The organism is Limnohabitans sp. (assembly GCF_017848645.1).
GTDB lineage: Bacteria > Pseudomonadota > Gammaproteobacteria > Burkholderiales > Burkholderiaceae_C > Limnohabitans_A.
Genome location: NZ_JAFEIF010000013.1, coordinates 1 through 43,474 on the forward strand (window position 1 = coordinate 1; position 43,474 = coordinate 43,474).

Sequence of the window (43,474 nt, forward strand, 5' to 3'; positions counted from 1 at the left end):
GCCCATGCCCTTGTCGGCCTCGAACGACGAAATGAGTTCGGTGGAAGAGGTCATCTTGCTGGCCCAAGGCATCCAGACCCTGCCGCCCGACGGCATCTCGCTCAAGCAGCACCTGATCGACATCGAGCGCAACCTGATCGAGCAAGCGCTCAGCCGCACGCAAGGCAATGTGTCTCAAACCGCCAAATTGCTGCAGCTGCAAAGAACCACGCTGATTGAAAAGATCAACAAGTACGAACTGCGTGGCGTGGCCTGAAGGCGCGCTGCAGGCGTCGCTTCAGGCTGCACGGCGGCCGACCCGCTGGGGTCGAACTCAGAAGGGTGGCTTGATCACTTTGGCGCAAGTGCCTTTGATCAATTTGACTGTGCGGCCGTCCTGCAGACTCAAGGACTGCACAAAACTGCCTGTTTTGCGGTCCACCACAAACTCCTCGCCCGTGATCATGACGCCAAAGCGCTGGAACATGGCGGGGCGGTAAATCTTCATGCGCGTGCCCATCAAGTTCAGGGTGCCCGCACGGCTTTCAGAGATGGCAATCTTGCCCTGGTACCAACCAGATTTCTTCTCGAAATCAATCTGAGCCATGGTGATCCTGGAGGGCTCGTTTTCCTTGATGCCCAAAGCCAGCTGACCGTCCAGGTCCAACTCCAATTCACAAATCAGATCCATCACACCCTTGCTGGCGCCGGGCACGCTCTCGGCCACCAAATCAGGCTCGGGGCGTTTGTCGTCCATCAGGTGCACCAGCCCCCAGATCCCACCCATGACCAAAAGACCAATGGCGATACCGATTGCCGTATTTTTCAACATGGGAGAACCTCAAGAAAGGGTGGGTGTGAACCAGGGCGAGCAGCCATCATCGTAGCGTGAAGCGCAGCCGCAGTTCACCCCGTTTCATTGGTTGAGCACCGTGATGCTGACACGCCGGTTGCGCGGGTCTGCAGGATTGCCCGGCACATTGGGGTTGGTGTCGGCCACCCCCTCGATGCGTGAGAACCGATTGGCACTGATGCCCTGCGACTGCATGAACTGGCGCGTGGCATCGGCCCGCTCGGTCGACAAAGTCCAATTGTTGCGCATGCTATCGGGTGCAAAACCTGTGCTGTCGGTGTGCCCACGAATGGACAATTTGTTCGGCAGCGGTTTGAGGGTTTTGGTCACCTCCGCCATCAAGGCGGCCGCTTTGCCGCCCATTTCTGCGCCGCCCGAGCTGTACATGGCGAAGTCGGCCTTGTCGATCACCTCAATGCGCAGGCCGTCCTTGTCGCGTGTGATGCTGACCTGATCCTTGATGTTGTCAAACTGCTTGCTTTCAGACAATTTTTGTTTGATCTCTTTTTCGATCTTGTCGAAATTTTCCTTGTCCTGTTTCTGGCCTGGCGATCCGGTGCCGCCACCCTCGCCTGGAGAGCCCGAACCCGTGGTTTTGCCAGGGTCCTGGTCAGAGGGGCCGTCCTTGTTGTTTTCTTCCTTGGACGAACCAAAGCTTTCGGCCGGGCCACCTTGGGCTTGCGGCGTCAAACGCTCAAGCATGGCGGTTTGCTTGGCGGTGAAAGGGAAACCATCGGTGTCGATGATGGACTTGCCACCAAACAAACCATTGGAGCCGGCCATCTCGCCAAACACGATCTGGCTGTGGGACGCGGGCCTGAAATAGTCGGCCACGCTTTTGCGCTTGTCCTCGTTGCTGGCACCCAAAAGCCACATCAGCAAGAAGAAAGCCATCATGGCCGTCATCATGTCGGCCAGAGCGATTTTCCAGGCACCACCGTGCGCGCCCGCATGACCATCTTCGACGATGATCTTGCGAATAATGGGGCGCATCGCCTCCGCTGCAGCGGCGGCTGCGGCGGCCTCGGCGGCAGCCACTTCCTCGGGCGTGCCGGGCGCTGCTTTGTCTGCTTCGGCCATCAGGATCCTCGCATGCCGTCAAAGACTTCGGAGAAGCTCGGTTGGTTGTGATGCGATATACAAGCACGCGCCGACTCGATGACCAGCGGTTGCGGGTGGCCCTTGAGGTTGCACACGATCATCTCGCGAATCACATCGAAGGCTTGCGCATCTTCGTTGATGATTTGGGTCAGTCGGCCCGAGAAGGGCTCAAACATGCCGTAGGCCAAAAACACACCCATCAGCGTACCCACCAGCGCAGAGCCGATCAGCGCACCCAGCACAGGCGGGGGTTGGTCAATCGCACCCATGGTCTTCACCACACCCAGCACGCAGGCCACGATGCCCAGAGCAGGCAAACCACCGGCAATGCCCGCCAGCGCGCCAGGGGCCAACAAGGCCTCGTGGTGGTGCACCTTGATGGCTTTCTTCATCAGATCGTCCAGCGCATCGGCATCCAGATTGCCCTGCGAGATCACCATCAGGCGCAAAGGATCACAAATCATCTGAACGATGGAATGGTCTTTGGCCAGCTTGGGGAATTCACCAAAAATCGGGCTGGAGTCCGGGTTTTCAACGTGCGATTCGAGTGCCACCACACCTTCTTTTTTCATCACAGTCTGCAGCTTGCCCACCAGCAGCATCAAAGCCAGGTAATCGGCTTGGTGAAAACTCGGTCCCTTGATGCACTTGCCAATACCACCCATGGCCGCCTTGAAGACCGGGAAACTGTTGGCCACCAAAGAAGCGCCGATGGCCGAACCACCGATGATCAAAAATTCGAAAGGCGCAGCCTTGATGATGGGCGCCATCTTGCCGCCCGCGATGACGTACCCGCCAAACACCGCACCAAACACAACCGCTAAACCGATAAAGAAAAACATGGTGGCCCTTAAAAGCTAGACAATGCACCAGACACCGATGCACCAACCCAGTGTCCATTGGAAAAAAAAGTCGATCAAATTGCCCAGCAAGATCACGGGCAAACCCAAATACAGCGCCCCCCAAGCCCAGCCCGCAACCGTCAGACGGGCTTTCGGGATGTCATGGCCCAGGATGGCGTGGTCTTTTGAGGATGACGAGTTCATTTTTTCCATTGACACCGGTACTAATCGGAAGCAAATACGGTATCTTGAGTCGAATTTGAAAAATTTGCTTATTATGACGATATGGATGTGAAATGGGAGCAATTACCGCAGGCCGATTGGGAAGAATTTCACTCGACCCATCACGGCGCTTTGCAGCAAGCTTGGGCTTACGGTGAAGCCCTGACTTCTTTGGGCGTGAACATGCGCCGCGCCATGGTCTGGGAAGATGGCCAACTGGTGGCCATCGCCCAATTCATGTGCAAACGCGTGCTGGGCTACATCTCCTTGGCCTCGTGCACGCGGGGCCCGATTTACCTGCCCGAACTCAGCCCCGCACAACGTGCGGCTGTTTACAAGCGCCTGCGCCAATCGATCCCGCTGCCGCGCCTGAAAGTGCCCCTGTTTTCACCCGACCGCAGCCACGAACAGCTCGACCCTGCCGAAACCCGGGGCATGTCACGCGTGATGACCGGCTACGCCACCGTGCTGCTCGATTTGACCCACCCGCTGCCCAGCTTGAAAGCCCAGCTCGAAGGCAAGTGGCGCAACCGCTTGAACAAGGTGCTCTCGAATGCGAAGCTCCGGGTGCATGTGCAGCCCAGTCTCAAGCGCTGTCAGTGGCTCTTGGGCCAAGAGCTGGCCCAGCGGGAGGCGAAAAAATTCCACGGCCTGCCCACGGACTTCGTGCAGGCCTACATCGGCGCGGCGGCCGAACCCCGTCAAGCCTTTGTGGTGGCCTATGCCGAGCTGGGCAAGAACACCGTGGGCGGTATGCTCTTTTTGATCCATGGCCGTGTGGCCAGTTACCATATGGGCTGGGCTGACGACGAAGGCCGACAGCTCAATGCCCACAACGCACTGCTCTGGCAGGCCATGGCCTATTTGCAGGACCAGGGCATCGAGGTGCTCGATCTGGGCGGCGTCAACACCCACGACTTGCCCGGCATCTCGCGCTTCAAACTGGGCACTGGCGGTCGCGCCATCACCCTAGCGGGAACATATTTTTGAGAACAAACATGACGATGCGAGCATTTTCAAGGCGTGCTGCGCTGCAGTGGAGCTTGTGCTGTGCGTGCTTGGCGGGCTGCCTGGCCCCTGTGACGGCTTGGGCCTGGACCCGCATCGGCGAAACCGAAGAAGTGACGCTGTACGTGAACCGCAACAGCATCGAGCGCGACGACAACATTCGCCGGGTCTGGGAAATGCAGGACCTCAAAACACCCGACGTCGAAGGCGTTCGCTCACGGCGCTACCTCAACGAGTACGACTGCACCTACAAGATGCACCGACTCGGTCAAATGACCAGTTTTGCTGGCCCCAAAATGACAGGCGAAAAAGTGGCCGAGGTCAAAGACATGGGCTACTGGCGAAAAATCCCCCCCAACGGCGTCTTTGTGCTCACCTACATTGCCATGTGCATCGAATAAGCCGCGGGCATCGCACAACCCCGCATCCACTGCTTCAATGACAGCCTCGGTGGATGCGCTGCGGCCATGACGTTAAACACTTGAGCTTGGCCGTTGTTACTTTTTCTGTGGGTCAGCGCGTTGCAGGGGATTGCGCGCTATTCGTGACGCTTGAGGTGGGACTGCTTGGCGTCGCCGCAGGGTTGGCGCGTGGAAATTGCACGGCGCGTTCGCGGTTGGTGTTGGCGCCGTTTTTCTGCAGGGTTTCGAGGTAGCGTTCTTTTTGCAGGACGACCAGGGCTTCGACGTCGCGGTTGAGTTTGTCGACGTTGCCGACAGCGCCTTTGAGGGCTTTGACTTCGTTGCCCAGGGATTGCACGGCGCCGGCTTGGCTTTGCAGGCGGCTGTTGATGCCTTGGACTTGTTTGAGCAGGTTGTCGCTGGTGGCGGCCACTTGTTTGGCAGTCTCCCCAGGCACAGTTTGGGCGATGGTTTCGGATTTTTTGAGGGCCTCGTTGATGCGTGTTTCGATCTGGCCCTGTGTTTTGGCTTGTTCGACTTGTTGCGCGGTCAGGCTTTCGATGCTGCGGTTGATGACGTCCAGCGATTCGAGTCCGGAGTTGAGGTCAACCACGCGTTTGCCAACCGCCATCATCATGGTGTCGAGTTGGTTGATACGGCTGTTCATGCGCACGCCCATGACGAGGAAGAAGATGAGACAAAACAGCATCAGGGCACCTGTGGCGCCGAGCAGGATCAGGGCCTTTTTGTGGCCGACTTCGGTCAGGGTTTTGAATTCGCTGGTGGCTCGGTGCATGTTGCTGCTGGCAGCGGCTGCGGCTTCGGCGGATTTGCTGGCGATGTCGGCCGAGTCGAGCACGACTTGGGCGAGCGATTGGTATTGCCGGTAGGCGCGCTCGTCAACCGTCAGGCCCATGTGGGGCGCAGGTGCCGCTGGCTCGGGCGTTGCCGGGGCCGCCGCTTTGTGTGCGGCATGTTGTGCGGCTGCGGTGCTTGGGGCGTGCGTGTCGCTGGCGCTGGCGGTGTCGCCCGCTGGCGCGGTGCTTTCATCGGTGCCGGGGGCGTCGATGAGGATGGGTTCTGCGGGGTTGAATTCTTTGTCGCTCATGGTCGTTTTCCTCGGGCTGTGGGCGTCTGCGGGAGTCGCTGCAGTTGTTCTGCCAATTGGGCGTTACGGGTTCTGAGTTGATCGATGCGGGTTTTGATGGGGTTGTCTTGTTCCCAGACGGGCTCGATCGGTGTGGGGTCTGGCTCTGGGGCTTTGGCTTTGCTGCTGGGGGCCTGGTTGTTGCGCAACTTGGGCATTGGCCGGGCAGCTTTGGCGGGCGCGGGCTTGGGTTTGACGATTTTGGGTGGGGCTTCGGGCGGGGCGGTCTTTGTGGCTTTGGCCCGCACGGTTTTGGCCACCGGGGGCGGCGCTGTGATGCGTTTGGCTTTGGGGGCTTTGACGGGGACCACTTTTTGTACGTTGGTGGGCGTCTCGTCAGCGGGTGCCGGTTCGGTGAATTTTTGGGTGGTTTTGCGCGCGGCCACGTTGGAGCCCGCTGGCATGTTGACGGCGTGGGGTTTGTCGCTGCGGATGAGGGTGGTTTTTTTCACGGCGTGTTCCGGGCTGGATTAGGGCAACTTGTCGGGCGCAACAGGGGCCACAGGTGCAGGTGTGAGGGCGGGCGCTGCCACTGGCGCTGGGGCAGTGCCTTTGCTGGGTTCGGGCCATTCGATGGGCATGGGCGCGGGCAGGGTGGCTTTGGCTTTGCCAATGCCGAAGGCTTCGGGTTGGAGCCAGAGCATGGTCACTGTGGACAGGGCGAGTGCGGCTGCAACCCAAAGCGCCAGACGTGTGTGGCTTTTGTCCCATTTGCGCAGCAGTTGGGTGCTTTTGGCGATGGCTTCCTGGCCTTTGTCGTGAAAGGCTTGCACTTGTTGCTTGACTTGCCTGGCGGTGGGTTTTTGCGCCGGGGTGGGCGGCTCTTCTTGGGCGAAGTGGGCTGCGTCTTCGGGTTCGGGGTTGGGCGCGTCTTCGGCCCAGGCTTGGCGTTTGATGCGTCGCAGCAGTTGTTGCACGGGCTGCAGGCGGCCTTCGGTGCGGGCGAGGTCGAGCGTGGCTTGGGCTTGTTCGGCGTTGGGGGCTTCGATTTCCCAGCGCAGAATTTTGCGGCCGAAGGCGGACAGGTTGTTGTGGCTGTCGGCAGGGCCTTTCATGAGCAAAATGGCCCGGATGTTGGCGCCCGGGAAGTTCTGGATCAGTCGGGCCAGCAGCTGGATTTCGGCCTCGGGCAGGGCTTGGGCGTCGTGCACGACCCAGATTTGCGCAGGGTCTGCGCCTGTGGGGGTGCGGGTGGCTTGTTGCACAGATTGGCGGGCCAGGGCTTCGTTGAAGCGGGCGAGCAGTGCGTCGGTGTTGGTGGGGAAGTACGCTTCGATGTGGTGTTCGGGGGCTTGTTGCCGCAGGCGTTTGAGCAGCAGGCTGCTGTAGTGGTCGAGCAGGGCTTCGTGTTCGCATTGCAGCGACAGGCTCAGGCCTTCGCGGGCGATGGCGTTGGTGCAGCCGTCGATGCGCATGCGGTCTGCCGCGCGGAAGACGAAGTCGTCCGCGTGGGGGGCGTTGGCTCTGATCGGGGTGTTCATGCGGTGGCTCCTTGGGCTTGCGCTTTCTTGCCGTCAGGACTGAATTGCATGCTGGGGGGCACTTTCACTTGGGGCTTGGGGCGAGGCGGGTTCATGGGTGAGGCCGCTTCGAGGCTGAAGACGTAGGCGATGACTTGGGCCACGGCGTGGTAGAGGTCTTCGGGCACTTGGTGTTCGACTTCGGTGGTGAAGTAGATGGCGCGAGCCAGTGGGGCTGCTTCAAAGATGTGGATGCCGTGGTTTTTGGCTTCGGCGCGAATGAGGGCGGCCATGTGGTCGGAGCCTTTGGCCACCATGATGGGGGCGCCGTCTCCGGTGGGGTCGTATTCGAGGGCGACGGCGAAGTGTTCGGGGTTGGTGATCACGACGTCGGCGTCTTTGATGCGGTCCATCATGCGCGAGTTGGCCATTTCGCGTTGACGGCGTCGGATCTGGGCCTTGACTTCGGGGCTGCCTTCCATTTGCTTGAATTCGTCTTTGACCTCTTGCTTGGTCATGCGCATGCGTTTGGTGAAGCTGTACTTTTGCCAAGGCACGTCAATCAGGGCAATGAGGGCCAGGCTCAGGGCCACCCACAGGCCCGATTGCAGGATCATCCTGCCCGCTGCGTCCAGGGCGGGCTCCAGCCCCATTTGGCCAATTTTGACGAGCGAGTCCATGTTGACCATGAGGGACCACCACAGCACGCCCGCGACGAGGATAAATTTGAGGACGGCTTTGCCCAGCTCGACCAGGGCGTGGGTGCCAAAGATGCGTTGGAGCCCGCTGATGGGGTTGAGCTTGGAGCCTTTGGGCATGATGGCGCTGAAGGAGAACAGGTAGCCTCCGGTGACGCCCGAGGCGACGATGGCAGCCACCATGGTGAAGAGGATGATGGGCAGCACGAGCACGAAGGCCGCGAGCATGTGCTCGCCAAAGTGGGCGGGCAGAAGCAGGGGTTTTTCGATGAGTTGGCGGTCGAACACGAAGCCTTGCGCAAACACGGTGGACAGCCGGCTCATGAGCCAGCTGCCTGTGAGCATGAGCATGGCGAAGGAGCCAATGACGATGACGGCCGCAGGCAGTTCGGTGGAGCGGGCGACTTGACCATCGTCGCGGGCTTTTTTGAGCTTTTGCGCCGTCGGGTCTTCGGTTTTGTCTTGTGCGCTTTCAGACACGGGGCGCTCCTATGACGTCGCGAATCAGCGAAAAGCCTTGTACCCAGAGCCATTCGATGCGCCCGCCAATGCTCTCCAGAGAGATGATCAGGATGATGAAGCCGGCCATGATCATGGCGGGAAAGCCGACGGCAAAAATGTTGAGGCTGGGCGCGGCGCGGGTGACGACGCCCAGGCCCACGTTGATGAAGAGCAGCGAGACCATGACAGGCAGGGCCATGAGCACGGCGCCCAAAAACATCATGGAGCTCCACTGCAGCACGCGGCCGTAGACGGCTTGGTTGAGGATGTTGGTGCCAATGGGCAGGCTGTTGAAGGATTCCAGAATCAAACCCAGCAAGATGGCATGGCCCCCGAAGCCGACAAAGATGAGGGTGGACATGACGATGAGCAGCTGCGAGATGACGGGGACGTTGCCCATGTTGGGGTCGAGCATGTTAGCCATAGACAGGCCCATGGCGGCGGCAATGCTTTGACCGGCCACGACCACAGCGGCGACCACGATTTGCAGGATCAGGCCCATGGTGGCCCCGATCATGATTTGGTTGAAGACTTCGATCAGGCCTTGTGCGCTGGTGGGGTCGACCACGGGCCAGTTGTGCAGCGGGTAGACGAGCCAGGTGAGCACCAAGGCCACCAGGATGCGCATGCGGGTGTTGAAGGCGCTGAGCGAGAAGATGGGCGCGGTGATCATGAGGGCCGAGATGCGCAGCATGGGCCACAAAAAGGTGTAGAACCTTTCAACGACATCGGCGGCCAGGAAGTTCATGAGGTGACCTGCAGGCTGTTCAGACGAACAGGGTCGGGATGCGCTCGAAGATGCTGCGCGTGAAGTCGACCAGGGTGACCAGCATCCAGCTGCCAAACAGCAGCAGGGCCAGTGCCATGGCAATCAGCTTGGGGATGAAGCTGAGTGTCATTTCGTTGATGGAGGTGGCGGCCTGGATGATGCCGATGAACAGGCCCACGGCCAGCGCAACCAGCAACAAGGGGGCGCTGACCAGGGCGATGGTCCAAAGGGCTTGGCGGCCCAGGTCGATGACGGTGGCGGTGTCCATGGGTCAGTTCCTTTAAGGCATGGCAAAGCTGCCGGCCAGCGAGCCCATGATCAGGCTCCAGCCGTCGACCAACACGAACAGCATGAGTTTGAACGGCATGGAGATCATCATGGGCGAGAGCATCATCATGCCCATGGACATGAGCACGCTGGCGACGATGAGGTCGATGACGACGAAGGGGATGTAGATCAGGAAGCCGATGGTGAAGGCGCTTTTGAGCTCGGAGGTGAGGAAGGCGGGCACCAGGGTGGTGAAGGGCACGTCTTGTGGGCTGCTGTAGTTGGTGTTGCGCGCGATTTCCATGAACATGGCGATGTCGTCTTCGCGGGTTTGCAGCAGCATGAAGGCGCGGATGGGTTTTTCGGCAGCGGCCAGGGCTTTGTCAAAACTCAGGCCCTGGTTCATGTAGGGCAGCAGTGCGTTTTGGTAGACCTCGGTGAGCACCGGGGTCATGACGAACAGGGCAAGGAACAGCGACAGCCCGACGATGACCATGTTGGGGGGGGTCTGGCCTGTGCCCAGGGCTTGGCGCAGCAGCGACATGACGATGACGATGCGCACGAAGGCGGTCATCATGAGCAAGAGCGAGGGCAGCACCGACAGCGTGGTCATGAGCGCCAGCAGCTGCAGGGTCAGGCTGTACTGGGTGCCTTTACCTGTGTTGGTGGCGGTGATGGCGGGCATGTCAGGCGCTGCTTGCGCCAACAGGGGCAAGAGGCTCAGGACGAGGGTCAGGATCAGCCCAAGGGTGAGGCGGCGCTTCATGGCTTGTGGGTTTCTGTGGGTTCGGCAGGCGCTGGCGTTTGCACGGGCCAGGGGGACAGGGCAGTCATTTGGTGGGCGGTCACGCCCACCAGCACGTCCTGTCCGTCAACTTGGATGAGGACGATTTTTTGTCTCGGGCCGATGGACAGGCTTTCAATGGTTTGCAGGCGTTGGGTGTTTTTGCGCAGGAAACTGTTGCCGTTTTGCATTTTGCGCAGGCCCCAGAGCACGGCCAGCAGCAAGCCGATGACCAGCGCGAAGCTGAGCATGTATTGCAGCCAGTCAGAGAAAGTCCACCCGGTGTTCATGGCTGGGCTTTACAGGTTGTCGAGCCGCTCGGAGGCGGGTACCACGCGGGTCAGGCGGATGCCGTAGCGGTCGTTGACGAGCACGACTTCGCCTTGTGCGACGACGGTGTTGTTGACCAGCAGGTCCAGGGGTTCGCCAGCGATGCGGTCGAGTTCGACCACGCTGCCTTGGGTCAGGCGCATGAGGTCACGGATCTTGATTTGGGCGCGGCCCACTTCAATGGAGAGCGTGACCGGGATGTTTTGCAACACGTCGGTGTGGATTTGGCCTTTGTCCGTGGCTTCGGTCGGGGCTTCGTTGGAGGTCAGTTCGCTCATGGGCGTTCCTAGGTGGGGGTTCAGGTGGGGGCGTTGGGGCTGATGGCGTTGACGATCTTGATCGCCACTTGGCCACCCATGGCACCGACTTCGACGTCGTAGACCGGCATGTCCTGGATCATGGCGCGGGCGTGTTCGGCTTTTTTGAAGGGCAGGATGTCGCCCGGTTGCATGGTTTGGAGCTGTTGCAAGGTCACGCTGAGTTTGCCCAGGTGGATTTGTAATTCCAGCTCGGCGTCGTGCACCGCATCGTTCAGTTGGGCGCGCCAGATTTTGTCGGAGTCTTCGTTGCCGTCGCCGGTTTGTACACGGCTGCGCAGCAGGTCGCGCACGGGCTTGAGCGCCACGTAGGGGATGACCATGTCGACATAACCGGAGCCTTGCGAGGTGGCTTCGGATTCGAAGCGGCTGAGGATGACGAGGTCGTTTTCGTCAACGATTTGGGCAAACTGGGGGTTGATTTCGGAGCTGATGTGCTCGAAGTCGACAGGGGTCAGTGGGGACCAGGCTTCCTTGAAGGATCGGAAGAAGACCTGGAGGATGATTTTGATGATGCGGGTTTCGGTGGGGGTGAACAGTCTGCCGGGGGGCAGTTGGCCCACGCCTCGGCCAAAGCCACCAAAGAAACTGTCGAGCGAGCTGAACACCACGGTGGGCTCGATGACGACCATGGCATAGCCGCGCAGGGGGCTCATGCGCACGATGTTGACCGACAGGGGCGATTTGAGGTCTTTGAGGTAGTCACCAAACCGGATGATTTGGGTGCGCGTGGGGTTCATGCGCGGGCTGGTACGCAGCACTTCGAGCATGCCCAGTCGGAACAGCCGGATGAAGCGCTCGTTGATCATGTCCAGCGAGGCGACGTTGACGCCCAGGCTGCTGTCTTCAGCGGCCAAGTCGTGTTTGCGCACTTGCACGTCCAGGTTGTAGCCCTGTGTTGTGCTGGCGCTGTCATCGCTGAAGCTGGCCGACAAAGCGGCCAGTTCTTCACTGGACAGGAGGGATTGGGATTCAGCCATGGTCAAGGGGTCCGATGCGCTTTACTGCACCACAAAGCTGGTGAAAAAGACTTCTTCAATGCCGCCGAAGTCTTCGTATTTTTCCAGCACGGCATTGAGTTCGAGGCGGATTTTTTCAGCCAGTTTTTTTCGGAAATCAGCTTGGTTCAAATCGGTATCGACCGTCAGGCGCATCACGTCGAGTGCGGTCGCACGCAGGGCAAATTCGTGTTTTTTGACATTTTTGAAGACCCGCTCATCGTAGTGGGTCATGATGGCCAGCTTGACCTGGATCACTTTGCGCGAGTTGGTGAGGTTGGCCACCAGGTCTTTTTCGAGTTCCATGTAGTGGTTTTCGAAGCGGGTCAGCTCTGGCGAGTCTTTGGTGACCTTTTTGGGGGCCGCATCACTGGCTGCGTTTTTGACACCCGCTGCTTCGTCTTCCAGCGCTTTGAGCTGGGCTTCGGCCGCTGAAGTGTCTTTTTTGTCGAAAAAGCCCGTGACAAACAGGGTGCCCACCACCGTGCCAACCAAAACCAGGATGGCCACAACGGCGATCAGGATGATCTTGACCAGAGGTGATTTCTTTTTGACTTCGACTTCGGATTCTTCATCTGCCATGGTACGTCCTCGTTGGTTGGCTATCAGACCAAAACGTCCAGACCATCATTGGGGTCCTTGACGCGCGGTGCTCGGGTTATTTCTGCGGTGCTTGCCGGGGCGCTTGTTTGGGCCTGAGCGGGCTTGCCCCTGGTAAACCCAGGTGTCGACTCTCCGCCACTTTGGCCGGTTTGACCGCCACCTACATGGATGTTAGCAACATCCATGCCCATTTGGCTCAGCGTTTCCCTGAGTTTGGACATGCCCTCTTGCAGCAGTTCTCGGGTGGTGCCGTTGGGGGCGGTGAACACGGCGTCAAATTCACCGCTGCGCATCCTCATTTCGACTTCGATATGGCCCAGGGTCGCGGGTCGAAGTTGCAGTTTAAGGTGCCATTGGCCTTTTTCCATTTCGGACAGGATGCGTTGCCCCACGGCCTGGCCCATTTTTTCGGCCAGGTTCTGGATATTTTCGCTGCGGGCGTTGGCGTCGGGCAGGTCTGGCGCTGGGCCGTTGGCGTTGTTCAGGTCGGTGCGGTTGTTGGCCTGTGCGTCCCAGCGGGAGGCGAAGTTGGCATAGGCCGCGCCATGGGTGCCGGTGTTGCTGGCACCGCCCTCGGCGCCAAGCAGTTGCTGGAGCGTTTCGCCGCCCCAGTCGGCGCCCAGGTCCAGTTCGCTGAGGCTGATGGCGGCTTCTTTTTGGGCGCTTACGCTGCTTTGCAGTACGTTGTTCATCTGGCTGCGTTGCATCCAGACCGCGGCCGGGGGGGGCATGCGCAGCATCTGGATGGGCAAGGCGTCTTCGGTGCTGGTGCTGTTGATGGCGTTGGTTTTTGGGGTCTGACCCGTGTCGTCGGCCATGGCCCAAAGGGCTTGCGCCCCGGCCAGGGCGCTGCCGAGCAGGCCTGTGGCTGGGCCAGTGGTGGGTCCGTTGTTGGCTGCGTTGGCTTGGCCTGTTGGTGTGCTGCCCTGAGCGCTGGTTTGCACGGCCATCGAGCCTTGCATGGCGCTGGTGGCGGCTGTTGAGCTGTTGGTTGTGGCGTTGTTGGTTGGGCTGGGCAGACCCGCTTCGCTGGTCTGTGCGTTGTCTGTCGCGGCGTTGGCGGCCAGGGCGCTGGCCTGCGCGCCGATCTGTGCCCCGGGCTGTGAGGCGGCCGGTGCTGCGATCTGTGTGCCGATCTGCGTGGCTGCCTGTGAGGCGACCTGTGCAGCGCTCACATTTCCGAGTGCACCGATGGCGCTGCCTGTTGTCAAGGCATTGGCCCCGCTGAGCTGGGGAGATGGTGCGGCTGGCATGGCACCTGCAAGGCCACCAAACAGCCAGTTGACAGCGGTGTCGTCCAGGCCTTGGGCGCGTGCGAAGGCTTCCAGGCTTTGTGAGTCCGGGGGAGCGGTTTCTGGGGTGATGACGCTCAGGTGGGGTCCCAAGGTCACGGCTTTGAGGGGCCAGGCTTGTGTGTCGAGCACGGCGGCGAGTTGGGCCATGGTCTGAGGGGCGGCAATTTCCTGCCCTTGAAGTAGGTCCAGTCCAGCTTCTTCTTGGGCGGTGGTGGCTGGGGTTTCGGCCTGCAGTTGAAACATTTCAGACATGAATTGCCCAAAGCTTTGGCCATCGGGAAGGGTATTGGGCTCAGATTTTAATTCTAAAGTTCCAATATTGGTGTTGGCGCTGGCCTGGCTGAGGTTGTCGCTGAGGGTGATGTTCATGGGTTTGGCTTCTCCAACGGTGTCTTTTCCTGATGCGGGGCCGCGACGCGTGGCGGTCAATCTTTGCCGTTCATCTTGGTTTGCAAGGTATTGAGCAATTTGCGCACCAGCTTGGCCTGGTGCGCTCAAAAGTTCGGGGTTGGCCGAAGTGGGGTGTCGGGATGGTTGGCACACAGCTTGCTTGATGGTGTTGAGAACCCGATAAAAACCGATTTTTCCCCCTAAAACAACGGCCTTTTGACCATGAACACCTTGACCCTGTCAACGATCCGACAGAACCTGTCGCGCTACGATCTGGCGGGTTTGGGTGTGCCTGCTTTGGTGCTCATGATCATGGCCATGCTGGTGGTGCCGATGCCGCCGCTGTTGCTGGACATTTTGTTCACCTTCAACATCGTGATTGGCTTGGTGATCATCATGATCGCCATCGGGACTCGAAAGCCACTGGAGTTTTCGTCTTTTCCATCGGTGTTGCTGTTTGCCACGATGCTGCGTCTGGCCCTGAACGTGGCCTCGACCCGTGTGGTGCTGGTCAATGGCCATGAAGGCCCCGAGGCGGCCGGCAAGGTGATTGCGGCTTTCGGTGAGTTTGTGATCGGTGGCAACTATGTGGTGGGTTTCATCATCTTCGTGATCTTGATGATCGTGAACTTTTTTGTGGTGACCAAGGGCGCTGGACGCGTCTCCGAGGTCAACGCCCGTTTCACGCTGGACGCGATGCCGGGCAAGCAGATGTCGATCGATGCCGACTTGAACGCCGGGGTGATCGACCAGGAAACGGCCAAGAAGCGCCGCGAAGAGCTGGCTCAGGAGTCTGACTTTTTCGGCTCCATGGACGGTGCCTCCAAGTTCGTCAGCGGTGATGCCATGGCGGGCTTGCTGATTTTGATCATCAACATTGTGGGCGGCTTGGCCATTGGCATTGGTCAGCACAACCTGTCGGTGGGCGATGCCAGCCGCATTTATGTGCTCTTGACCATTGGTGACGGCCTGGTGGCCCAGATCCCGTCCTTGTTCCTGTCGCTGGCCACCGCCATCATCGTGACCCGCGTGACGACTTCCGAGTCGATGACCGAGCAGGCTACCAGCCAGTTGGCCAATGTGCCGGCCTTGTTCATTGCTGCGGGTATTTTGACCTTGTTGGGTCTGGTGCCCGGCATGCCTCACTTGGTGTTTTTGACCTTGGCGGGTGCCACTGCCGGCATCGGTTTCATGGTCATGCGCAAAGAAATGGTTCTGGAGCAAAAGGCGGCAGCGCCTGCTGCTGCGGTCAGCGATGCGCCCAAAGAGCTGGACTGGGACGATGTCGAGCAGGTGGACCTGATTGGCCTGGAAATTGGTTATGGCTTGATTCCTTTGGTCAACCAGGAGTCGGGCGGTCAGTTGATGGCGCGCGTCAAGGGTGTGCGCAAGAAATTGTCGGCCGAGTTGGGCTTTTTGGTGCAGCCGGTTCGCATTCGCGATGCCCTGAATCTGGAGCCCGATACGTACCACATTGTCTTGAATGGCGTGGTGCGTGGCCGTGGTGAAGTCAAGGTGGGCCGCGAGTTGGCCATCAACCCCGGCAAGGTGTACGGCAAGGTCGAAGGCCAGCCGACCAAGGAGCCTGCTTTCGGTCTGGAAGCCGTCTGGATCGAGCCGGCCTGGCGCGATCAGGCCCGCGCCCTGGGCTACACGGTGGTGGACCCGAGCACGGCCATTGCCACCCACATGAACAAGGTGTTGCGTGACAGCGCCCATGAGTTGCTGAGCCACGACGAAGCCCAAAAACTGCTGGACAAGCTGGCGGCCAAGTCGCCCAAGCTGGTCGAAGAGTTGGTGCCCGGCAAGTTGTCTTTGGGTGTGGTGACCCGCACGCTGCAAAACTTGCTGCAGGAGTCTGTGCCGATTCGCGACATGCGCACTGTGGTGGAGGCTTTGACCGAGGTCAGCGGCCGCACGCAAGACCCCGACCAGTTGGCGCAGTTGGTGCGCCCCAAGCTGGGCCGCATGATTGTGCAGGGGCTGCTGGAAAACCGCGACACCTTGTCAGTGATGACGCTGGACCCCCATCTGGAACAACTGCTGCACAACGTGCTGCAACAAAACAATGGATCGCCTGGCATGGTGCTGGAGCCCAGCCTGGCCGAAAGCCTGTTTGCCGCGCTGCGCGAAAGTGCCCGCAACACCGAAGAGCAGGGCTTTGCCGCTGTGCTGGTGGTGTCGCCCGCAATTCGCCCCTGGATGTCCAAGGCCGTGCGCTTCCGTGTGAGCGACCTGACGGTGCTGTCCTACAGCGAAATTCCGGACGACCAACCGGTCAAGGTGATCCACACCGTGCAAGCCGATCCCCGCAACAACCCCACTGTGAACAAAGCCTGATAGACCATGGAACTCAAACGCATCCTCGCTCGCGACAGTCGCTCTGCCAACGAAAAGGCCATTCAGTTGTATGGGTCGGACGTGCTGATCATCTCCAGCCAGCGCCTGGACAACCAGACCGAGCTGATTGTCGCGGTGGACCTGGACGCCACGCCGGAGGCTGCCGTGGCCGAGCCGGTCAAGTCGGTCAGCAGCCCAGGTGACGCTGCTGCGCCTTTTGTGCCGTTTTCCAAGTTGTTTCAAAGCGCCAGTGCTTTGACGCCTGTGTCGCCAGAAGCCTCCCTGCCTGAAGCGGTCGTGCCGTTTGAAGCGGTGGTGGCCGCGCCCCAAGCGGTGGTGGCCGCCCCAGCAGTGAACCTGGAGGCGCAAGCCCTGCAGCAGCGCCATGAGGGCCAGCGCAGCCAGGAAATCGTTGAATTGTTGCGCCTTGAGATGGCGGCGCTGCGCAAGGAATTCAGCTTGTCGCGTCAGATGATGCCTTGGCAAGATGGTCTGCGTTTGTCACCCGCCATCCAGCAATTGTCTATGGCCATGAGCGAGGTGGGCATGCCTGCGGGTCTGCGCGCTTTGTTGACCGACAGCATGCAGGAGCTCGAAAGTGTTCAGGAAGCCTGGCCCGTGATGCAGAGTTTGTTGGTCAGTGCCTTGAATCGTCCGGCCATGGCGCCGCCCGAGTCGGGTGTGCATGCGCTGTGCGGTCCTTCGGGTTCGGGCAAAACCTCCATGGTGGGACGCTTGGCTTATGCCGCTGCCCAGGTCCACGGGGTTGAAAACCAGGTCATGATCAGTTTTGCCGATCAGCGCCCCGGTGCCTGGTCTCAGATGCAGTTGCTGGCTGCGCAGTCGGGTGTGGCCTGTTTTCGCGCTGCCAATTCAGACATGTTGCGCGCCTTGCTGCAGGAGCTGGACGGCAAAACGGTCTGGATCGACACCTGCGGGACCGATTTTTCAGCCCAAGCCGAGCTGCTGCAAGCCGAGCACCCGAAGGTCTTGCGCCATGCGGTGTTACCGGTTGATGCTACAGTGACCAGCGTGCAAAAAATTCTCCAAAACTCTGCGTTGAACTGGTCTTCCTTGATGTTGAGCAAGGTGGACGAGGCCGCATACCCTTGGGCCCTGATCAAGGGTTTGAGCGAGCAGTCTTTGGGTGTGTCCTGCATGGCAGGTTCCACGCGTATGGAGCAGGCGGCCCAGCCGTTTGATGCGGCGCGTTTGGTGCAACTGGCCTTGACGCCTTTGCTGCAGCATGTGCCGCAGGCACCTGAGTTGGTCACCTCGGTGCCTGTTTTGGCGACGGTGCCCGAAGCGCTCATTTCGCCCGTTGCACCTGTTCGCGCCTCGCGCGCCAAAAAACCAGCGGCTGCTGCGGCGATCAAAACCCTGCGTGAGCCTGTGGACATGGCCTGCATCAACGACTTGGATGACGATATCTTGATCCCTACTTTGATGGGTTCCGTGCCCATGAAACCCTCCCGCAGAAAGTCGGCCAATGCGTCGTCTGCCTTGAAAGTTGCGCATGGATAAGCCTGTTTTTCCTCAGGTCATCGGTGTGGCCAGTGGCAAGGGTGGGGCTGGCAAGACCACGGTGTCCATCAATCTGGCGGTGGCCTTGGCCTCGCGCGGCCACAAGGTCATGCTGCTGGACGCCGACTTGGGCATGGCCAATGCCCAAATTGCCTTGGGTGCTTATGCGCCCTTCAACATCAGCCATGTGCTCAACGGCGAGAAAACGCTGGACGAGGTCATGGTCACCACCAAGCAGGGCATCCGTTTGGTGCCGGGGGCTTCGGGCTTGCGTGATATTGCAGCGCTCGACACCCAGCAGATTGCCAGCATGATCCGCGCCTTTGACGCCCTGAAAGAGCCGGTGGACTACCTGGTGGTGGATGTGGCGGCCGGCATTGCCCCGGCCGTGCTCGATTTCATGGCCGCTTGCCAGCGCCGTTTTGTGGTGGTGTGCGACCAGCCTTCGTCCATTGCCGATGCGTATGGCCTGATCAAGGTCATGGCCACCGAGCAGTCGCTCGATGAGATTTACCTGATTCCCAACATGGTGGGCAGCGCCCATGAGGGGCGGCAATTGCACCGCCGCCTGAACGACGTGTGCAACCGTTTTCTGGGGGTTTCGCTTCGGTTTTTGCAGTCCATCGAGGCCGATGAGCTGGTGCTGCAGTCCTTGCGCAAGTACCAGTCGGTGCTGGAGTTTGCCCCTGGCAGCGCCGCTGCCCGAGACTTTCGGGCTTTGGCCGATGCCATTGATCACCTGCCGCCCGTGGATGGGCCGTCAGGACGTCTGCAGTTTTTCGCAGAACGCATGCTTCGCGTCTCTTCGGTAAGGTGATCAAAGTGGCCAGCACCATCTCCCTTTACGAACAGGTCGACAACCGCAACGAGTCGCTGATCATCACGCACATGCCGATGGTCAAGCGCGTGGCCATTCACCTGAAAGCCCGAGTTCCACCGTTCATGGAACTCGACGAGCTGATCCAGGTGGGCATGGTCGGGCTGATCGAGGCCGCGCGCTCGTTTGATCCGACCAAGGGTTTCGAGTTCGAGCACTTTGCCTTGAGCCGCGTGCGGGGCGCCATCCTCGACGAGGTGCGCAGGCAGTCATTTTTGCCGCGCTCGGCCGTGGCTTTTAACAAAAGCGAAAACGAGGCGGTGCACGTGTTGGCCGCTGAGTTGGGCCGGGCGCCCACCCAGTCCGAATTGGCCTTGTTCATGGGCAAGGAACTCGACGAGTTCCAGCGCGAACGAGGACAAGCCAAGCGTTTTGAAACCTTCTCCATGGAAGTGGTCAATGACGAGGTCATGAGCATGCCTGGCGACAGTGCCATGCAGCCTGAGGTCATGGTGGAGGAGGCCGAGTTCATGGATGCCGTGGTGCAGGCCATTGACGATTTGCCCGAGCGCGAGAAACTGGTGATGAACCTCTACTATGTGGAGGAGTTGAACCTCAAGGAGATTGGTGAAGTGCTGGGTGTCAGCGAGTCACGGGTCAGTCAGATTTTGTCCGCTGCGGTCAAAAAATTACGGCTAACGCTGCAAGTTGGATGATGAAATGATAAAATCATCAAATCCATGAAGTCCCTCTTCTCCATTTTTTCCCCAAAAAATCCTGACGACGAAATGAGGAAGGCGCAAGCGCTTTTCGAGAAAATCGTTTCAACCCAGTCGGACTCTCGGGAGGCCAGAAACATGCGTGTTCGCATGGGTCTTTTGTGTCGTGCGCATTTGGACAAATCCTTTGTGACGGGCGCTGAACAGATGGCCTCTTGGCAGGAATTGGCAGCTTTGGCTCTGGCCAATGGAAAAGAGAAGCCGCCGCTTCCGGAACCTTCTGTTTTTCAGAAAATCAAAGCGGGCGAGAACGAGATTTACGTTTACCTGCCCGAAGAGTACGCCCATGAAGCCTTTGCGCTGGGTGGGCGCTACCAGTGCGCTGAAATTCCTGCGCTCAAAGCCATTGAGACCATGCAGGGTTTGGCCAATCAAATATGTCACTATGAATTGAAATTGACAGAGCCTTTTCAAGTATTGCAGTTTTTGCGCGACGAATTGGCCCAATCACCAGATAATGAGGCTGCTTCAGGCCTTTCCTGAGGCCTTCGACACCTTGACCGGGAATGGGCCTTATGGAAGCCTTTGTGTCTGCTTTGATTGCCCTGGGCCTGTTGGTTCTGTTGGTGTTCATCCTGTATCTGTTAGATCGGGTGAACACCCTTGAAAAAGAAACCCGTCGCTTTGCCCAATCCCTGAATTCGCCAAAAGACGTGACGCCCCCAGGGCCTTTTGGGGGCTTGAGTTCCAAGAAGTTGTGGGATGCCATGACAGGAAGGGTGCCTGAGGGTCTGGACCCTTCTGCGGTTGATGAGATGAGGGTGCTTTACGAGATGGTTTTGCACAAGCACGTGGACGCGATTTTTCAAGAGGGTGTCAAGGACGGTCAGCGTGGCATGTTGGGTGAGCCCAAAAACACCAAAGTGATCACCACCTCGCGCGGTCCAGTTGAGTCGTGGTTGCCCTCGGCACAGGTCAATACCCTCTACAAATGTGGTTTGGACAGTGCCCAGTTGCCCCCAGATCAGCTCGCTGCGGTGCGCGCAGCCCTGGATGAAGCGGGTCTCACCCTTTACAGCAAAGTGATGGTGAACTTGGCCCAACCTTTGTCAGCCAGCTTGATGCCACTGCCTGCGGCCGAAGTGCCAGTGTTGGTGCCACCTGCGGCCCCTTGACTTTTTTATCCCCAGTTGCGTCATGGGGCTCAAGTTTTCCTGAGCCTTTCCGATACTCTTTGTACAAGCAGTTGATAAAGGGTTTTCTACCATGCGTGCATATTCAAGAGCGGCTCAAAGCTACGGTTCGGTTCAAGTGGTCACAGGCGTGGCCACAGCGGACAATGTCCAGCTGATCCAGATGCTGTTTGACGGTCTGACCGAGAGCCTGGCTACGGCCAAAGGCCACATCCAGAACAACGCCATCGAAGAAAAGTCCAAAGCGCTGTCGCGCGCTGGTCGCATCGTGGTGGGTTTGCAGGGGGCTCTGGATTTCGAGCGTGGCGGTGAGTTGGCTCAAAACCTCAATGAGTTGTACGCCTATGTGACGCGCCGCCTGTTTCATGTCAACGCCTACAACGACCTGACGGTGTTGGACGAGGTGCAAAGCCTGATCAAGGACATTGCTGAAGCCTGGAAGTCCCTGCCCAGTTTGCTGGGCCAGACCCAACCGGCCATGCGTTACGCCAACTGATGGGTTTTTAGCCCCCGACAGCAGCCCCTTTATGGGGCTGTTTTATTTGTGATGCACTGTTCTTCGTCAACGCGGCCATGGAAAGGGAAGGTTGGTCTGCCCGACAGGGATCGAACCTGTGACCCACAGCTTAGAAGGCTGTTGCTCTATCCAACTGAGCTACGGGCAGAAGAAGCACAAAAGGCCCTTGATGGGCCTTTGTTGTTGGATTCAACGGTGTCAATGCGCTGGTTGGGCATTGTGAAAATGGTCGGAGCGGCGGGATTCGAACTCGCGACCCTCTGCTCCCAAAGCAGATGCGCTACCAGGCTGCGCTACGCTCCGACTGAGCCGTATTCTAACCCCCAAATGAGGGGGTATCAGGGACAGCGGCCAAAAAAAAACCTGTTTAGTTTTTCGAGCCATGCGCCAAGGCGCGTTCACGGCTGGCGGCCAGCGCCTTCACATCAGGCGCTGACAAGTTCCAGGCCTGCATGTGGTCCAGGCTGATGTCGGCCAGTGCCTCAATCCACTGCGCGTGGTTGTTCAAGCAGGGGATGTAGCTGAAGCTTTCGCCGCCTGCGTGCAAAAACGCTTCTTGTGCTTCTTGCTGGATTTCTTCCAGCGTTTCCAGGCAGTCGCTGGTGAAGCCCGGACAGATCACGTCGACTTTTTTCACGCCTTGCCCGGCCATGGCCACCAAGGTGGGCTCGGTGTAGGGCTCCAGCCACTTGGCCTTGCCAAAGCGCGACTGGAAGGTGAGTTTGTACTGGTCTTTGGTCAGGCCCAGCGCTTCGGCCAGCAAACGGCCGGTTTTCATGCATTCGCAGTGGTAGGGGTCACCCAGCTGCAAGGTGCGCTCGGGCACGCCGTGAAAGCTCATGACCAATTGCTCGGCCCGGCCGTGGGTGGCCCAGTGTTCACGCACCGTCTGCGCCAGCGAGGCGATGTAGCGCGGGTCGTCGTGGTAGTGGTTAACAAAGCGCATCTCGGGGATGAGCCGCGTTTTCAGGCCCCAGCGGTAGACAGCGTCAAACACACTGGCCGTGGTGGTGCCACTGTATTGCGGGTAGGCGGGCACGATGAGCACGCGCTGCACGCCTTCGGCCTTCAAGGCGTCGAGCTGCGCCGGGATGGACGGCTGGCCGTAACGCATGGCGTAGCGCACGGCCACATGGTGGCCACGCTCTTGCAAAGCAGTACCCAGCGATTGGGCTTGTTGTTCGGTGAAGGCTTTGAGGGGTGAGCCCTGCTCGGTCCAGATGCTGGCGTATTTGGCGGCCGATTTGGCCGGGCGCACGCGCAAGATGATGCCGTGCAGGATCAACCACCAGATGGGTTTGGGGATCTCGACCACGCGGCTGTCGCCCAGAAACTCGGCCAGGTATTTGCGCAGTGCAGGGGCCGTGGGGGCGCTGGGTGTGCCCAGGTTGCAGTACAGCACCGCTGTGCGGGCGGCCTGACCATGCTGGAAGGAGGGTTCTTTTTGAAATGCCATGCGGTATTCTCCCACCACCATGATTGACATTTCCCGAATCAAAGCCATTACCCTCGATCTGGACGACACATTGTGGCCCGTTTGGCCCACGATTGGCCGTGCCGAGGTGGTTTTACAGACCTGGCTGAACACCCATGCCCCCGGCGCCGCAGCGCTGTCGGCCGACGCAGAACTCAAAAAAGCCGTTCGCGCCGAGATCAATGCCCGCCATGCCGACCGTGCGCATGATTTGTCGTTTTTGCGCCGGGAGTCGATCCGCGCCTTGCTGCATCAAGCCGGGGAGCCCGTGCACCTGGCCGAGGCGGCTTTTGAGGTGTTTTTTGCCGAACGCCAACGGGTTGATTTGTTTGACGATGCGCTGCCTGCGCTGGCGTTTTGGAGCCAGCGCATGCCGGTGGTGGCGCTGTCCAACGGCAACGCCGATGTGCACCGCGTGGGCATTGGCCAGCACTTTCACGCCAGCGTGAGTGCCCAGTCGCTGGGCGTGGCCAAGCCGGACTTGCGCATTTTTGTGGCGGGCGCCGCAGCGGCGGGTGTGCAGCCGCATGAGGTGCTGCACATTGGCGACGACGCGCACGCCGACTGCGTAGGCGCTTTGGCCGCAGGCATGCAGGTGGCTTGGCTCAACCGCGAAGGCCACGACTGGACCCATGGCGACATGCGCCCCCATTTGGAGGTGCGGGACTTGCACGCCCTGTGCGCCAGCTGGCCTGATTACGAACCCTGAGGAGACCCAAATGACTTTGAAGATTTACGGCATTGGTCCATCGCGCGCTGCTCGCCCCATCTGGACGGCTTTGGAGTTGGGCGTGCCGTTTGATCTCATTTCCACACCCTATGCAGGTGGTGCGACACGCACGCCCGAGTTTTTGGCGATCAACCCGAATGGCCATATCCCTGTCCTAATCGACGAGCGTGCCGAGGGCGCCATCACTGTGTGGGAGAGCATGGCTTGCGCGCTCTACATCGCTCGTGTCCACGGCAAAGCCGACGGCCAAACGATTGCACCCGCCACGCCCCGCGAAGAAGCCGAAGCCTTGCGTTGGAGCTTTTGGACAGTCTCTGAGTTGGAGGCGGATGCGCTCGCGGTGCTGATGCACCGCATGGCCATGCCTGAAGACCAGCGCAAGCCCGAGCTGGCGGATAAGGCCGAAAGTCGGTTGAAAGTACCGCTGGCCGTGCTGGAGAAACACCTGCAAGCTCAGCACGCCAAAGGCGAGGCTTACTTGGCGGCTAACCGTTTCACCGTGGCCGATCTGTGTGTGGCCAGCGTGGCCAGCTGGGTGCGCCCGGCGGCTGCGTTGCTGGCCCAATACCCGGCACTGTCGGCTTGGCTCAAAGTTTGTCTGGATCGGCCCGCGCAGGCTCAGGCACGTGCCATGAAGTGATCAAAACCGCCCCAGCGCCTGCATCTTCCACGCCAGCCACAACTTGCGCAGCGGCGTGAGTGCAATGCGCTGGTGCAGCACCTGAAAACCCGAGGCTTCTATTTCGCGCAGCAAGGTGCGGTAGATGCTGGCCATCATGAGGCCGGGTTTTTGGGCGCGGCGGTCGGCGGCAGGCAGCAGGGCCAGGGCTTCGTCGTACAGCGCGTGGGCGCGGTCGGTCTGGAACTTCATCAGCGCGGTGAAGCGGTCTGAGTAGTCGCGCTGCATCAGTTCGTTGGCTTTGACGCCAAAACGTTGCTGCTCGTCCAGCGGCAGGTAGATGCGCCCGCGCATGGCGTCTTCGCCCACGTCGCGGATGATGTTGGTCATCTGAAAGGCCAGGCCCAGTTTGTGGGCGTAGGCGGTGGTGGCCTCGTCGGTTTGGCCAAAGATGCGGGCGGCGACTTCGCCCACCACGCCGGCCACCAGGTGGCAGTATTTCGTCAGTCCCGCAAAGTCCAGGTAGCGGGTTTGGTTCAGGTCCATCTGGCAGCCTTCGATCACGGCCATGAGGTGGCGGCTTTCGATGCCGAAAGTGGAGGCCAAGGGCATGAGGGCGTGCATGACGGGGTGGCTGGGCTGGCCTGCGTAGGCTTGCATCACTTCTTTTTGCCACCAAGCGAGTTTGGTGGCGGCCACGCCGGGGTCTTTGATCTCATCGACCACGTCGTCCACTTCGCGGCAAAACGCATAAAAGGCGGTGATGGCCGCACGCCGATCAGGGGGCAAAAATAAAAAGGCGTAATAGAAACTGCTGCCCGAGGCGGCGGCTTTTTGCTGGACGTAGTCTTGCGGGCTCATGGGCAGGGATTCTCGCATTCAAAGCGCCAGATCACGGTCGGGGCTCGCCGGACAGTTTGCGAAATTCTCTTTCCAGAGCGGCCTTAGACCCGAGTCCCAAGGCGATGCGCCACAGCAGGGCACGCACTTCGTGGCGCGGCATTTTGACGCGCTGGTTCAAGGCCGCAGGCCCGGCTTGGCGCAGCAGCGCCACGGTGCGCGCACCAATGAGTGCAGGCAGGGCGCTGGCCAGACGCAGGCGCAGGGGCTTGAGCGCCAAGGCGTAGCGCATGCCATCGGCCAGTTGGGCTTGGGTATGGTCTAGCCACTGCGTGTAGAGCGGGGCCAAGGCGTGCTGGGTGTCTGTATGTGGGACTTGGGCCGCTTGCGCGAGCAGGGCCGGAGTCAGGCCCGCCTGCTCCAGTGTTTCTGTAGGCCAGTAACAACGCCCGCCAGCTAGGTCGGCCCCGGCGTCGCGGATGATGTTCAGGCGCTGCAAGCCCATGCCGTACTGCCGTCCAATGCGCATCATTTCTTCCTGCGGCAGCCGGCTGTAGCCGGGCAAATGGCGGCCACACAACTCGGTCCAGAACTCGCCCACACAACCGGCCACCAGCCAGGTGTACTCGGCCAGTTCGGCTTCGGTTTGCAAAGCGTGGAGGCCGGGGCCAAAGCGGGTCATGTCCAGCTGTTGGCCTTGGGTGATGTGGCCCAGCACCTGGCGTACGCTGGCCTGGTCGGCGGGGTGCAGGGTGTGCAAAAGCTGCAGACATTGCGGCAGGGCCTGCATCAGGGCGCGTTCGTGCGGGTCGGTTTGTTGCGCGGCAAAGGCCTGGGTCAGGCTCTGGAGTTCTGGGTCTTCTGAGGCCGAGGTGCTCGGGGCGGCGATGGCCTGCGACATGCGGCCCAGCAACACCTGGCGCTCGGCCAGGGGCAGGGCGGTGGTGTCGGCCACGGTGTCGGTGGCGCGGGCCAGCAGGTAGCCGATGGCCACCGGGGCCTGCAAGGCTTTGGGCAACAGGCGTATGGACAGGTCGAACGAGCGCGACACATGGCGCAGCAGCTGCCGCTGAGCGGCACTCAGGCCCGGACGCGCTGGGGCTGGCTGAAATGTGGGGAGCTTGATCATGGTCAATCCCTATTGTCGCTTGACAGGTCGGGTCGGTTTGAATAGATTACTAACCAGTCAGTCATTATTATTTTCTGGATTTTCCATGCCCTCTTTGAAACCACTCGCCGCCCGGCGGGTTTTTTGTTTGTGCGCGCTTGCTGCTTTAGTGACTACTTTGGTGGCATGTTCCAAGGCCGAGGCCCCACAAGAGCCCCTGCGCTCGGTCAAGCTGCTGACGGTGGCGGGCAGTGATCTGAACCTCGGTGGTGAGTACTCGGCCGAGGTGCGGGCGCGGGTGGAGTCGCGCTTGGGCTTTCGGGTCGGAGGCAAGCTGGTGCAGCGGCCCGCCGAGCCGGGGCAACGCGTTGCCGCTGGCCAGTTGCTGGCCCTGGTGGATGCGCAGGATTTTCAGTTGGCCGCGCAAGCTGCCCAGGCCCAGGTGAGTGCCGCGCAAAGTCAGCGCGATTTGGCCGCGGCCGAATTCAAGCGCTTTGAGGCGCTGAAGGCGCAAAACTTCATCAGCGGTGCCGAGTTGGAGCGGCGCGAGGCCAGCCTGAAGGCGGCCGATGCGGCCCTGAGCCAGGCCAAAGCGCAGTCGCAGGCGCAGGGCAACCAGGCGGGCTATGCCCGTTTGACGGCCAGTCACGCGGGCGTGATCACTGCTGTGGAGGCCGAAGTGGGGCAGGTGGTGTCGGCGGGGCAGCCGGTGGTGCGATTGGCCCACGACGGACCGCGTGACGCGGTGTTTGCCGTGTCCGAGTCGGCCATCATGGCGATCCGGATTGGGCAGAGCATGCAGGCCACGGTGCTGAGCACTGGACAGATGGTGCAGGGCACGGTGCGCGAGATGGGAGCCAGTGCCGATCCGGTCACGCGCACTTATGCGGTCAAGCTGGCGCTGGCGCCGGGTATGGGCGGGGCCTTGCCTTTGGGGGCCACTTTGAATGTGCGCGCACCCGGGGTGTCCGGTGCTGTGGCCTCGGCCATCAAACTGCCCACCAGCGCTTTGCGCCAGGAGGGGCAGGGCACTGCGGTTTGGGTGCTGGACGAAGCCACCATGACGGTCAACAGCCAAGCGGTGCAGTTGGGCCCGGTGGATGGCAACGAGGTGGTGGTCACCTCTGGCCTCCAGCCCGGACAAAAAGTGGTGAGCGCCGGGGTGCATGTGTTGTCGCCCGGTCAAAAGGTGACGGTGTACGGTGCTGCGCCAGCATCGGCATCCGCACCATCATCAGCACGAGGGCCCGTGCCTCCTGCTTCGGCTTCTGCCCCACGGTGATCGCATGCGCAGCACCGACAACACCCGATTCAACCTCTCGCGCTGGGCGCTGGAGCACCCGGCCCTGACGCGCTACCTGATGGTGGTGCTGATGGTGCTGGGCATGGCGTCTTATTTCCAGCTGGGGCAAGACGAAGACCCGCCCTTCACCTTCCGTGCCATGGTGGTACGGGCCTACTGGCCTGGTGCCACCGCAGAGCAAGTGGCCGAGCAGGTGACCGACAAGATCGAGCGCACGCTGCAAGAGGTGCCGTTCGCCGACAAGATCCGCAGCTATTCCAAGCCGGGCGAGGCGCAGATCATTTTCCAGATCAAGGACAACTCCAAGCCGGGGGATGTGCCTCAAATTTGGTACACCGTGCGCAAAAAAATCGGTGACATGCGCGGCAGCTTGCCGCCGGGCGTGATCGGACCGTTTTTCAACGACGAGTTTGGTGATGTCTACGGCGTGATTTACGCGCTGGGTGGGCAAGGCTTCACTCCCGCCGAGGTCAAAGCCCAGGCCGACACCTTGCGCCAGCAGCTGCTGCGTGTGCCCGATGTGGCCAAGGTCGAATTGTTTGGCGTGCAAGACGAGAAGGTCTTTGTGGAGGTTTCGCAAAAGCGGCTCTCTCAAATGGGCCTGGACATGGCCACAGTCTTGGCCCAGCTGAACCAGCAAAACGCGGTGGAGTCGGCTGGCAGCATCCAGTCACCTGCCGATGTGGTTCAGGTGCGTGTGGGCGGACAGTTTCAGAGCCTGGAGGATTTGAGGGCCTTGCCGATTCGCGGCGCTTCGGGCGCGCAAATTCGCCTGTCCGACATCGCCACGGTGAGCCGCGGCTATGCCGACCCGGCCAGCGTGAAGGTGCGCCACGATGGCCAGGAAGTCATCGCGCTGGGCGTGTCCATGGCCAAAGGCGGTGACATCATTGCCTTGGGCAAGTCCTTGCGGGTGGCGATCGCGGCGACGCAGGCCAGCTTGCCTGCGGGCATGAGCCTGACCCAGGTGCAGGACCAGCCTAAAGCGGTGTCCAGTTCGGTCAACGAGTTCATCAAGGTGCTGATTGAGGCGGTGGTGATTGTGTTGGCGGTGAGCTTTCTGGCGCTGGGCTTGCACAAGCGGCCGGGCCACCACCCGCTGTGGCGGCGCTGGACGCTGGACATCCGCCCCGGTCTGGTGGTGGGCATCACGATTCCGCTGGTGCTGGCGGTGACCTTTTTGGCCATGTACTACTTTGGCATCGGCCTGCACAAGATTTCACTGGGCTCGCTCATCATTGCTTTGGGCTTGCTGGTGGACGACGCCATCATTGCGGTGGAGATGATGGTGCGCAAAATGGAAGAGGGCTACGACAAGGTGCGCTCGGCCACCTTTGCCTACGAACTCACGGCGATGCCCATGTTGACGGGCACCTTGATCACGGCGGCGGGTTTCTTGCCGATTGGCATGGCCAAGTCGATGACGGGCGAGTACACCTTTGCGATTTTTGCGGTCACGGTGGTGGCGCTTTTGGTCAGTTGGGTGGCTTCGGTTTACTTTGTGCCTTATCTGGGGGCCTGGCTGCTCAAGCCACCCGCACACGCCGTGTCAGCGCAGCACCTGGATTCGGCCGAGATGTTTGACACGCCCTTTTACCGGCACTTTCGCGCCTGGGTCACTTGGTGCGTGACGCACCGCTGGAAGACGATTGGCATCACCATCGCGTTGTTTGCGCTGGGCATCGTGGGCATGGGCAAGGTGCAGCAGCAGTTCTTCCCGGACTCCAGCCGTCCCGAGATCATGGTCGATTTGTGGCTGCCCGAGGGCTCGCCCGTTCAGGCCAGTGAGGACATCACGCGCCGCGTGGAGCAGCGTCTGGCCCAGGAAGAGGGCGTCAAATCGGTGACGGCCTGGGTAGGCTCGGGCGTGCCGCGTTTTTACCTGCCGCTGGACCAGGTCTTTCCGCAGACCAACGTGTCGCAGCTGATCGTGCAGCCGACCGACTTGAAAACCCGCGAAGTGCTGCGTGCCAAATTGCCCGCCTTGCTGGCCCAGGAGTTCCCTGAGGTGCGCGGGCGTGTGAAATTGCTGCCCAATGGCCCGCCTGTGCCCTACCCGGTGCAGTTCCGTGTGGTGGGGCCGGATCCCCAGGTTTTGCGCCTGAAGGCCGACGAGATCAAGGCCCAGATGCGCCTGAACCCCAACACGCGTGGCGTGAACGACAACTGGAACGAGTCGGTCAAGTCGGTGCGTCTGGAGGTGGACCAGGCCAAAGCCCGGGCACTGGGTGTGAGCAGCCAGTCCATCGCGCAGGCTTCGCGCACCTTGCTCTCGGGCAGCGCGGTGGGGCAGTACCGCGAAGGCGACAAGCTGATCGAGATCGTGCTGCGCCAGCCCTTGGCCGAGCGCGATGCCTTGTCGGACCTGGGCCAGGCGTATGTGCCCACGGCTTCCGGGCGCTTCATTCCCTTGCTGCAAATTGCCACGCCGGTCTTGGCCTGGGAGCCGGGTGTGATGTGGCGCGAGGGGCGGCAGTTCGCCATCACCGTGCAGGCTGACATTGCCGAGGGCCTGCAAGGGGCCACCGTGACGGCGCAATTGCTGCCAGACCTGAAAAAGACCGAGGCCACCTGGCAAGGCCAGGGCCTGAACGGCTACCGCATCGAGGTGGCGGGCGCGGTGGAAGAAAGCGCCAAGGGCTCGGCGTCCATCGCAGCGGGTGTGCCGGTCATGCTGTTCATCACCTTCACGCTGCTCATGCTGCAGCTGCAAAGCTTCAGCCGCGCCATGCTGGTGTTTTTGACCGGGCCCCTGGGCATGGCGGGTGTGGCGGGGGCCTTGCTCGTGCTGGACCGGCCCTTTGGCTTTGTGGCGCTGCTGGGCGTGATTGCGCTGATGGGCATGATTCAGCGCAACTCGGTCATCTTGATCGACCAGATTGAGCAAGACCGGGCTGCAGGCATGGCCCCGTGGCAGGCGATTGTCGAGTCGGCGGTGCGGCGTTTGCGCCCCATCGTGCTCACGGCTGCAGCGGCGGTGCTGGCCATGATTCCGTTGTCGCGCAGCATTTTCTGGGGGCCAATGGCGGTGGCCATCATGGGCGGCCTGATTGTGGCTACGGCCTTGACGCTGCTGGCGCTGCCGGCCATGTACGCGGCCTGGTTCCGAATTGAGCGCCCAAATCAAGCCCGTGCCTGAAATTGCCCAATTGAACCGGCTAAAATAGAAAGTTGACCGATTTCAACCGGGCGGTCAGGTGCGTCAGGGGGCTTTCGGGCCGTTCGGCGGGCCTGTCGCCCTTTTTGTTTGGACCTGCGCGGGTGGCGAAATTGGTAGACGCACCAGGTTTAGGTCCTGACGGTGGCAACACTGTGCGGGTTCGAGTCCCGCCCCGCGCACCAACCGACTTGTGGCCAAGGGGGCAACCCGGCGGCCTGAGAGACATTCAATTAACCGAGAACGACGATGACTGTGACTGTTGAAACCCTTGAAAAGCTGGAACGCAAGATCACCCTGACTGTGCCCGTGACGGCCATCCAGTCCGAAGTGGACGCACGCCTGAAGAAAATGGCCCGCACGGTCAAGATGGACGGTTTCCGTCCTGGCAAAGTGCCCATGAATGTGGTCGCCCAGCGCTATGGTTACTCGGTTCAGTACGAAGTTCTGAACGACAAGGTGGGCGAGGCCTTTGCCGTGGCCGCCAACGAAGCCCAAGTGCGCGTGGCCGGTCAGCCCCGCATTTCCGAAAAAGAAGGCGCGCCTGAGGGCGAGCTGAACTTCGAAGCCATCTTCGAGGTGTACCCCGAAGTCAAGCTGGGCAACCTGGCCGACACCGAAGTCGAAAAATTGACCGCCGAAGTCTCGGACGCGGCCATCGACAAGACCGTGGACATCCTGCGCAAGCAGCGCCGCACCTTTGCCCAGCGCGCCCAAGACGCCGCTGCGCAAGACGGCGACCGCGCCACCATCGACTTCGAAGGCAAGATCGACGGTGAAGTGTTCTCCGGCGGCAAAGCCGACGACTTCCAGTTCATCCTGGGCGACGGCCAGATGCTCAAGGAATTTGAAGACGCCGTGCGCGGCATGAAGTCGGGCGAAAGCAAGACCTTCCCCTTGGCTTTCCCCGCCGATTACCACGGTCAAGATGTTGCGGGCAAAACCGCTGACTTCATGGTCACCGTCAAGAAAATCGAAGCCGCCAACCTGCCCGAAGTCAACGAAGCCCTGGCCAAGTCCTTGGGCATTGCCGACGCTACCGTGGAAGGCCTGCGCGCCGACATCCGCAAAAACCTCGAGCGCGAAGTGAAATTCCGCCTGCTGGCCCGCAACAAGCAAGCCGCCATGGACGCCTTGGTCGCCAAGGCCGAGCTGGACTTGCCCCAGTCGATCGTGCAAAACGAAATCGAGCGCCTCAAAGAGGGTGCCCGTGCCGACCTGAAGCAACGCGGCATCAAGGACGCCGACAAGGCCCCGATCCCTGACGACATCTTCCGCCCCCAAGCCGAGCAGCGCGTGCGCTTGGGTCTGGTGGTCGCCGAAGTTGTGCGTGGCAACACCTTGCACGCCAAGGCCGAGCAGATCCAGGCCCACATCCAGGAGCTGGCCGCCAGCTACGAGCGTCCCGATGACGTGGTGCGTTGGTACAACAGCGACAACCAGCGCATGGCCGAAGTCGAAGCCGTGGTGATCGAGAGCAATGTGTCCGATTTCGTTTTGGCCCAGGCCAAAGTGGTGGAGAAAGCCATTTCCTTTGAAGAGCTGATGGGTCAACAGGCCTGATCGGTTTTTTGATTCCCTTGAAAATGGGGCTTGTGCCGTGCTTGCAGTTCGGCTGACAAGCCCCATCTCATTGGTGGGCTTGATCACTCGGGTTAAAGTCCCCCACATACTTTTGGAGAAATGATGAGCGCACTGGACATCACAAGCTTGGGCATGGTCCCCATGGTCATCGAGCAATCGGGCCGTGGCGAACGCGCCTATGACATCTATTCGCGTTTGCTCAAGGAGCGCGTGATCTTTTTGGTGGGCGAGGTCAATGACCACATGGCCAACCTGATCGTGGCCCAGTTGCTGTTTCTGGAGAGCGAAAACCCCGAAAAGGACATCTCGCTGTACATCAACTCGCCTGGCGGCTCGGTCAGTGCAGGCATGGCGATTTACGACACCATGAACTTCATCAAGCCCGATGTGTCCACACTGTGCAACGGCATGGCCGCCAGCATGGGCGCGTTCCTCTTGTCTTCGGGTGCCAAGGGCAAGCGTTTTTCGCTGCCCAACTCCAAGGTCATGATCCACCAGCCGCTCGGTGGTGCACGTGGTCAGGCCACCGAAATCGAAATCGCCGCCCGCGAGATCGTCAAGACCCGGGCCCAGTTGAACCGCATCTTGTCCGAAAACACCGGACAGCCTTTGGAGAAGATCGAGTTCGACACCGAGCGCGACTATTACCTGTCGGCCACCGAGTCCAAAGACTACGGCTTGATCGACGAAGTGATCTCCAAACGCGCTTGAGGGTGGCCGGGCTTTCCGGCGCTCTGTCTGACGGCGTTACCTCCAAAGGGTCAACGCCGTTTTTCTTTCGTTATCATTGACGAATTCTGGATACCGAGGCGACATTTATGGCCGATAAAAAAGGCTCAAGCACTGAGAAAAACCTGTTCTGCTCCTTTTGCGGCAAGAGCCAGCACGAGGTCAAAAAGCTGATCGCAGGTCCATCGGTTTTCATTTGCGACGAGTGCATCGATTTGTGCAACGACATCGTGCGCGATGAACTGGCCTCCACCACCACCGTGGGCGAGGGTGCCAAAGAGGGCCTGCCCACGCCACTGGACATCAAGACCAACCTGGACAACTACGTGATTGGCCAGGAAAAGGCCAAGCGCAGTTTGGCGGTGGCGGTGTACAACCACTACAAGCGCCTCAAGCACAAAGAGGGGGCCAAGAAGGACGAGGTCGAGCTGGCCAAGAGCAACATTTTGCTGATCGGCCCCACGGGTTCAGGAAAGACCTTGCTGGCCCAGACCATGGCCCGCATGCTGGATGTGCCCTTTGTCATGGCCGATGCCACCACCTTGACCGAAGCCGGTTATGTGGGCGAGGACGTTGAGAACATCGTGGCCAAGTTGCTGCAGACCTGCAATTACGACGTCGAGCGGGCCCAGCGCGGCATCGTCTACATCGACGAGATCGACAAAATCACCCGCAAGTCGGACAACCCCTCGATCACCCGCGACGTGTCGGGTGAAGGCGTGCAGCAGGCCCTGCTCAAGCTGGTCGAAGGCACCATGGCCAGCGTGCCTCCGCAAGGCGGGCGCAAGCACCCTAACCAAGACTTTTTGCAGATCGACACGACCAACATCCTGTTCATTTGTGGCGGCGCGTTCGCCGGCCTGGAAAAAGTCATCGAAAACCGCACCGAATCGGGCGGCATCGGCTTTGGTGCGACGGTCAAGAGCAAGAAGCAGCGCTCGCTGACGGACGTGTTCAACGAAGTCGAGCCCGAAGACCTGATCAAGTTCGGTTTGATCCCGGAACTTGTGGGTCGTTTGCCGGTGGTCGCCACCCTGGCTGAACTCAGCGAAGAGGCGCTGGTGCAAATTCTGACCGAGCCGAAAAACGCGGTGGTCAAACAGTTCACCAAACTGCTGGCCATGGAAGGCGTGGAACTGGAAGTGCGCCCGAATGCCCTGACGGCCATGGCCCGCAAGGCGCTGGCCCGCAAGACCGGTGCCCGGGGTCTGCGCTCCATCATGGAGCAGGCCCTGATTGACACCATGTTCGAATTGCCCAACCAGGCGAACGTCGAAAAAGTGGTGGTGGACGAGTCCGTCATCGACGACAACAAGCCGCCGCTGCTGGTTTACCGCGAGTCGGCCAAACAGGCCTGATCCACAAATGCCGCACCGCCATGGATAACCTTTTGCACAACTGGGTTGAAATCGCAGGCGCAGCATCCATGTGCAGTTGAATTGACCCGAGGGACACACCATGTCTGGACATATACCTTTGCCGCCCACCTTGATTGAACTGCCCATGCTGCCGCTGCGCGACGTGGTGGTGTTTCCCCACATGGTGATTCCGCTGTTTGTGGGCCGCCCCAAAAGCATCAAGGCGCTGGAGTCGGCCATGGCCGCCGAGCGCCGCATCATGTTGGTGGCCCAAAAGACGGCTGCGAAGGACGAGCCGGGCGTTGAAGACATGTTCGACGTGGGTTGCGTCTCCACCATTTTGCAGATGCTGAAACTGCCCGATGGCACGGTGAAGGTTCTGGTTGAAGGCCAGCAACGCGCCTTGGTCAAATCGATTGTGGACGGCGAAGCCCATTTTGTGGCTGCCGTCACCCCGGTGGATCCGGTTTCCGAGCAGTCCGATGACAGCAGCGAGATCGAGGCCTTGCGCCGCGCCGTGATGCAGCAGTTTGACCAATACGTCAAACTCAACAAAAAAATTCCGCCCGAAATCCTGACTTCCATCTCCAGCATCGACGACCCCGGTCGCCTGGCCGACACGATCGCAGCCCACCTGCCGCTCAAGCTTGAAAACAAGCAGCAGGTGCTGGACTTGGCCAACATCAAGTCGCGTCTGGAAAACCTGTATGCCCAGTTGGAGCACGAGGTCGATATCCTGAATGTGGACAAGCGCATCCGTGGCCGCGTCAAGCGCCAAATGGAAAAGAACCAGCGCGACTTCTACCTGAACGAGCAGGTCAAAGCCATCCAGAAAGAGCTGGGCGATGGCGAAGAGGGCGCCGACATCGAGGAAATCGAAAAGAAGATCAAGGCCGCCAAAATGTCGGCCGAGGCCCGTAAAAAAGCCGAGGGCGAGCTCAAAAAACTCAAGCTCATGTCGCCCATGTCGGCCGAGGCTTCAGTGGTGCGCAATTACCTGGACGTGCTGATCGGTCTGCCCTGGGGCAAAAAGACCAAGCTCAAGCACGACCTGGCCAACGCCGAAGACGTGTTGAACCAGGACCACTTTGGTTTGGACAAAGTGAAAGACCGCATCCTGGAATACCTCGCGGTGCAGCAGCGCGTGGACAAGGTCAAGGCCCCCATCTTGTGCCTGGTGGGGCCACCCGGCGTGGGCAAGACTTCGCTGGGCCAGTCGATCGCCAAGGCCACTGGCCGCAAATACGTGCGCATGGCGCTGGGTGGCATGCGCGATGAAGCCGAGATCCGAGGGCACCGCCGCACCTACATCGGTGCTCTGCCCGGCAAGGTCCTGCAAAACCTGAACAAGGTCGGCACCAAGAACCCGCTGTTCTTGTTGGACGAGATTGACAAGCTGGGCACGGACTTCCGTGGGGACCCATCGAGCGCTTTGCTGGAGGTGTTGGATCCCGAGCAAAACCACACCTTTGGTGACCATTACGTCGAGGTCGACTTTGACCTGAGCGATGTGATGTTTGTGGCCACCTCCAATTCGATGAACATCCCTTCGGCCCTGCTCGACCGGATGGAAGTGATCCGTTTGTCGGGTTACACCGAAGACGAAAAAACCAGCATCGCCATGAAGTATTTGCTGCCCAAGCAAATGACCAACAACGGCGTGAAAGACTCTGAGCTGCGGGTGACCGAAGAGGCTGTGCGCGATGTGGTGCGTTACTACACCCGCGAAGCCGGTGTGCGGTCGCTGGAGCGCGAGCTGGGCAAGATCTGCCGCAAGGTGGTCAAGGCCTTGTTGCTCAAACAGATGAAGCCACAGGTGGTGGTCAACGAGGACAACCTGAATGACTTTTTGGGTGTGCGCAAGTACACCTATGGCCGCGCCGAGCAAAAGAACCAGGTGGGCCAGGTGGTTGGATTGGCCTGGACCGAGGTGGGCGGCGATTTGCTGACCATCGAAGCGGCCCTGATGCCCGGCAAAGGCGTGATCACCCGCACCGGTTCGCTGGGCGATGTGATGAAGGAATCTGTGGAGGCCGCCCGCACCGTGGTGCGCAGCCGCTCGCGCCTTTTGGGCATCAAGGACGAAGTCTTTGAAAAGAAAGACTTGCACATCCACGTGCCTGACGGCGCGACGCCCAAGGATGGACCGAGTGCAGGCGCTGCCATGACCACGGCCATGGTGTCGGCCATGACGGGCATTCCGGTGCGCGCCGATGTGGCCATGACGGGTGAAATCACACTGCGCGGCGAAGTCACGGCCATTGGTGGTCTGAAGGAAAAGTTGCTGGCGGCTTTGCGCGGCGGTATCAAGACCGTGTTGATCCCCGAGGACAACGTGAAAGACCTGCAGGACATTCCCGGCAATGTCAAAAACGGTCTGGAAATCGTGCCCGTCAAATGGATCGATCAGGTGCTGGAGGTGGCTTTGGAAGCCAAGCCTACGCCCTTGAGCGACGAAGAGGTGGCGGCAGCCGCTTTGACGGCAGTGCCTGCAACGGCCAAAGCCGAGGCTGTGAAACATTGATGCAAAATTTTCAGGTCGGCCTCCAAGTCGGCCTGAAATTGAACTACAATTTGACCATTGCAGAGCACAAGGCATACAATGCCAAGTTCACTGAAATACGCGGGAATAGCTCAGTTGGTAGAGCGCAACCTTGCCAAGGTTGAGGTCGCGAGTTCGAGCCTCGTTTCCCGCTCCAAATATCCGAAAGAAGTGCCAACATCTTTCATTTGATTTTTAAAATGTGCGGGAATAGCTCAGTTGGTAGAGCGCAACCTTGCCAAGGTTGAGGTCGCGAGTTCGAGCCTCGTTTCCCGCTCCAGACACTTGAAAGAAAACCCTTCTTTCAACGAGATGAGAAGTATCTCGTATCCGTGCAATCTGGTTTTGGCGCGATAGCAAAGCGGTTATGCAACGGATTGCAAATCCGTCTAGCCCAGTTCGACTCTGGGTCGCGCCTCCAAAGATTTCTTCAACGAAATCAACAAGACAGCCCACGCCATGTGGGCTTTTTTGTTTCTGGTCGAACCTGTGGTTTTGCAGGCCATGACCCACAGGCAGCATGCGTTACATCAATTGGCGCGCTAGGGTTTGCAACTGCGGCCCAATCTGCGTGATCAGCCATTCGCGGTTCAGTGCGCGGCCTTGGAAAGAACAATTCAGCGCAGCGGGTTCGCCACGGTCAATACGACCCAGCGGCACTGCCACGGCCTGCACATCGGCATACACCTCCCCCACAGACACGCAACAACCATGGCGGGGGTACTCGGCCACATTGCGCAGCAGTTCGGCTTCATGACGCTCCCAGTCCTGGGGCACCTTCAGCCGAAGCTGGTTCAGCAGGGCCTCTCGTTCGGCCAGCGTGCACGACATGAGAAAAGCTCTGCCAATGGCGGTGCCCACCATGGAGTGCGAGGTCCCGACATCCAGTGGGTAGATGCGCTTGTTGTCAGAGCGAATGGCCTCGATGTAGACGATGTTGAAGCGATCTCGGATGCCGATGGACACCGAGCCGCCAGTTTTGTGCGCGACCTCCAGCATCAAGGGGCGAGCACGTCGGCGGATGTTGAACAACTCCAGCATCGGGTGCGCCAATGAGATCACCGCCGAGCCCAGGCGGTATTTGCCTTGATGCTCATCTTGCGCCAGGTAACCCATGGTCACCAGGGTGTAGGTCAGGCGCGAGATGGTGGCTGCCGGTAGCTGCATTCGGCGTGCCAGTTCCCGGTTACCCAGAACCGGTTCTTCAGGTGTGAAACAGCGCAGAAGCTCCATGCCTCTTGCCAAGGTGGTCGCGAACTGGCGGTCACCCGCATGCTCCAGCAGGCTTGCGGGTGCGCGGAAAGTGGGGTTGTAGGGTTTCATGGCATATGTTATATCGAAACAGATGCCAATATATCGAAATGCTGACGTGGCATCCAGCGCAGTGCGTCCTAACATGTCCCTCATGTCTTGAAAAAGACCTTCCATGGAGACAAAAATGCAAATCAACGATCTGCCCGTGCATGACATCCCGGCCCTCAGTGGCAACAATGCCCCGGTTCAGCAGGAAGACACCTTTGAGAACATGACCGTCATGGGTCAGGTGCCCACCGACCTCAACGGCCTGTATGTCCGCAATGGCCCCAATGCCTATTACCCACCTGAATGGCGGTACCACGCCTACGACGGTGATGGCATGTTGCATGCCGTGCGATTTCAAAATGGCCGTGTCAGCTACCGCAACCGTTGGGTGCAAACCAGCGCATTGCAGCAAGAGCAGTCGGCCGGTCACTCGCTTTGGAAAGGCCTGAAAGAGCCCTGGAACAAAGACCGGCCAGACGAGCCCTTGAAAAACACCGCCAACACCGATGTGAAATACCACGCTGGCCGTTTGATCAGCATGTGGTACCGCTCGGGTATGCCTTATGCGGTGGACCCCGAAACGCTGGAGACCTTGGGCCAAGCGGACCATGAAGGGGCCCTGTCACGCATCTCCGCCCATTCCCGGCCGGACGAACACACGGGCGAACTGCTGTTTTTTGACTACGACCTCAAGCCGCCCTACATGACCTATGGTGTGATCGGCCCTGACCGCCAGTTGCGCCACAAGATAGAGGTGCCCCTTGGCGGCCCCAGTCTGCCGCACGACATGGCCGTGACCGAGCACTACACCATCCTGCACGACTTCCCCCTCAAGCCCGATCCGGAAGCCCTGGCCGCCGGGCGCTACAAGGTGCGCTTTTTCGAAGATCAACCCAGTCGCTTTGGGGTTGTTCCGCGCTATGGCCAGGCGAATGAAATCCGTTGGTTCACGGCCAAGCCCACCTACATGCTGCATGTGGTCAATGCCTGGGAAGATGGCGATGAGGTGGTGATGTTGGGCACGCCCTACCGTATGCACCATGACGACCAGGGGCGCCCCGATGCCCGCCGGCTCGAGCGCACCATTCACTTGCGTCAACGCGATTTTCTGCTCTACGAATGGCGCTTCAACCTGAAGACCGGGCAGACCCATGAGCGCGTGATCGACGATGTCTTGAACACCGAGTTTCCAGTTATCAACAGCCTTTATCAAGGCCGAAAAAATCAGTTTTCTTACCACGTCCTGTTTCCGCAGGGTGGGCGCGAAGAGCCGCGTTTTCCGGGTCTCGTCAAGTACGACCTGGAGACCGGGGGTTACATCGCTTTCAGCGCAGGGCCGCAGTATTTCTACAACGAACCAGGCTTTGCACCAAGGGACAACCCACAAAGCGAAGACGATGGCTATTTGGTGAGTTTTGTCTGGAACCCCAAGGACCAGCGCTCCGAAATCCAGATTTTTGACTGCAAGGATGCCCGACTGGCGCAAGGCCCTGTGGCGCGGGTGCTGCTGCCACGGCGGGTGCCTCACGGTTTTCATGCCACCTTCGTCAGTCAGCAGACGATGGACCGTTGGAAATAAGGGGTCGCCATGATTTTGGTGCCACAAGAGCGCATAGACCACTATGTGCAGCAGGGCTGGTGGGGCGGGCTGACCTTGGCTGAACGCTTTCTGGAAACCGCCGAACGCCAACCGGATGCGCTGGCCGTGGCCGATGCGCCCAATCGCTTGGCCATCAGTGGTCAGGCCCCGGAACGCTGGAGCTGGTTGGCGTTGTTGACCCAAGTGGGCCGCTGGACGGCTTGGCTTCAGGCGCAGGGCTTGCACAAGGACGATGTGCTGGTCATGCAACTGCCCAACTGCGTCGACATGCACGCCGTTTACCTGGCCTGTGCGGTCAGCGGTATCGTGGTCTCGCCCGTCCCGGTCCAATACCGGGCCCATGAGCTCTTGCATGTGTTGCGCATCACGCAGGCACGGGTGGCCATCACCAACCTGACGGTGGGTGGTTTTGCCCAGGCCCGCATGTGGGCCAACTTGGCCGAAGCGCATCCAGAGGTGCCGCGTGTGTGGTCCTTGGGCCAAGCCAGCGCACCCGATTGGCCAGTGGGGGTTTCGCCGATCCAGCCTGAACTCGACCGCACAATGGCCTGGTCGGCCAACGAGATGCGCCAGCACATGCAGCGCATCGGACTGAGCGCCCATGATGTGTTGACCATCTGCTGGACTTCGGGCACGGAAGCCTCACCCAAGGGCGTGCCACGCAACCACAACGAGTGGCTGATCGTGGGTCAGTCGGTGGTGGATGCCGGGCAACTGCAGGCCGGAGCCCGACTGCTCATCCCCTTTCCCTTTGTCAACATGGCTGGACTGTCCACCAGCCTGGCCGCTTGGTTGCTGGTGGGCGGTGAACTGCACCACCATCACCCGTTTGACCTGGATGTCTTCATCGAGCAGTTGCGGGGGCATGCCATGGACTACACCGTCGCCGCGCCTGCGGTGCTGAGCTTGTTGCTCAAACAACCCGAGAAGCTGCAGGGCATCGACTTGTCACGCTTGAAACGCGTGGGCTCGGGTGGTGGCCCTGTTGCCGAATGGCTGGTCGAGCAATGCGCTGAAAAGCTGGGCGTCGAGGTGGTCAACTATTTCGGCTCCAACGAAGGGGCCGCGCTTTCGGCCGCCCCGCAAGATGTGCCTGACCGGCGTCAACGGGCCAGTTTTTTCCCGCGCATTGGCGTGGCTGGTTTTGACTGGTCGCTGTCCAATTCCCGCAAGATCCGCACCCGTTTGGTGGACCTGGACACCGAAGCGGACATCACCGCCCCGGGCCAAGTTGGCGAGTTGCGGTTTTTGGGCCCCACGATTTTCAGCGGTTACTACCGCTCGCCCGAACTGACGGCCCGCGCTTTTGACGCGCAGGGTTATTACCGCACCGGCGATTTGTTCGAGATCGCCGGCGAGCGCAGCCAGTTCTACCGCTTTGCGGGCCGCCACAAGGACATCGTGGTGCGGGGCGGGATGAACATTTCCTCCGAAGAGGTGGAAAACCTGTTGCTGTCACACCCCAAGGTGCGCGAAGTGGCGGTCATCGGCTGGCCCGATTCGGTGCTGGGTGAACGCTTGTGCGCGGTGGTGGTCACGCAAACCGGCCAAGCGCTGGAATTGTCTGAACTGTTGCAACACCTCAAGGAGGTGGAGCAGGTGGCGGCCTTCAAGCTGCCAGAGCGGCTGGTGATCTTGTCTGAACTGCCACGCAACCCATTGGGCAAGGTGCTCAAGCGCCAGCTGCGCGAGCAGCTTCACGCCCCGTTGCAGACGTCTTTGCTGGAGAAAACGCCATGAAGCCTGTGCTGCTTTTGATCCCCGGCATGCTCAACGATGCCCGCATCTGGCGCGATGTGACTGCACAGATGCAGGGCTTGGCCGAAGTCCGCATCGCAGATGTGCTGACGCAAGACAGCATCGCCCACATGGCGCGCGATGCGCTGGCCCAGGTGAGCGATGTGGAGCCGGGGCGTCCGGTCCTTCTGGTGGGTTTTTCCATGGGGGGTTATGTGGCCATCGAATTGCTGGCCACTTGCCCCACACGCTGGCATTCGGCGCTGCTCATGTCGACCTCGTGCCTGCCTGATTCGGCCCAGAGTGCCGCAGGTCGTGAAAAAGCCATCGCCGCCTTCCAGGCCGATTTTGAAACCACGCTGCAAGCAGTGGCGCTGCGAGGCCTGGCCCAGCCGAATGCCGCATTGCAAGACAGGCTGGGCGACATGATGCGCACGGTGGGTGCCGCCACTGCCATCCGCCAGACCCAAGCCATCAGCCGCCGCAGCGACCACCGCGCGGCTCTGGAGACCTTGACAGTGCCTGTGCATGTCCTGTGTGGTTGCCAGGACCGCATCACGCTGCCAGCCTGGTCGCAGACGCTGGCCGACACCATTTCCGCGTCCACCTTGCACTGGGTCGACGATGCAGGTCACATGCTGCCGCTGGAGCAGCCTCGGGCCGTTGCGGCCGTGTTGAGTCGGATGCTGCCCCGCAGCAAATAGTCATTTCATCCAAAAACGGAGACACACCATGCAAAAACGCCATTTCCTCAAGCTCGCCACAACCGCCGCTGCCAGTGCCTTGCTGCCTGCTTCCCGGGCCTTCGCCCAGTCTTTTCCGGAGCGTCCGGTTCGGGTGGTGGTGCCTTTTGCCGCCGGCAACACGCTCGATGCCGCTTTGCGCCAGGTGGCCGAGGAGTTCAAGAAAAGCACCGGTCAAGCGATGATCGTGGACAACCGACCCGGGGGCTCTGGCTTCATTGCGGCCCAGGCGGTCATGAATGCGGCGCCCGATGGCTACACCTTGCTGATGCCCAACACCAGCATGTTGACCATCAACCCCCACACCTTCAGCCGCTTGCCCTACGACCCCGAGCGCAGTTTTCGGCAGGTGACGGGTTTTGTGGGTGCATCCATGGTGATGGCTGTGCACAGCAGCGTGCCTGCCAACAACCTCAAAGAGTTCGTGGCGTGGGCCAAAACCCAGTCCAAGGTGGCTTACGCCTCCTTCACGGCGGGCAACTCGTCGCACTTTGCTGGCGTCATCCTGAACCAACGCGCGGGCATCGACATGCTGCATGTGCCTTTCAATGGCACGCCTCCTGCCGTGCAAAACCTGATCAGTGGCGAAGTGCAGGCGGCCTTTTTGCCACTGTTGGCCGTCAAGCCGCACCTCGAATCCGGCCGGGTCAAGGTGATCGCCATCACCAGCACCAACCGCTCACCGCTGTTGCCTGCGGTGGCCACCTTCAAAGAGCAAGGTTTCCCCAGCTTGGAAATTTACATCTGGTCATCGATTGCCGCCCCGGCAGGCACGCCGGACGCCGTGATCATGAAGCTCAATGCCGAAATCAACAAAGCGATGATGGTGCCCGAAGTTCGGGAAAAATGGCGCACCATGGACTTCAGCGCGCTGGCCATGAGCCCGGAGCAGATCAAAACCTTCATCGCCGCCGATTACACGCGCTGGGCCGAGGCGGTCAAAATTTCCGGCTTCAAGGCCAACGAATGAGCGCGCGTCTTCCTTTTCCATTGCGCCTGCCGGTGGTGGCCGCGCCCATGTTTCTGGTCTCCGGGCCGGACTTGGTGCTCGCCGCTTGCCGTGCAGGGATTGTGGGGGCCTTTCCGACGCCCAATGCCAGGCCGATCGAGGTGCTGGAAGATTGGATGCAGCAGATCACCCAGGGCCTGGCGCGCGCGCGAAACGAACAGCCGCCTGAAACCATCGGCCCCTGGTGCGCCAACCTGATCACCCATTCGTCCAACACCCGCTTGCCTGAAGACCTGGCGTTGATCGCCAAATACAAGCCCCCTGTGGTGGTCACGGCGCTGGGCAGCCCCAAGCCCGCCATTGAAGTGGTGCATGGCTATGGCGGCATGGTTCTGGCGGACGTGATCAACCTGACACTGGCGCGCAAGGCGGTGGCGGCTGGCGCCGATGGGCTGGCTTGCATCACGGCGGGTGCGGGGGGGCACACGGGCTTTTTGTCACCCTTTGCATTTGTCAGCGCCGTGCGCGAATTTTTTGACGGCGTGGTGGTGGTGGGCGGGGGCATCAGCGACGGCTGGGGTGTGGCAGGTGCCCTCGCGGCCGGGGCCGACCTGGTTTACATGG

At 60.3% G+C, this 43,474-nt stretch carries 43 protein-coding genes and 6 tRNA genes; 27 read left to right on the top strand and 22 right to left on the bottom strand.

Annotated elements, in window-relative coordinates; all coding sequences use genetic code 11:
- Positions 1 to 256: helix-turn-helix domain-containing protein (locus tag QZ190_RS03850; RefSeq protein WP_291913704.1), on the top strand; the 256-nt coding region annotated here is incomplete at its 5' end.
- 57 nt (positions 257 to 313) lie between these two features.
- Here QZ190_RS03850 and QZ190_RS03855 read toward each other — a convergent pair.
- The 4 genes from QZ190_RS03855 to QZ190_RS03870 form a co-directional block, all read right to left on the bottom strand.
- On the bottom strand, positions 314 to 811 hold the full coding sequence (locus QZ190_RS03855) for a hypothetical protein (RefSeq protein ID WP_291913706.1): 498 nt from the start codon (positions 809 to 811) through the stop codon (positions 314 to 316).
- An 84-nt stretch (positions 812 to 895) separates the two neighbouring features.
- Positions 896 to 1,912: a flagellar motor protein MotB gene (locus tag QZ190_RS03860; protein WP_291913708.1), complete on the bottom strand. Its 1,017-nt coding sequence runs from the start codon at positions 1,910 to 1,912 to the stop codon at positions 896 to 898.
- The gene (motA, locus tag QZ190_RS03865; RefSeq protein WP_291913711.1) at positions 1,912 to 2,775 is read right to left on the bottom strand and encodes a flagellar motor stator protein MotA; all 864 of its coding nucleotides are present in this window, start codon (positions 2,773 to 2,775) and stop codon (positions 1,912 to 1,914) included. The genes QZ190_RS03860 and motA overlap by 1 nt, the downstream gene beginning before the upstream one ends.
- Before the next feature lie 15 nt (positions 2,776 to 2,790).
- Complete coding sequence (locus QZ190_RS03870) at positions 2,791 to 2,979, bottom strand: hypothetical protein (protein ID WP_291913713.1); 189 nt, start codon at positions 2,977 to 2,979, stop codon at positions 2,791 to 2,793.
- Between the two features lie 81 nt (positions 2,980 to 3,060).
- On the opposite strand from QZ190_RS03870, the gene QZ190_RS03875 reads away from it, so the two are divergent.
- Positions 3,061 to 3,987, top strand: a complete 927-nt coding sequence (locus tag QZ190_RS03875) for a GNAT family N-acetyltransferase (protein ID WP_291913715.1) — start codon at positions 3,061 to 3,063, stop codon at positions 3,985 to 3,987.
- An 8-nt stretch (positions 3,988 to 3,995) separates the two neighbouring features.
- Positions 3,996 to 4,406, top strand: coding sequence for a surface-adhesin E family protein (locus QZ190_RS03880; protein WP_291913718.1), 411 nt, complete (start codon positions 3,996 to 3,998; stop codon positions 4,404 to 4,406).
- A gap of 112 nt (positions 4,407 to 4,518) precedes the next feature.
- On the opposite strand, the gene QZ190_RS03885 is transcribed toward QZ190_RS03880, so the two are convergent.
- Genes QZ190_RS03885 through QZ190_RS03940 form a run of 12 tightly spaced genes read right to left on the bottom strand, consistent with a single transcriptional unit; the run spans position 4,519 to position 13,827 of the window.
- The gene (locus QZ190_RS03885; RefSeq protein ID WP_291913720.1) at positions 4,519 to 5,514 is read right to left on the bottom strand and encodes a hypothetical protein; all 996 of its coding nucleotides are present in this window, start codon (positions 5,512 to 5,514) and stop codon (positions 4,519 to 4,521) included.
- Positions 5,511 to 6,005: a hypothetical protein gene (locus QZ190_RS03890; protein ID WP_291913721.1), complete on the bottom strand. Its 495-nt coding sequence runs from the start codon at positions 6,003 to 6,005 to the stop codon at positions 5,511 to 5,513. Before QZ190_RS03890 ends, QZ190_RS03885 begins: the two co-directional genes overlap by 4 nt.
- Before the next feature lie 18 nt (positions 6,006 to 6,023).
- Positions 6,024 to 7,034: a hypothetical protein gene (locus QZ190_RS03895; RefSeq protein WP_291913723.1), complete on the bottom strand. Its 1,011-nt coding sequence runs from the start codon at positions 7,032 to 7,034 to the stop codon at positions 6,024 to 6,026.
- A complete protein-coding gene (gene flhB, locus QZ190_RS03900) occupies positions 7,031 to 8,191 on the bottom strand; it encodes a flagellar biosynthesis protein FlhB (protein WP_291913725.1) in 1,161 nt (386 codons plus the stop codon). Before flhB ends, QZ190_RS03895 begins: the two co-directional genes overlap by 4 nt.
- On the bottom strand, positions 8,184 to 8,960 hold the full coding sequence (fliR, locus tag QZ190_RS03905) for a flagellar biosynthetic protein FliR (protein WP_291913727.1): 777 nt from the start codon (positions 8,958 to 8,960) through the stop codon (positions 8,184 to 8,186). Before fliR ends, flhB begins: the two co-directional genes overlap by 8 nt.
- Positions 8,961 to 8,979: 19 nt before the next feature.
- A complete protein-coding gene (fliQ, locus tag QZ190_RS03910) occupies positions 8,980 to 9,249 on the bottom strand; it encodes a flagellar biosynthesis protein FliQ (RefSeq protein ID WP_108363253.1) in 270 nt (89 codons plus the stop codon).
- 12 nt (positions 9,250 to 9,261) lie between these two features.
- The gene (gene fliP / locus QZ190_RS03915) at positions 9,262 to 10,014 is read right to left on the bottom strand and encodes a flagellar type III secretion system pore protein FliP (protein WP_291913732.1); all 753 of its coding nucleotides are present in this window, start codon (positions 10,012 to 10,014) and stop codon (positions 9,262 to 9,264) included.
- Positions 10,011 to 10,322: a flagellar biosynthetic protein FliO gene (gene fliO, locus QZ190_RS03920; protein ID WP_291913734.1), complete on the bottom strand. Its 312-nt coding sequence runs from the start codon at positions 10,320 to 10,322 to the stop codon at positions 10,011 to 10,013. Before fliO ends, fliP begins: the two co-directional genes overlap by 4 nt.
- Before the next feature lie 9 nt (positions 10,323 to 10,331).
- Positions 10,332 to 10,640, bottom strand: coding sequence for a flagellar motor switch protein FliN (gene fliN / locus QZ190_RS03925; protein ID WP_291913736.1), 309 nt, complete (start codon positions 10,638 to 10,640; stop codon positions 10,332 to 10,334).
- A gap of 20 nt (positions 10,641 to 10,660) precedes the next feature.
- Complete coding sequence (gene fliM / locus QZ190_RS03930; RefSeq protein WP_291913738.1) at positions 10,661 to 11,659, bottom strand: flagellar motor switch protein FliM; 999 nt, start codon at positions 11,657 to 11,659, stop codon at positions 10,661 to 10,663.
- A gap of 21 nt (positions 11,660 to 11,680) precedes the next feature.
- Positions 11,681 to 12,259 (bottom strand): flagellar basal body-associated protein FliL, encoded by a 579-nt coding sequence (fliL, locus tag QZ190_RS03935; RefSeq protein ID WP_291913740.1) that lies wholly within the window; start codon positions 12,257 to 12,259, stop codon positions 11,681 to 11,683.
- Positions 12,260 to 12,282: 23 nt separating this feature from the next.
- The gene (locus QZ190_RS03940) at positions 12,283 to 13,827 is read right to left on the bottom strand and encodes a flagellar hook-length control protein FliK (RefSeq protein ID WP_291913742.1); all 1,545 of its coding nucleotides are present in this window, start codon (positions 13,825 to 13,827) and stop codon (positions 12,283 to 12,285) included.
- Between the two features lie 360 nt (positions 13,828 to 14,187).
- Between QZ190_RS03940 and flhA the strand changes: the two genes are divergently transcribed.
- The 7 genes from flhA to fliS all read left to right on the top strand — a co-directional run bounded on the left by flhA (position 14,188) and on the right by fliS (position 21,054).
- Positions 14,188 to 16,305 (top strand): flagellar biosynthesis protein FlhA, encoded by a 2,118-nt coding sequence (gene flhA / locus QZ190_RS03945; RefSeq protein WP_291913744.1) that lies wholly within the window; start codon positions 14,188 to 14,190, stop codon positions 16,303 to 16,305.
- A 6-nt stretch (positions 16,306 to 16,311) separates the two neighbouring features.
- Complete coding sequence (locus tag QZ190_RS03950; RefSeq protein WP_291913746.1) at positions 16,312 to 17,829, top strand: hypothetical protein; 1,518 nt, start codon at positions 16,312 to 16,314, stop codon at positions 17,827 to 17,829.
- Positions 17,822 to 18,646, top strand: coding sequence for a MinD/ParA family protein (locus tag QZ190_RS03955; RefSeq protein ID WP_291913748.1), 825 nt, complete (start codon positions 17,822 to 17,824; stop codon positions 18,644 to 18,646). Before QZ190_RS03950 ends, QZ190_RS03955 begins: the two co-directional genes overlap by 8 nt.
- A 5-nt stretch (positions 18,647 to 18,651) precedes the next feature.
- Entirely contained in the window at positions 18,652 to 19,362 is a 711-nt protein-coding gene (fliA, locus tag QZ190_RS03960; protein WP_291913750.1) for an RNA polymerase sigma factor FliA, read from the top strand.
- Positions 19,363 to 19,386: 24 nt separating this feature from the next.
- Positions 19,387 to 19,908 carry a hypothetical protein gene (locus tag QZ190_RS03965; RefSeq protein ID WP_291913752.1) on the top strand — a complete coding sequence of 174 codons (522 nt, stop codon included), beginning with the start codon at positions 19,387 to 19,389 and terminating at the stop codon, positions 19,906 to 19,908.
- A 272-nt stretch (positions 19,909 to 20,180) separates the two neighbouring features.
- Complete coding sequence (locus QZ190_RS03970; RefSeq protein ID WP_291913754.1) at positions 20,181 to 20,540, top strand: hypothetical protein; 360 nt, start codon at positions 20,181 to 20,183, stop codon at positions 20,538 to 20,540.
- A gap of 91 nt (positions 20,541 to 20,631) precedes the next feature.
- Positions 20,632 to 21,054 carry a flagellar export chaperone FliS gene (gene fliS / locus QZ190_RS03975; protein ID WP_291913756.1) on the top strand — a complete coding sequence of 141 codons (423 nt, stop codon included), beginning with the start codon at positions 20,632 to 20,634 and terminating at the stop codon, positions 21,052 to 21,054.
- Between the two features lie 92 nt (positions 21,055 to 21,146).
- On the opposite strand, the gene QZ190_RS03980 is transcribed toward fliS, so the two are convergent.
- From QZ190_RS03980 to hemH, 3 genes are all read right to left on the bottom strand, one after another.
- Positions 21,147 to 21,223: transfer RNA gene (locus QZ190_RS03980), tRNA-Arg, on the bottom strand.
- A gap of 78 nt (positions 21,224 to 21,301) precedes the next feature.
- Positions 21,302 to 21,378: transfer RNA gene (locus QZ190_RS03985), tRNA-Pro, on the bottom strand.
- Positions 21,379 to 21,442: 64 nt separating this feature from the next.
- Complete coding sequence (hemH, locus tag QZ190_RS03990) at positions 21,443 to 22,531, bottom strand: ferrochelatase (RefSeq protein WP_291913758.1); 1,089 nt, start codon at positions 22,529 to 22,531, stop codon at positions 21,443 to 21,445.
- Positions 22,532 to 22,550: 19 nt separating this feature from the next.
- Between hemH and QZ190_RS03995 the strand changes: the two genes are divergently transcribed.
- Both QZ190_RS03995 and QZ190_RS04000 read left to right on the top strand, forming a co-directional pair.
- Complete coding sequence (locus QZ190_RS03995; protein ID WP_291913760.1) at positions 22,551 to 23,258, top strand: HAD-IA family hydrolase; 708 nt, start codon at positions 22,551 to 22,553, stop codon at positions 23,256 to 23,258.
- Between the two features lie 10 nt (positions 23,259 to 23,268).
- Positions 23,269 to 23,919, top strand: coding sequence for a glutathione S-transferase family protein (locus QZ190_RS04000; protein ID WP_291913762.1), 651 nt, complete (start codon positions 23,269 to 23,271; stop codon positions 23,917 to 23,919).
- Here the strand turns inward: QZ190_RS04000 and hpnD are convergent, their stop codons facing one another.
- Together hpnD and QZ190_RS04010 are read right to left on the bottom strand one after the other, a co-directional pair.
- Positions 23,920 to 24,759 (bottom strand): presqualene diphosphate synthase HpnD, encoded by an 840-nt coding sequence (hpnD, locus tag QZ190_RS04005; RefSeq protein ID WP_291913764.1) that lies wholly within the window; start codon positions 24,757 to 24,759, stop codon positions 23,920 to 23,922.
- 31 nt (positions 24,760 to 24,790) lie between these two features.
- Complete coding sequence (locus QZ190_RS04010; RefSeq protein ID WP_291913766.1) at positions 24,791 to 25,867, bottom strand: squalene/phytoene synthase family protein; 1,077 nt, start codon at positions 25,865 to 25,867, stop codon at positions 24,791 to 24,793.
- Positions 25,868 to 26,027: 160 nt separating this feature from the next.
- Between QZ190_RS04010 and QZ190_RS04015 the strand changes: the two genes are divergently transcribed.
- The 10 genes from QZ190_RS04015 (at position 26,028) to QZ190_RS04060 (ending at position 36,940) form a co-directional block, all read left to right on the top strand.
- Positions 26,028 to 27,128: an efflux RND transporter periplasmic adaptor subunit gene (locus QZ190_RS04015; RefSeq protein WP_291913768.1), complete on the top strand. Its 1,101-nt coding sequence runs from the start codon at positions 26,028 to 26,030 to the stop codon at positions 27,126 to 27,128.
- A gap of 4 nt (positions 27,129 to 27,132) precedes the next feature.
- Positions 27,133 to 30,288, top strand: a complete 3,156-nt coding sequence (locus QZ190_RS04020; RefSeq protein ID WP_291913771.1) for an efflux RND transporter permease subunit — start codon at positions 27,133 to 27,135, stop codon at positions 30,286 to 30,288.
- Between the two features lie 116 nt (positions 30,289 to 30,404).
- Positions 30,405 to 30,491 (top strand) — tRNA-Leu (locus QZ190_RS04025).
- Between the two features lie 64 nt (positions 30,492 to 30,555).
- Entirely contained in the window at positions 30,556 to 31,869 is a 1,314-nt protein-coding gene (gene tig, locus QZ190_RS04030; RefSeq protein WP_108363213.1) for a trigger factor, read from the top strand.
- Between the two features lie 123 nt (positions 31,870 to 31,992).
- On the top strand, positions 31,993 to 32,601 hold the full coding sequence (gene clpP / locus QZ190_RS04035) for an ATP-dependent Clp endopeptidase proteolytic subunit ClpP (protein WP_291913775.1): 609 nt from the start codon (positions 31,993 to 31,995) through the stop codon (positions 32,599 to 32,601).
- A gap of 107 nt (positions 32,602 to 32,708) precedes the next feature.
- Complete coding sequence (clpX, locus tag QZ190_RS04040; RefSeq protein ID WP_291913777.1) at positions 32,709 to 33,977, top strand: ATP-dependent Clp protease ATP-binding subunit ClpX; 1,269 nt, start codon at positions 32,709 to 32,711, stop codon at positions 33,975 to 33,977.
- A 100-nt stretch (positions 33,978 to 34,077) separates the two neighbouring features.
- A complete protein-coding gene (lon, locus tag QZ190_RS04045) occupies positions 34,078 to 36,501 on the top strand; it encodes an endopeptidase La (protein WP_291913780.1) in 2,424 nt (807 codons plus the stop codon).
- 99 nt (positions 36,502 to 36,600) lie between these two features.
- Positions 36,601 to 36,676, top strand: a tRNA-Gly gene (locus tag QZ190_RS04050).
- A gap of 47 nt (positions 36,677 to 36,723) precedes the next feature.
- Positions 36,724 to 36,799, top strand: a tRNA-Gly gene (locus QZ190_RS04055).
- Between the two features lie 67 nt (positions 36,800 to 36,866).
- Positions 36,867 to 36,940 (top strand) — tRNA-Cys (locus QZ190_RS04060).
- Positions 36,941 to 37,044: 104 nt separating this feature from the next.
- Here the strand turns inward: QZ190_RS04060 and QZ190_RS04065 are convergent.
- A complete protein-coding gene (locus tag QZ190_RS04065) occupies positions 37,045 to 37,842 on the bottom strand; it encodes an IclR family transcriptional regulator (RefSeq protein WP_291913782.1) in 798 nt (265 codons plus the stop codon).
- A gap of 115 nt (positions 37,843 to 37,957) precedes the next feature.
- Between QZ190_RS04065 and QZ190_RS04070 the strand changes: the two genes are divergently transcribed.
- The 5 genes from QZ190_RS04070 to QZ190_RS04090 form a co-directional block, all read left to right on the top strand.
- Positions 37,958 to 39,400: a carotenoid oxygenase family protein gene (locus QZ190_RS04070; RefSeq protein ID WP_291913784.1), complete on the top strand. Its 1,443-nt coding sequence runs from the start codon at positions 37,958 to 37,960 to the stop codon at positions 39,398 to 39,400.
- 9 nt (positions 39,401 to 39,409) lie between these two features.
- On the top strand, positions 39,410 to 41,161 hold the full coding sequence (locus QZ190_RS04075) for a class I adenylate-forming enzyme family protein (protein WP_291913786.1): 1,752 nt from the start codon (positions 39,410 to 39,412) through the stop codon (positions 41,159 to 41,161).
- The gene (locus tag QZ190_RS04080; protein WP_291913788.1) at positions 41,158 to 41,862 is read left to right on the top strand and encodes an alpha/beta hydrolase; all 705 of its coding nucleotides are present in this window, start codon (positions 41,158 to 41,160) and stop codon (positions 41,860 to 41,862) included. Before QZ190_RS04075 ends, QZ190_RS04080 begins: the two co-directional genes overlap by 4 nt.
- Positions 41,863 to 41,890: 28 nt before the next feature.
- Complete coding sequence (locus tag QZ190_RS04085; RefSeq protein WP_291913790.1) at positions 41,891 to 42,871, top strand: tripartite tricarboxylate transporter substrate binding protein; 981 nt, start codon at positions 41,891 to 41,893, stop codon at positions 42,869 to 42,871.
- Positions 42,868 to 43,474, top strand: a 607-nt coding sequence (locus QZ190_RS04090; protein WP_291913792.1) for a nitronate monooxygenase, incomplete at its 3' end; no start/stop codon positions are given. The genes QZ190_RS04085 and QZ190_RS04090, both read left to right, overlap by 4 nt.

Coding starts and splice junctions, on each gene's coding strand:
- clpP (WP_291913775.1), top strand. CDS start 31,993: ATGAGCGCACTGGACATCACAAGCTTGGGCATGGTCCCCATGGTCATC.
- fliP (WP_291913732.1), bottom strand. CDS start 10,014: ATGAAGCGCCGCCTCACCCTTGGGCTGATCCTGACCCTCGTCCTGAGC.
- QZ190_RS04000 (WP_291913762.1), top strand. CDS start 23,269: ATGACTTTGAAGATTTACGGCATTGGTCCATCGCGCGCTGCTCGCCCC.
- fliS (WP_291913756.1), top strand. CDS start 20,632: ATGCGTGCATATTCAAGAGCGGCTCAAAGCTACGGTTCGGTTCAAGTG.
- QZ190_RS03855 (WP_291913706.1), bottom strand. CDS start 811: ATGTTGAAAAATACGGCAATCGGTATCGCCATTGGTCTTTTGGTCATG.
- QZ190_RS03880 (WP_291913718.1), top strand. CDS start 3,996: ATGACGATGCGAGCATTTTCAAGGCGTGCTGCGCTGCAGTGGAGCTTG.
- QZ190_RS04075 (WP_291913786.1), top strand. CDS start 39,410: ATGATTTTGGTGCCACAAGAGCGCATAGACCACTATGTGCAGCAGGGC.
- QZ190_RS04080 (WP_291913788.1), top strand. CDS start 41,158: ATGAAGCCTGTGCTGCTTTTGATCCCCGGCATGCTCAACGATGCCCGC.
- hemH (WP_291913758.1), bottom strand. CDS start 22,531: ATGGCATTTCAAAAAGAACCCTCCTTCCAGCATGGTCAGGCCGCCCGC.
- QZ190_RS03860 (WP_291913708.1), bottom strand. CDS start 1,912: ATGGCCGAAGCAGACAAAGCAGCGCCCGGCACGCCCGAGGAAGTGGCT.
- QZ190_RS03955 (WP_291913748.1), top strand. CDS start 17,822: ATGGATAAGCCTGTTTTTCCTCAGGTCATCGGTGTGGCCAGTGGCAAG.
- QZ190_RS03970 (WP_291913754.1), top strand. CDS start 20,181: ATGAGGGTGCTTTACGAGATGGTTTTGCACAAGCACGTGGACGCGATT.
- QZ190_RS03995 (WP_291913760.1), top strand. CDS start 22,551: ATGATTGACATTTCCCGAATCAAAGCCATTACCCTCGATCTGGACGAC.
- QZ190_RS03875 (WP_291913715.1), top strand. CDS start 3,061: ATGGATGTGAAATGGGAGCAATTACCGCAGGCCGATTGGGAAGAATTT.
- fliL (WP_291913740.1), bottom strand. CDS start 12,259: ATGGCAGATGAAGAATCCGAAGTCGAAGTCAAAAAGAAATCACCTCTG.
- fliN (WP_291913736.1), bottom strand. CDS start 10,640: ATGAGCGAACTGACCTCCAACGAAGCCCCGACCGAAGCCACGGACAAA.
- QZ190_RS03885 (WP_291913720.1), bottom strand. CDS start 5,514: ATGAGCGACAAAGAATTCAACCCCGCAGAACCCATCCTCATCGACGCC.
- QZ190_RS04070 (WP_291913784.1), top strand. CDS start 37,958: ATGCAAATCAACGATCTGCCCGTGCATGACATCCCGGCCCTCAGTGGC.
- fliQ (WP_108363253.1), bottom strand. CDS start 9,249: ATGGACACCGCCACCGTCATCGACCTGGGCCGCCAAGCCCTTTGGACC.
- tig (WP_108363213.1), top strand. CDS start 30,556: ATGACTGTGACTGTTGAAACCCTTGAAAAGCTGGAACGCAAGATCACC.
- fliO (WP_291913734.1), bottom strand. CDS start 10,322: ATGAACACCGGGTGGACTTTCTCTGACTGGCTGCAATACATGCTCAGC.
- QZ190_RS04020 (WP_291913771.1), top strand. CDS start 27,133: ATGCGCAGCACCGACAACACCCGATTCAACCTCTCGCGCTGGGCGCTG.
- clpX (WP_291913777.1), top strand. CDS start 32,709: ATGGCCGATAAAAAAGGCTCAAGCACTGAGAAAAACCTGTTCTGCTCC.
- QZ190_RS03895 (WP_291913723.1), bottom strand. CDS start 7,034: ATGAACACCCCGATCAGAGCCAACGCCCCCCACGCGGACGACTTCGTC.
- hpnD (WP_291913764.1), bottom strand. CDS start 24,759: ATGAGCCCGCAAGACTACGTCCAGCAAAAAGCCGCCGCCTCGGGCAGC.
- QZ190_RS03870 (WP_291913713.1), bottom strand. CDS start 2,979: ATGAACTCGTCATCCTCAAAAGACCACGCCATCCTGGGCCATGACATC.
- fliM (WP_291913738.1), bottom strand. CDS start 11,659: ATGGCTGAATCCCAATCCCTCCTGTCCAGTGAAGAACTGGCCGCTTTG.
- flhA (WP_291913744.1), top strand. CDS start 14,188: ATGAACACCTTGACCCTGTCAACGATCCGACAGAACCTGTCGCGCTAC.
- fliR (WP_291913727.1), bottom strand. CDS start 8,960: ATGAACTTCCTGGCCGCCGATGTCGTTGAAAGGTTCTACACCTTTTTG.
- lon (WP_291913780.1), top strand. CDS start 34,078: ATGTCTGGACATATACCTTTGCCGCCCACCTTGATTGAACTGCCCATG.
- QZ190_RS04085 (WP_291913790.1), top strand. CDS start 41,891: ATGCAAAAACGCCATTTCCTCAAGCTCGCCACAACCGCCGCTGCCAGT.
- QZ190_RS04065 (WP_291913782.1), bottom strand. CDS start 37,842: ATGAAACCCTACAACCCCACTTTCCGCGCACCCGCAAGCCTGCTGGAG.
- QZ190_RS04010 (WP_291913766.1), bottom strand. CDS start 25,867: ATGATCAAGCTCCCCACATTTCAGCCAGCCCCAGCGCGTCCGGGCCTG.
- QZ190_RS03965 (WP_291913752.1), top strand. CDS start 19,387: ATGAAGTCCCTCTTCTCCATTTTTTCCCCAAAAAATCCTGACGACGAA.
- QZ190_RS03940 (WP_291913742.1), bottom strand. CDS start 13,827: ATGTCTGAAATGTTTCAACTGCAGGCCGAAACCCCAGCCACCACCGCC.
- motA (WP_291913711.1), bottom strand. CDS start 2,775: ATGTTTTTCTTTATCGGTTTAGCGGTTGTGTTTGGTGCGGTGTTTGGC.
- QZ190_RS03950 (WP_291913746.1), top strand. CDS start 16,312: ATGGAACTCAAACGCATCCTCGCTCGCGACAGTCGCTCTGCCAACGAA.